General features: G+C 69.1%; 37 protein-coding genes and 1 pseudogene. 14 read left to right on the top strand and 24 right to left on the bottom strand.

Features of this window, described 5'->3' with window-relative positions; translation table 11 throughout:
• Nucleotides 1-33 precede the first annotated feature (33 nt).
• On the bottom strand, nt 34-222 hold the full coding sequence (locus ACFWP5_RS31880) for an acyl-CoA carboxylase subunit epsilon (RefSeq protein ID WP_384164262.1): 189 nt from the start codon (nt 220-222) through the stop codon (nt 34-36).
• Between the two features lie 57 nt (nt 223-279).
• Nucleotides 280-1863 (bottom strand): acyl-CoA carboxylase subunit beta, encoded by a 1584-nt coding sequence (locus ACFWP5_RS31875; RefSeq protein ID WP_384164259.1) that lies wholly within the window; start codon nt 1861-1863, stop codon nt 280-282.
• A 397-nt stretch (nt 1864-2260) separates the two neighbouring features.
• Between ACFWP5_RS31875 and ACFWP5_RS31870 the strand changes: the two genes are divergently transcribed.
• Nucleotides 2261-2872 carry a YceI family protein gene (locus ACFWP5_RS31870; protein ID WP_384164256.1) on the top strand — a complete coding sequence of 204 codons (612 nt, stop codon included), beginning with the start codon at nt 2261-2263 and terminating at the stop codon, nt 2870-2872.
• Here ACFWP5_RS31870 and ACFWP5_RS31865 read toward each other — a convergent pair.
• Nucleotides 2859-3929 carry a DNA glycosylase AlkZ-like family protein gene (locus ACFWP5_RS31865; protein WP_384164253.1) on the bottom strand — a complete coding sequence of 357 codons (1071 nt, stop codon included), beginning with the start codon at nt 3927-3929 and terminating at the stop codon, nt 2859-2861. The genes ACFWP5_RS31870 and ACFWP5_RS31865 overlap by 14 nt on opposite strands.
• A gap of 192 nt (nt 3930-4121) precedes the next feature.
• On the opposite strand from ACFWP5_RS31865, the gene ACFWP5_RS31860 reads away from it, so the two are divergent.
• The 6 genes and pseudogenes from ACFWP5_RS31860 to ACFWP5_RS31835 all read left to right on the top strand — a co-directional run.
• Nucleotides 4122-4685 carry a hypothetical protein gene (locus ACFWP5_RS31860; RefSeq protein WP_384164250.1) on the top strand — a complete coding sequence of 188 codons (564 nt, stop codon included), beginning with the start codon at nt 4122-4124 and terminating at the stop codon, nt 4683-4685.
• Nucleotides 4682-5371, top strand: a complete 690-nt coding sequence (locus ACFWP5_RS31855) for a hypothetical protein (RefSeq protein WP_384164248.1) — start codon at nt 4682-4684, stop codon at nt 5369-5371. The genes ACFWP5_RS31860 and ACFWP5_RS31855 overlap by 4 nt, the downstream gene beginning before the upstream one ends.
• The gene (locus ACFWP5_RS31850; protein ID WP_384164244.1) at nt 5371-7344 is read left to right on the top strand and encodes a putative T7SS-secreted protein; all 1974 of its coding nucleotides are present in this window, start codon (nt 5371-5373) and stop codon (nt 7342-7344) included. Before ACFWP5_RS31855 ends, ACFWP5_RS31850 begins: the two co-directional genes overlap by 1 nt.
• A gap of 450 nt (nt 7345-7794) precedes the next feature.
• Entirely contained in the window at nt 7795-8895 is a 1101-nt protein-coding gene (locus ACFWP5_RS31845) for an ADP-ribosylglycohydrolase family protein (RefSeq protein ID WP_384164270.1), read from the top strand.
• Nucleotides 8896-8930: 35 nt separating this feature from the next.
• Nucleotides 8931-9605: a toxin glutamine deamidase domain-containing protein gene (locus ACFWP5_RS31840; protein WP_384164241.1), complete on the top strand. Its 675-nt coding sequence runs from the start codon at nt 8931-8933 to the stop codon at nt 9603-9605.
• Nucleotides 9606-9617: 12 nt separating this feature from the next.
• Nucleotides 9618-9761: pseudogene (locus ACFWP5_RS31835) on the top strand (response regulator transcription factor); the annotation flags it as partial.
• Here the strand turns inward: ACFWP5_RS31835 and ACFWP5_RS31830 are convergent.
• Complete coding sequence (locus tag ACFWP5_RS31830; protein WP_384164238.1) at nt 9725-10792, bottom strand: FUSC family protein; 1068 nt, start codon at nt 10790-10792, stop codon at nt 9725-9727. The pseudogene ACFWP5_RS31835 and the gene ACFWP5_RS31830 sit on opposite strands and share 37 nt — an antisense overlap.
• 62 nt (nt 10793-10854) lie before the next feature.
• On the opposite strand from ACFWP5_RS31830, the gene ACFWP5_RS31825 reads away from it, so the two are divergent.
• A complete protein-coding gene (locus tag ACFWP5_RS31825; protein ID WP_384164235.1) occupies nt 10855-11322 on the top strand; it encodes a MarR family winged helix-turn-helix transcriptional regulator in 468 nt (155 codons plus the stop codon).
• A gap of 63 nt (nt 11323-11385) precedes the next feature.
• Nucleotides 11386-11607, top strand: a complete 222-nt coding sequence (locus ACFWP5_RS31820; RefSeq protein WP_384164232.1) for a hypothetical protein — start codon at nt 11386-11388, stop codon at nt 11605-11607.
• A gap of 15 nt (nt 11608-11622) precedes the next feature.
• Here ACFWP5_RS31820 and ACFWP5_RS31815 read toward each other — a convergent pair whose 3' ends face one another.
• From ACFWP5_RS31815 to ACFWP5_RS31790, 6 genes are all read right to left on the bottom strand, one after another.
• The gene (locus ACFWP5_RS31815) at nt 11623-12978 is read right to left on the bottom strand and encodes a hypothetical protein (RefSeq protein ID WP_384164229.1); all 1356 of its coding nucleotides are present in this window, start codon (nt 12976-12978) and stop codon (nt 11623-11625) included.
• Nucleotides 12979-13019: 41 nt separating this feature from the next.
• Nucleotides 13020-13628: a D-Ala-D-Ala dipeptidase VanX gene (gene vanX / locus ACFWP5_RS31810; RefSeq protein ID WP_384164226.1), complete on the bottom strand. Its 609-nt coding sequence runs from the start codon at nt 13626-13628 to the stop codon at nt 13020-13022.
• Nucleotides 13625-14674 (bottom strand): D-alanine--(R)-lactate ligase VanA-Sc, encoded by a 1050-nt coding sequence (gene vanA-Sc / locus ACFWP5_RS31805; RefSeq protein ID WP_384164223.1) that lies wholly within the window; start codon nt 14672-14674, stop codon nt 13625-13627. The genes vanX and vanA-Sc overlap by 4 nt, the downstream gene beginning before the upstream one ends.
• Nucleotides 14667-15629, bottom strand: a complete 963-nt coding sequence (locus ACFWP5_RS31800; protein WP_384164267.1) for a D-isomer specific 2-hydroxyacid dehydrogenase family protein — start codon at nt 15627-15629, stop codon at nt 14667-14669. The genes vanA-Sc and ACFWP5_RS31800 overlap by 8 nt, the downstream gene beginning before the upstream one ends.
• Before the next feature lie 4 nt (nt 15630-15633).
• Nucleotides 15634-16866: a lipid II:glycine glycyltransferase FemX gene (locus ACFWP5_RS31795; protein ID WP_384164220.1), complete on the bottom strand. Its 1233-nt coding sequence runs from the start codon at nt 16864-16866 to the stop codon at nt 15634-15636.
• A 78-nt stretch (nt 16867-16944) separates the two neighbouring features.
• A complete protein-coding gene (locus tag ACFWP5_RS31790; protein WP_384164265.1) occupies nt 16945-18108 on the bottom strand; it encodes an endonuclease/exonuclease/phosphatase family protein in 1164 nt (387 codons plus the stop codon).
• Between the two features lie 229 nt (nt 18109-18337).
• Between ACFWP5_RS31790 and ACFWP5_RS31785 the strand changes: the two genes are divergently transcribed.
• Together ACFWP5_RS31785 and ACFWP5_RS31780 are read left to right on the top strand one after the other, a co-directional pair.
• The gene (locus ACFWP5_RS31785; RefSeq protein ID WP_384164217.1) at nt 18338-19033 is read left to right on the top strand and encodes a response regulator transcription factor; all 696 of its coding nucleotides are present in this window, start codon (nt 18338-18340) and stop codon (nt 19031-19033) included.
• Nucleotides 19026-20120, top strand: coding sequence for a sensor histidine kinase (locus tag ACFWP5_RS31780; protein ID WP_384164214.1), 1095 nt, complete (start codon nt 19026-19028; stop codon nt 20118-20120). The genes ACFWP5_RS31785 and ACFWP5_RS31780 overlap by 8 nt, the downstream gene beginning before the upstream one ends.
• A gap of 60 nt (nt 20121-20180) precedes the next feature.
• Here the strand turns inward: ACFWP5_RS31780 and ACFWP5_RS31775 are convergent, their stop codons facing one another.
• Nucleotides 20181-23207, bottom strand: coding sequence for a glycoside hydrolase family 3 N-terminal domain-containing protein (locus ACFWP5_RS31775; protein ID WP_384164211.1), 3027 nt, complete (start codon nt 23205-23207; stop codon nt 20181-20183).
• 134 nt (nt 23208-23341) lie between these two features.
• Here ACFWP5_RS31775 and ACFWP5_RS31770 point away from each other — a divergent pair, with 134 nt between their 5' ends.
• Nucleotides 23342-25210, top strand: a complete 1869-nt coding sequence (locus tag ACFWP5_RS31770; RefSeq protein WP_384164208.1) for a ricin-type beta-trefoil lectin domain protein — start codon at nt 23342-23344, stop codon at nt 25208-25210.
• Between the two features lie 158 nt (nt 25211-25368).
• On the opposite strand, the gene cimA is transcribed toward ACFWP5_RS31770, so the two are convergent.
• The 6 genes from cimA to ureA all read right to left on the bottom strand — a co-directional run bounded on the left by cimA (nt 25369) and on the right by ureA (nt 33493).
• A complete protein-coding gene (gene cimA, locus ACFWP5_RS31765) occupies nt 25369-26973 on the bottom strand; it encodes a citramalate synthase (RefSeq protein WP_384164205.1) in 1605 nt (534 codons plus the stop codon).
• 310 nt (nt 26974-27283) lie between these two features.
• The gene (locus ACFWP5_RS31760) at nt 27284-29341 is read right to left on the bottom strand and encodes a hypothetical protein (protein WP_384164202.1); all 2058 of its coding nucleotides are present in this window, start codon (nt 29339-29341) and stop codon (nt 27284-27286) included.
• A gap of 121 nt (nt 29342-29462) precedes the next feature.
• Nucleotides 29463-30065 carry a TetR/AcrR family transcriptional regulator gene (locus ACFWP5_RS31755; protein ID WP_384164199.1) on the bottom strand — a complete coding sequence of 201 codons (603 nt, stop codon included), beginning with the start codon at nt 30063-30065 and terminating at the stop codon, nt 29463-29465.
• Nucleotides 30066-30081: 16 nt separating this feature from the next.
• On the bottom strand, nt 30082-31101 hold the full coding sequence (locus ACFWP5_RS31750) for an agmatine/peptidylarginine deiminase (RefSeq protein ID WP_384164196.1): 1020 nt from the start codon (nt 31099-31101) through the stop codon (nt 30082-30084).
• Between the two features lie 29 nt (nt 31102-31130).
• Nucleotides 31131-32816 (bottom strand): urease subunit alpha, encoded by a 1686-nt coding sequence (locus ACFWP5_RS31745; protein WP_384164193.1) that lies wholly within the window; start codon nt 32814-32816, stop codon nt 31131-31133.
• A complete protein-coding gene (ureA, locus tag ACFWP5_RS31740; protein ID WP_384164190.1) occupies nt 32813-33493 on the bottom strand; it encodes an urease subunit gamma in 681 nt (226 codons plus the stop codon). The genes ACFWP5_RS31745 and ureA overlap by 4 nt, the downstream gene beginning before the upstream one ends.
• Nucleotides 33494-33610: 117 nt before the next feature.
• Here ureA and ACFWP5_RS31735 point away from each other — a divergent pair, with 117 nt between their 5' ends.
• Entirely contained in the window at nt 33611-35140 is a 1530-nt protein-coding gene (locus ACFWP5_RS31735) for a cytosine permease (protein WP_384164187.1), read from the top strand.
• 100 nt (nt 35141-35240) lie between these two features.
• Here ACFWP5_RS31735 and ACFWP5_RS31730 read toward each other — a convergent pair whose 3' ends face one another.
• From ACFWP5_RS31730 to ACFWP5_RS31715, 4 genes are all read right to left on the bottom strand, one after another.
• On the bottom strand, nt 35241-36563 hold the full coding sequence (locus ACFWP5_RS31730; RefSeq protein WP_384164184.1) for a KamA family radical SAM protein: 1323 nt from the start codon (nt 36561-36563) through the stop codon (nt 35241-35243).
• A gap of 13 nt (nt 36564-36576) precedes the next feature.
• Complete coding sequence (locus tag ACFWP5_RS31725; RefSeq protein WP_384164181.1) at nt 36577-37647, bottom strand: hypothetical protein; 1071 nt, start codon at nt 37645-37647, stop codon at nt 36577-36579.
• A 92-nt stretch (nt 37648-37739) separates the two neighbouring features.
• Nucleotides 37740-38828, bottom strand: a complete 1089-nt coding sequence (locus ACFWP5_RS31720; RefSeq protein ID WP_384164178.1) for a branched-chain amino acid aminotransferase — start codon at nt 38826-38828, stop codon at nt 37740-37742.
• Nucleotides 38829-39091: 263 nt separating this feature from the next.
• Nucleotides 39092-40135: a 3-isopropylmalate dehydrogenase gene (locus ACFWP5_RS31715; RefSeq protein ID WP_384164175.1), complete on the bottom strand. Its 1044-nt coding sequence runs from the start codon at nt 40133-40135 to the stop codon at nt 39092-39094.
• 154 nt (nt 40136-40289) lie between these two features.
• On the opposite strand from ACFWP5_RS31715, the gene ACFWP5_RS31710 reads away from it, so the two are divergent.
• Nucleotides 40290-41858: a purple acid phosphatase family protein gene (locus ACFWP5_RS31710; RefSeq protein ID WP_384164172.1), complete on the top strand. Its 1569-nt coding sequence runs from the start codon at nt 40290-40292 to the stop codon at nt 41856-41858.
• Nucleotides 41859-41934: 76 nt separating this feature from the next.
• On the opposite strand, the gene ACFWP5_RS31705 is transcribed toward ACFWP5_RS31710, so the two are convergent.
• From ACFWP5_RS31705 to ACFWP5_RS31695, 3 genes are all read right to left on the bottom strand, one after another.
• The gene (locus ACFWP5_RS31705; protein WP_366362211.1) at nt 41935-42066 is read right to left on the bottom strand and encodes a hypothetical protein; all 132 of its coding nucleotides are present in this window, start codon (nt 42064-42066) and stop codon (nt 41935-41937) included.
• Nucleotides 42067-42332: 266 nt separating this feature from the next.
• The gene (locus tag ACFWP5_RS31700) at nt 42333-42872 is read right to left on the bottom strand and encodes a GNAT family N-acetyltransferase (protein WP_384164168.1); all 540 of its coding nucleotides are present in this window, start codon (nt 42870-42872) and stop codon (nt 42333-42335) included.
• Nucleotides 42873-42896: 24 nt separating this feature from the next.
• On the bottom strand, nt 42897-43098 hold a 202-nt coding region (locus tag ACFWP5_RS31695; RefSeq protein WP_384164165.1), incomplete at its 5' end, for an alpha/beta fold hydrolase.

The raw sequence follows: 43098 nt of genomic DNA, 5'->3' as shown, positions 1-43098 counted from the left end.
GCAGGAGAGTGGGGCCGTGAACGCGCTGAAGGCTCAGTGCCAGCTGTGCGGGGCGCGGAAGCCGCCCTCGCGCTCCAGGCGGCGCCAGCCGGCCTTGGGGAGGGGGCGGTGGGGCTCGGTCGCCGGGGCGGCCGCGGCGCGGGCCAGGAGGACGGCCGTGATGGCGGCGACTTCCTCGGGCTCGGCGTGGCCCTTCTCGACACGAATGTCAGGGGTGCTCATAGGTCTCAGTCTCCGTGGATGAGGTTTCCGCGGGTGTACCGCGAGGAATCCGCTGGATTACTGCGGGGGGTTGCCGTGCTTGCGCGAGGGCAGGTCGGCGTGCTTGGTGTGCAGCATCGCGAGCGACTGGATGAGTACTTCGCGGGTCTCGGCCGGGTCGATGACGTCGTCGACGAGTCCGCGCTCAGCCGCGTAGTACGGGTGCATCAGCTCGGACTTGTACTCCTTGACCATGCGCGTCCGCATCGCCTCGGGGTCCTCGGCGTCGGCGATCTGGCGGCGGAAGATGACGTTGGCGGCACCTTCGGCGCCCATCACGGCGATCTCGTTGGTGGGCCAGGCGTAGGTGAGGTCGGCGCCGATGGACTGGCTGTCCATGACGATGTAGGCACCTCCGTACGCCTTGCGCAGGATGAGCGAAATCCTCGGCACGGTGGCGTTGCAGTACGCGTAGAGCAGCTTCGCTCCGTGCCGGATGATTCCGCCGTGCTCCTGGTCGACGCCGGGAAGGAATCCCGGAACGTCCAGGAACGTAACGATCGGAATGTTAAAAGCGTCACACATCTGGACAAAGCGCGCAGCTTTTTCGCTGGCCTCGATGTCCAGGACGCCCGCGAGCGTCTGCGGCTGGTTGGCGACGATGCCGACGACCTGGCCGTCGAGGCGGGCCAGCGCGCAGATGATGTTGCGGGCCCAGCGCTCGTGGATCTCCAGGTAGTCGCCGTCGTCGACGATCTCCTCGATGACCTTGGTCATGTCGTACGGCCGGTTGCCGTCGGCCGGGACCAGGTCCAGCAGGATGTCCGAGCGGCGCTCGGCCTCGTCGCTCGACTCCGCGCGGGGCGGGTTCTCGCGGTTGTTCTGCGGGAGCATCGACAGGAGGTAGCGCACCTCGGCGAGGCAGGTCTCCTCGTCGTCGTAGGCGAAGTGGCAGACGCCGGAGGTCTCGGCGTGCACGTCGGCGCCGCCGAGGCCGTTCTGCGAGATCTCCTCGCCGGTGACCGCCTTGACGACGTCCGGGCCGGTGATGAACATCTGGGACGTCTCGCGGACCATGAAGACGAAGTCGGTGAGGGCGGGCGAGTAGGCGGCGCCGCCGGCACACGGGCCGAGCATGACGCTGATCTGCGGGATGACCCCGCTCGCCCGGGTGTTGCGCTGGAAGATGCCGCCGTAGCCGGCGAGGGCGCTGACGCCCTCCTGGATACGGGCACCCGCGCCGTCGTTCAGCGACACCAGCGGAGCCCCGGCCGCGATGGCCATGTCCATGATCTTGTGGATCTTCGTGGCGTGGGCCTCGCCCAGCGCGCCGCCGAAGATCCGGAAGTCGTGCGCGTACACGAAGACCGTGCGGCCCTCGACCGTGCCCCAGCCGGTGATGACACCGTCGGTGTACGGCTTCTTGGCCTCCAGGCCGAAGCCGACGGCGCGGTGCCGACGCAGCTGCTCGACCTCGCGGAAGGACCCGGGGTCGAGGAGCAGGTCGATGCGCTCCCGGCCGGTCAGCTTCCCCTTGGCGTGCTGCGCCTCGGTCGCCTTCTCGCTCGGGCCGGCCAGTGCCCGCGCACGGATCTCGTGCAGCTCGGCCACTCGCCCGCGCGCGTCCGTCGGCTCACCCGGCGCCTCATCCAAAACGGTCATGTACTGACCCTACGAAGGACACCGAGGAAAGGGCGCCGTCGACTCTGCACAGTCTCCGGCCCGTTTTCCTGGTACCCCTGAACAGAACCTCACCGGCATGCAGCCAATCCGACTGCTCACAGGGCATGCTGGTTGTAGGGGTTACACAAAGCCGACAGCTGAGAGCCACCTCACATTCATGTGCGGCGGATGCCATCTCCAGAGTGATTCCCGCCGACCCCCGCGTTGCCGGGTCCGCCGGGAGAGCGTACTCGTAGTAGTTGACAGAACACGCTGCGGATGATGTTGAAAATTGAATGGAATAGGTCTACGGTCCTTCTTGTTCGCATCGTTGAACGTTCAACAGATTCCACCCGGTTCCTCAGCCTTCTGATTCCGTCCCCCTTAGGAGCACGTCATGGGCATCTTCGGCCGCAAGAGCGACGACACCGACACCACCACCTCGGCACCCGCCGCCGTCAACCCCGACCTGGCCGCGCTGACCGGCGACTACACCATCGACCCGGCGCACACCACGCTCGGCTTCACCGCCCGCCACGCGATGGTCACCAACGTCAAGGGCAAGTTCCTCGACTTCTCCGGCACGCTGCACCTGGACGGTTCGGACCCGGCCAAGTCCACCGCGTCCCTCGACGTCACGATGCAGAGCATCGACACCGGTTCGCCGGACCGCGACGGTCACCTCAAGAGCGCGGACTTCTTCAAGACGGACGAGTTCCCCACGATGACCTTCCGCTCCACCTCGGCCGAGGCCCTCGGCGGCGACGACTACCGCATCACCGGTGACCTGGAGATCCTCGGCACCACCAAGCCGCTCACCATCGACCTGGAGTTCAACGGCGCGGCGAAGGACCCGTTCGGCAACGAGCGCGTCGGCTTCGAGGGCAAGGCCGAGATCCTGCGCTCCGAGTGGGGCATCACCTGGAACGCGACCCTGGAGACCGGTGGCGTCCTCGTCTCCGACAAGATCAAGCTGAACTTCGACATCTCGGCGATCAAGAGCGCCTGAGGTTGAGCCAGACCGCGAGATCCTCGATCTCGGCCTCCACGGCATCGGCGATGCTCCGGGTGAACTCCACGTCCTGATGGACGGCGTTCACCAGGAGCACGCCGGCCTTGCGGTCGGCTGTGGCGTCGAGCTTTCCGACGAGCTGATCGCCGTACAGGATCGGTAGTGCGAAGTAACCCCAGCGGCGCTTCTCGGCCGGCTTGTACATCTCCAACTGGTAGTCGTAGCCGAAGAGTTCGGTGGTGCGCTTCCGGTCGTGGATGAGCCGGTCGAACGGGGAGAGCAGTGCCGCCCGCCCGGCGAACGGCCGGTTCAGGTACGCCGGATCGACGCGCCACTCCCCCTTCACCCCCTCGACGACGGCCGGTTCGCCGGCCTCGCCGACGACGGCGGGTTCGACCGGGAGCGCGGTGCCGGTGGCCCGGGCGATACCGAGTGCGCGCAACCGTCGTTCGTTGCGGAGGCGGCGCGCGTCTTCGAGCGGGACGGCGGGTTCGTCGGGATAGACGCGTGAGGCGAGGTCCCAGAGCCTTTGGCGTCCCGCGCGCCCCGCGATCGCGACCTCACCCCTCAGCACCATCAGCTCCAGGAGCTGGCTGACGTTGCGGTTGTGGGTCCAGCCCGACGACTTCCACGGCACCTCACACGTGTCGGGCAACTCCCGTGAGATGAGCGGCCCTTGACTGCCGAGCCGCTCCAGAATGTCGCGCCTGCACGCGTCGTTGGCGGCGACCCACTCGCGGTAGTGCTTCGATTCCTTCTCCCATACCGCCATGTCGGCGCGGTAGAGCGCCAGGTCCTCGCTCGGGCGGATCATCGCGCGGAGTTCGAGGAGGGTCCTCTTCTTGAGCGCCGCCGACAGCTCGTCCGGTGCGTACGACGAGCCGAGGCGGCTCCAGGCGACCAGGTCGGCGTTGGGGGCGACGGCGGCGATGGGGTCGATCTGGAGGAGAGTCAACTGGCTTACGACGGCGTGGAGTTCGGTGGGGCGTTCGGCGTCGAGGAGTTGGGCCTGGACGGCGATTCGGCGGGCTTCGGGGCGGGTGAGTTCATGCATGGGGGCTAGTCTCCCCGGGCTCGGCCGGTTCCGCCCTGCGCACCTGGGTCTGCAGCTCGGCCACGGCCTCGACGGTACCTCGCGTTGCAATCGAGAACGCCTAGGTGTGAGGATGCCGCCATGGTTGACAACGGGGGGAGTTCCTCGCTGCCCGCACAGGCTCGAAGGTCACCGTTTGCTGATTATGCGGACATGACCACGCCGGGATCGAGCAACTCGGATGCGTCCACACCGGACTGGCTCAAGCCGAACGCCCCCGCAGAGCGCGCCGATCCGGCCGCACAGGACGCGGTACCGGCGCCGGCGCCGGCCGAAGCACTGAAGCCACCCCAGGATGATCCTCCTCCCGAGGACCACGAGGTGGCGGCCCGCAGGCAGGCGTTTGCGAAGCTGCTGGGCGAGTTTCGCCGCACGGCGGTCCTGGTTCCGCTCGGTGACGGACCCGGCCCGGACGAGGAACGCGGCCTGCTCACCGCGGACTTCGACGGTATCCGCTTCATCCTTGCCTTCTCCGATGAACAGGCCCTGGCCCGCTACGCCCAGGCACGCGGCGAGTACGCCCGCGAGTGGACGTACCAGTCGATCCTCGGCGCCAGGTTGCTGGACGTTGCGGTGCCCACAGCGGGAGTCCCGTGCGGAGTGGCGCTGGACTGCGCGGACGGACCGGACGGGATGGTGTTCCCGCCGGTGCGAGGGATCGTGCCGGACGAGGCGGCGATCGACGGTGACGACGACACGACGCGGGATGTGGCATGAGAGCGGACGCCGGCGGTACCGGGGTCGGCGAGGACCTGAAGGCGGAGGGTCTGGAACTCATCGCGAAGGGCCTGACGGAGGCGCTCGGTGAGCTCAAGGAACTGGGCATGGTCGGTGTGGCCGGAGCCGGGCGCGGCTTCGACTCCATCGGCCTGTCCGGACTCGATCTGGGCACGGACGATGTCACGGGCGCGTTCGACTCCTTCTGCACACGCTGGGAGTGGGGCGTGCGCACGCTGATCAACGAGGGGAACGGGTTCGCGCAAGGCGTCGGCCTGTCGGCGGGCACGTACTACGAGACCGAGCAGTACGTCGAGGGGACGTTCAAGGTCGTCGCGAACGCGGCGATCGGCAACCCGTACGCGTCCGAGGACGAGGTCACCCGGCAGGGCTGGGGCGACATCTACAAGTCCGGGATCTACAGCGGCAACACGGACTTCAGCGCCGACTCGTGGCAGCAGGCCGAAGCGAACGTCGAGCAGGGCTGGAAGGACGCCGGCCGGGACGTGATGACCTCGTCCACCGTGGGCCCGCTGGGCCTGAACCCGGAGAACCTGCACACCACGTTCGGGGTGTCCGACGCCGAGTACGAGCAGTGGCTCGACAACAACTTCGGCCCGTCCGCCGAGGAACGTGCCCAGGCGGCGCGGCAACAGCAGGGTGCGCCGGGCGAGGGCGGCGGTTGATGGGCCTCGGCGATGTCGTCGGCGACATCGAGGACGGTCTGAACTCCGGCCTGAAGGTCGGCGAGAACCTGATCGACTCGGGCAAGGAGAAGCTCGGCGAGGCAGTCGACTACGGCAGCGACAAGCTGGGCGACGGCCTCGACTACGTCGGTCTGGACAAGGCCGGTGACTGGGTCCACAGCGCGGGCGACCATGTGGCCGCGGACCTGGGCGCCACCCCCAGCGAGCAGCGCCTGGGCCACACCGAGGACCCGACCGAGCTGGTGCACGGCAACCCTGGCAAGGTCCGGGAGAGCGCCAAGCACCTGAAGGACTTCCACACCGCCTTCGACGATGTCGGGCAGGGCATGAAGAAGGTGGGCTCGTCGGGGTGGACCGGCGAGGCCGGAAACGCCTTCCGCGAGAAGTTCGAGATGCACCCCACCAAGTGGCTGCAGGCCGCCGATGCCTGCGAGGACGCGGCCACGGCCCTTGACTCGTACGCGGACACCATCAAGTGGGCGCAGGACAAGGCCCATGAGGCCATCGACCTCTACAAGCGGGGCACGAAATCCTACGAGACCGCGGCCGAGGCATACAACAAGAAGGTCGGCGCCTACAACGTCAAGGCCCTGGCCGGCGAGGACCCCGGCCCGAAGCCCGACCCCTTCGACGAATCCGTGGGCAAGGCCGACATGAACAAGGCCGCGGACATCCTTGACGACGCCCGCCGAGGCCGTAACGAGGCATCCGCCAAGGCCGCCGCCGCCATCAAGGCGGCTCTCGCCCACGCGCCGGCCGAGCCGCCCCCGCTGGACCGGATCCGGAACGACGTCACCGACGGCTATCAGGCGTCCCAGATGGAACTCGCCCACGTCACCGGCGGCATCCTCAAGGGCACCGCGGGCCTGGTCAACCTCGCCCGCGGTCTCAACCCGATGGACCCCTACGCGCTGACGCACCCGGCCGCGTACTACCAGAACGTCAACATGACGCTCTCCGGTCTGGTCTCCACCGCCGCCCACCCCGAGCGTGTCCTCCAGGCCGCCGTCGACGGCTTCAAGAAGGACCCCTCCGAGTTCATCGGCCGTCTCATCCCCGAACTCGTCGGGACCAAGGGCGCGGGCCTGGCCAAGGGCGGGCTACGGCTGGCCATGGAGGAGGGCGCGGAGGGCGCGGCGTCCACCCTGGGCGCCAAGGGGGTGCGGTACGGGGAGGACCTGAGCAAGGCGGGCGTGCACGCGGACTCGGTCGAGTCCGGGATGGCGCAGAAGTTCCTGGACGACCAGCATCCGTCGCTCGATCACCTCAACGACGGCCTCCAGGACGCCCAGAAGCTCTCGCACGATGACTTCGACAAGCTCAGCTCCGAGCAGAAGCACGCGACAGCCTCTGCCGAACTGTATGACGGGGCGCACGCGTTCCCGGACACGGACGCGGCAATTTCATACGGAAGGGACGTCTGGAACGAATATGCAGACAATCTCCCCGAATCAACGAAAAAGTCGCTCTTGGACTACACGAACGACTTGGGTGAGCCGAATCCAAAAAACGCCACCTACAACGAAATGAACGGGTACCTCCGCGGCAACGCCGACCTGGGTACTCCGGACGTCCTCCGGAATATCGAGAACACGGACAAGGCGCTGGCCGGAACCCCGGTGCCGCAGGACCTCACAGTGGTCCGCGGCCAAGGCGTCGGCCACTTGGGGGCCACTGCACCCGACGAGCTCGTCGGCAAAACGCTCACAGACGAGGGCTACATGTCCACCTCGCTCGGCGACAACGGCGCCGTGCCCGCATTCGCGAACAAGGAAGGCATTTTGCACCTCCGGGTCCCTGCTGGAACTCCGGCACTATGGGTAGAGAACGTCGGCACGTTCGGTATGGGTGAGCGGGAGCTGCTCCTCGGACGCGGCACCTCGTACGAGGTGACTCGCGCCTTTCTGGAAAACGGCCAGTGGCACATCTACGGCGACGTACTGCCGAAGTAGCGGAAGAGGAAAGCTCAGATGAACTCCGACCATGACGCCAAGCCCCGCTTCGTCAAGCGAACGACCAACCCTCGAATCCACGAGGACGACGGGGCGGGCATCATCGTCTCCGGAGGGCCGCCACGCTACGCGTTCCGGACGAGCGGTCCCGTGCGCTACGTGGCTGTGGCCGACAACGGGAACGACCTGCTCGGCTACTTGTGGTTCAACGACGAGGACGAGGCGGCGAGTTGGGTCCCGCTCAGGAAGAGAGGCGACGACGGCGTCAACTTGGGTGCCGTGTGGGGCAGACGGCTTGTGGCGGCCAGGGCCCGCGGGCTCACGCCGTCCCAGGCGGTGACCGAGCTTGTCGAGCAGTGGCCTTCCTCCAGCTCATCGCACATTGTCGAGGGTTCCCTCGCCGAGGCCACGAGCTTGCAGGCACTCAAGGAACTCGCCGGCCACCCCCGTGTGGAACGCGTCAGAAAGGCCGCCGCCGCCTCCCTCTTCGGTCTGGCCATCGGTGACGCCATGGGCTACCCCACCGAGTTCCTGAACCTGGCGCAGATCACCGCGAAGTTCGGTCCGTGGCGCGAGATGGGCCTACCACTTTCGGAAGGTGACATCGTCCGGGTCAGCGACGACACGCAGATGGCCCTGGCCGTCGGCGAAGCACTGCTGGAAGCGAGCGCCGGTGCCCCCGCCTCCGGTACCCCCGCCCCCGGAACCCGACGGATCCGAGGGACCCGAGACGCGGCCGCAGCCGCTACGGCCCTCACCCCGGCCACGGTCGAAGCCGCCCTGCGCAAGCACTTCGTGGCCTGGCTGCACGACCCGGACAACAACCGCGCCCCCGGCCAGACCTGCCTCACCGCCTGCACCAACCTGGAACGCGGCCTGCGTTGGCAGGACGCCACCGTCCTCGGCTCCAAGGGCTGCGGCGCCAACATGCGCGTCACACCGGTCGCCCTCATCCCCGGCCTGAGCGCCGAACAGCGGGCAGGAATCGCCCAGTTGCAGGCGGCCCTGACCCACGGCCACCCCACCGCGCTGGCGGCGAGCGACCTCACCGCCCACGCCACCTGGCTCCTGGCACACAACTGCCCCATCGCCGAACTCCTCCCCCGCCTCCGCGCCTACGCGCAGGAGTCCCGCCACACTTACCACGCCGACTGGCTGGGCGACCTGTACGCCAAGGCGGGCGCCCCCGACCCGGCGGCGTTCATCGCCTTCGGGTGGGACGAGTGCCTGCGCGCCCTGGACACCGCGGCCACCGCCCTGCGCGCCAAGGACTCGGAGCTGGACCCGTCCGAGGTGGTCGGCGCCGGCTGGGTCGCCGAGGAGGCCCTCGCCACGGCCCTGTACTGCTTCCTGGTCGTCGGCGGCCACGCACGCGCATCGGTCATGCGCGCCTCCCACTCGTCCGGCGACTCCGACTCGATCGCGGCCCTGGCGGGAGCCTTCGCCGGGGCCAAGCACGGCCTCCTCTACTGGGTGCCGGAGTGGCGCGAGGCCCTGGAGTACAAGGACCGGATCACGGCGCTGGCCGCCGTATGGGACGACGCGGCCTGACGCGCGAAGGACGGACGACGGACAGAGGCAGACAGATGACGGTCGCCGTCACGGACCCCACCCAGCGGGCAACGGCATGGCTCGACGCGCTCTACGGCGGGCTGGTCGAACTCGCCGTGCCGCACCCCGTGCACGAGACGAGCACGTCCTGGTTGATGGCCTGCCGCACCCTGAACCAGCCCGGCTTCCCTCGCACACCGATGCTGGCGGCCTCCGTCGTGGTCCCCAAGATCGGCGGCTTCCCCTTCCACCCGGCATCGAGCGCGCCTTTCGCGGACCTGGAACCGGTGTCGCCGGAGGAGGCCGCTCGCCGGGTCACCGGCCAGAACCGCAGAATCAACGCCCGCGGCTGTGTCACCTCCGTCCACACCATGGTCGAAGGCAACCCGTCGGTCGCCCTGCCCTGGCAGCCGGCTCACGAGGCGCCCGGCTGGTGGAGCCGGCTGAATCGCCGCTACTTCCCGCGCTTCGAGCACGTACCCGTGAACGACTGGAGCGACATCGTCCGGGCCGTCCGGGGGCCGGGGCCGGGCACGCGCGGCGTGGTCTGGGTACGGCGAGAGGCCGGCGGGCAGGAGGTGACCGGGAACCTGATCCACGTGCACAACAACCGGGGGCAGGCAGTCTTCCTGGACGGGATCACCGCGGCCCTGGCCCGGCTCGACACGGAATCGGTGCGCGAACTGGTCCTCGTACGAGACTTGCCCTGACCCGCCCGCGTCGACCTCGCCGAGCGGCTGCGCGTGGGCGAGGAGACGGTGAGGACACACGTCAGCCGGATCCTGTCCAAACTGGGGCTGCGCGAGCGTACGCAGGCCGTGGTGACGGCCTACGAGACGGGGCTCGTCGTGCCGTGGACGAACTGACGGCGGGCGCGCGGCACGGGCAGCAGCCACCATGCCGCCGCCACCGACAACACCGCCCCGACCGCGATCCCTTCGAGCCGGGTGGGCAGCAGGCTCAGGGCGTCCTGGCCGAAGTAGCCGAGGAGGAGGGAGAGGGCGCAGGTCATTCCGGCAGCCCAGTAGGCGTAGTTGAGGGGCCGCAGCCACAACGCCACCGTGAGGACGCCGAACATCAGCGCCACGGAGACGTCGCCGGTGAAGCCGATCGCCGCGACGCCCGCGGCCAGCAGGGTGCCGACCGTGGCTCCGGCGAGGCGCTCGATTCCCTTGCGCAGTACGTCGGTTCGGCCGTGGTTGCCGCTGGCGGCGACGTACGCGGTGAGGACGACCCACGGCCAGTGGTCGTCGAAGAGGAGATGACCGAGGACGAAGGCGGCGGCGATACCGGCCGCCATCTGGAGGGCCATGCGGGTGCTGGGGCGGGGGTGGAGGCGGGAGCGGCGCGGTGGTTGTTCGGGGGCGGGTTCCGCACGCCAGTGGCGGGGCCCGAACCGGTCCCCCACCCCTTGCACCAACCACACCCCGCCGCACGCCACCGCCCCGACCAACGCCGCCCAGCCCCAAGTCACCAGCCCGCCCTGCGACTTGGGCGGCAGCGCGGGGCCGGGGACGACGAGGAGCGCCACGAGCGGGAGGGCGAGCAGAGTGCCGGCCTTGGTGGCGGCCGGGCCGTAGCGACGGATCCAGATGGCCAGCGCCATGCCCGCCGTGAAGACGGCGGCGCCGAGCGTGTAGTGGGAGGCGAGCAGCCTGCCGACGAAGATCGAGGCGCCGGCCGTGACGGGCAGCAGGACGAGCGCGGTGAGCCGGCGGCGGGTGTCGGCGGTGCGCTGGGAGCGGGCCAGGGTGAAGGACAGGGCGACCGCGAGGACGAGCACGTCGGTGTGGAGTCCGGCGGCACCCTCCAGCCAGAGGGCGACGCCCCAGCAGAGCAGCACGGCGGCCATCGTCAGGGCCGCTTCGTACGCGTTGCTTATTAGTTTTGCGGTCACTATCGCGATGATAGCGGGGTTATTGGGCTTTGAATAGTAAGACTGCGCGTACTATATCTGTCATGGATCATCTCTCCGAGGCCGCCCGCATCCGTCGTGGCGTCGTACGGCTGAACCGGCGGCTGCGGCAGGAGCGCGGCAACGAGGCCGGGCTCAGCCCGAACCAGCTGATCGTCCTCGGGCACCTGCACCGGCACGGGTCGGCCACCCCCGGCGAGGTCGCGGTGGCCGAGCGGCAGCGCCCGCAGTCCCTCACCCGCGTCTTCGCCGAACTGGAGACGGAGGGGCTGATCGCACGCGAGCCCGGCACCGTGGACCGGCGCCAGTCCGTCCTCACGCTGACGGCGAAGGGGCGGCACGCGCTGGACCGGGACATGGTCGAGCGGGATGTGTGGTTGGCGGGGGCGTTGGCGTCGCTGAGTGCTACGGAGCGGGGGGTGCTGGAGCTGGCGGGGGCGTTGATGGAACGGCTGGCGGATGCGGCCGCGGAGGAGACGGGGGAGGAGACCGGGGAGGCTGGAAAAGCCTGAGGGGGCAGAGTTCAGGCATCGAGGGATGATCGGCCTGTTCCCCTGTCCATTGACCCCCACCCGTTGAACGTCTCCGAGCGAGCCGTGCTGGAACACATCCTCTCGGCCGACTTCTCCGGTGCCGCCGAGTTGTACGGCCAGCTGGATCGGACGGAGGTCGTGGGCGTCTGGGCGGCCGGATCCGTGAGCGTCGACCTGCGGGTCAAGGAGCCGGTGCACCATGCGGCCATGGCAACCGAGTTGGTGCCCGTCGACCAAGTACAAGTGCGGGTCGCTGCGCGCTGACCGCCCCGATCGGGTTCAGAAGCCTCCGCCGAAGTCCCCTCCGCCGCCACCGTCCCCGCCGCCCCCGAAGTCCCCTCCCCCGCCGTCGCCGAAGCCCCCGCCGAAGTCGTTGGGGTCGAAGTTCGCGCCGGAGACGTCGCCGCCGTCGTAGCCGCCGCTGCCGAAGTCGCCGTAGCCCGTGCCGTAGTCGGAGGCGTAGGACGGGGCGGACATCATGCTGCCGAGGACCGTGCCGACGAGGAGTCCGGGGAGGAGGCCGCCGCCGAAGTAGCCGCCTGCCCAGGGGCCGTAGGCCGGGCCGGCGTCCCAGTACGGGCGGCGGCCGTAGTCCGTGTCGACCTCGCGGATCATCGGGTCCTGGCCGTCGGCGAGGCGGGCCTGGTCGGCCGCGCAGACCGGGACCTCGCGGGGTGCGCCGCCGGACGGGGTCCAGGTGGCGTCGGCGACCGAGGGGCCGTGGCGCGGGTCGAAGAAGCAGGGGGCGCGGCGCTCGGGCAGGGGGCGGCCCTCGCGGCGGGCGGCGAGTTGGGCGAGCGAGAAGCGGCCGTCCTCCAGGGCCTGGGTGACCGACCGGACGTCCTCGGGTTTCGTGGCCGCCGCCATGTACGACTTCGCCTGTTCGTAGGCGTCGAGGGCCCGTTCGTAGTCCGCGCGCATCGCGTCGTCGGCGCCGGGCTCCGCCGGGTGGAATTCGAGGCGGTCCAGTTCCTCGCCGAAGGCCGTGATGTCCTCGTCGACCACCACCCGCAGCTTGTCCAGCGCCGCGCGCTGCTCCTCCTGCCTGCGGCGGCGGCTGCGGCGTACGAGGGTGTACGCCCCCGCGCCGCCGGCCACCAGCACCCCGCCCGCGACGATCAGCGCTGTTCCGGAGACTCCCCCGCCGTTGTCCGAGGAGCCGCCCCAGGACGCCGGCGCCGAGCCGCCCATGCCGGCGAGGGCTCGGTCGGTGAAGTCGGCGAGCTGGGTCTTCGCGTCCTCGCCCTGCACGCTGCTGACCAGGTTCTTCACGGCGGCGTTCGACAGGACGGAGGAGTCCGCACGGGCGTCGAAACGGTCGCCGAGGCGGATCGCGTAGAGGTCGGTGACGCCGGTGGCGGTGCGGAGGTTCGTGAAGAGCTTCGCCGTCGGGTAGTCGGCGGGGAGGACCGTGATGAACACCGGCTTGTCCGCCTTCTTGATCCGCTGCGCGAGCGCGTCGGCGGACGACAGCCCGGAAGCCGCCGGGTCGACGTAGACGGGACCCTTGCGCAGGGCCTGCCCGATCGTCGAGACGCCGGTGTCCGCGGCGGCCGGGGACGCCATGGTCAGGGCGGCGAGCAGCAGGGCCAGCAGCAGCCCCGGGAGGCTTCGGGTCCGAATCACAGCCTTCATGATTCGACGCTACCCGACACCGGCTCCTCAGGCCGGATCGGTTACGTGATGGGAAAGTCGAAATAGGTGTCCGGATGCGGTTCTGATTTCAGTACGTAATGCCACCACTCGTTGTCATATGCGCTGAAACCGCAGGAATCCATGAGGGAGCGCAGATGGTGACGGTTTTCCGTCTCCGCATACGTGATCCCTTTCGCTCCATGGTGCGAGATGGAATCCATCAGGTCATGATGGCCACCCATGGGAGCCAGTTCACCGTTATCCAGGTGATACAGCGTCAAGTCAACCGTGCCGCCCCGGCTGTGGCCCGATCTGGCGGCCACGTACCCCTTCTCGAACATGGCGGCTCTGTCGATGTTCGGATAGTGGCGCGGCTTGGTCCGGTCGTCCTCGGGGCCGCGTGACCAGCGCAGGAAGCAATCCACGGCGCGTTGGGGGCGGTAGCCGTCCCAGAGGAGCAGGCCGAAGCCCAGGGTTTCGGCCTTTTCCTGCGCCTCTTCCAGGGCCGCGCACAAAGCCCTCGTACCGACAATGCGATTGGCCAGGTATCCGTCCACCGGTCTGCCGGTGAAGTTGTCCCAGGTGGCGTACTTGGCGTCCCAGCGTATTCCGGGTATGTGCTCGTCCACGAAGACGAAGTCGTCCTTCATCGGATTTTCCCCGCCAACTCCAATGCCGATGACACCAGTCGGTCGATCACCTCGGCGAGCGGCAGTCCCGCGGCTGCCATCATTCTCGGATAACGGCTGTACGAGGTCATTCCGGGCAGGGTGTTGACCTCGTTGAGGACCACTTCCCCGTCGCCCTTGAGGAACATGTCCACGCGTGCGAGTCCCCCGCATCCCAGGGCCCGGTACACCGCCTTCGCCGTCTCCTGGACGCGCGTGCGCGACTCCTCCGGGATATCGGCGGGGACGATCGCCGTCGAGTTCTCGGAACCGGTCTCGGGTTCGTCCTCCTGATGGATCCGGAAGAGTCCGTGGGACAGGGCGATGCGATCCACTTCGCCCACGACCACGTCCGGTTCGTTCCCCAGGACGGCGCAGCCGATCTCGCTGCCGACGACGGCCTCTTCGATCAGCACCTTCGAGTCGTACTGCCGCGCGAGGTCCACCGCACTGGGGAGTTCCCCTTTCCGGGACACCTTGCTGACCCCGAACGACGAACCCGAACGGGCCGGCTTCACGAAGACGGGATAGGTGAGCCGGTCGGGGTCGATGTCGTCCTCCTTGCCCGTGACGGTCCAGAAACTCGGTGTGGCGATACCCGCGCTTCCGGCGACGACGTAGGCGAGGGACTTGTCCATGCAGACGGCGGAACTCTGGACATCGCAGCCGACGTAGGGGATGCCGGAGAGCTCCAACAGGCCCTGTATCGCGCCGTCTTCGCCGAGCGTGCCGTGCAGGACGGGCAGTACGACGTCCACGCCGATCGTCTCGTATCGCCCCTGCTCCAGGACGAGCAGCCCGCGGACGCCCCTGTCCGGTGACAGCACGGCCGGACGGCACCGGCCATTTTCCCAGTCCGGGCCGGGCCCGTCGCAGAGCTTCCAGGCACCGCTCTTCGTGATCCCGATATAGAACGGTTCGTACTTCGCGGTGTCGAGATTCCGCGCGACCTCTTGCGCGGACTTGACAGAGACAGGGTGTTCTTCGGAGCACCCGCCGAACAGGATCGCGATCTTCAACCTAGCCATGCTGATCCCCGCTTTCGAATGCCAGACAGTTGGTGAGGGAGTTTTCGACCGTGTCCCTCAGGGCGTGGTCCGTGTAATAGGCGGTGTGCGGACTGATGAGCACGTTCGGCAACTCGTGCAGCCGCAACAACGTCTTGTTGTCGATGGGTTTGTTTCTGCGGTCGGCGTAGAAGATCCCTTCCTCTCCTTCGAGGACGTCCAGCGCCGCACCGCCCAACCGGCCGCTTTCCAGTGCCGCGGCAAGGGCCTCGGTGTCGAGCAGCGGACCGCGTCCGGTGTTGATGACGAACGCGCCGTATTTCATCCGCTCGATGCGTCGGCGGTCGAGGAGATGGCGCGTGTCCGCGGTGAGCGGTGCGTGGAGCGTCACGATGTCGCTCCGCCGCAGCAACTCGTCGAGCGGGACGTGGTCGGCGACCGTCTTGGGACGGCTGTCATGGGCCAGGACGCGACCGCCGAAACCCCGCAGCCTGGCCACAACAGCCGTACCGATACGCCCTGTTCCGACGACGCCGACGGTCAGGTCGCGCAGTTCCCTGCCGCGCACCCGGTTCAGCCTGTAGTCGTGCGCGTCCGTGCGGCGGACCGTGGATCTCGCGTTCCGTATCGCCATCAGCATCAACATCACCGTGTAGTCGGCCACGCTGTCGGGTGAATAGGCGATGTTCTCGACAGTTATACCGACACGGTTCGCGTAGTCCACGTCGATGTGGTTACGGCCGATGCTCCTCGTGGAGATGTACGCCACGCAGGCTCGACTGAGCGCGAGAAGAACGGAGTTCGTGATCGGCGTTTTGTGGCTGACGCTGACACACCTGTTTCCGGAGGCCAGTTGAGTGTTCGCTTCGGATACCGGCGCCTGGGTGATGGTCGGGACGACACCGAAGCGGGGTGCCAACTCCCGGAACATTGCGGCCTCGTCCTGTCCGCAGCCATAAATCGTGATGCCCGTCATTCGTTCAGTCAAGGTGATGTGGTGTTGCCCGCGCGTATGCCGTTTTCGATACGTCGGCGATATGTGCCCGGCGCCTCATATAGAGGTCGAACGCCCGGTAGACCAACGGCCGCAGCGGCAAGTCCCACTCCCCGACGTACCGCACCGCCTGACCCCCGGTACCGACCTTGAACCGGACCAGCCCGACGTGCGGGTCGTCCGCGTCGAGGGTGGGGGTGATGCCGCGCAGGTCGTAGACGTCGCAGCCGGCTGCCGACGCGTCGCGGATCATCGCCCACTGGCAGGCGTTGGAGCCGCGTACCTCGCGCTTCTCGGTGGAGGAGGCGCCGTAGGAGTACCAGGCGTGGGCGCCGACGCGGACCAGGATCGTGGCGGCGACCAAGTCGCCCTGGTGGTGGGCCAGATAGAGCTTGATCCGGTCGGGGTCCTCGGCGCTCAGTGCCGCGAACATGGTCTCGAAGTAGCGCAGCGGGCGGGGTGTGAAGTGGTCGCGCTCGGCGGTGTGGACGTAGAGGTCGTGGAACACCTTCAGGTCCCGACCGAGCGTGTCCTCGACCTGGGCCCCGGCCGCAACCCCGGCCATGCCCCCGACCGTGACCTCGACCCCCTCCTTGGCCGCCTTCTTGATGTTGCGCCGCCAGAGCTGGTTCATGCCCTTGAGGAGGTCGTCCTCGGTTCGGCCGGCCAGGGGGATCTCGTACTTGAACTGCGGGTGCCCGACGCCGAAGCCGTCCGCCGGGCTCTGCGGCAGCCAGCCGGCGTCCCTGAGTCGGCCCGTCACGCGGGCGCCGACCGGGTCGAGCCACTGGGCGGACAGCTCCGTGAGTCGCCGGACGCCCGAATCTGCGAGGCCCTCCTTGACCTGGGCCGCGCTCCAGATGTTCGTGCACACCGGCGGCCCGAGCCGTATCGCGAACGCGCCGTGCCTCTTGAGATACGTCGCCAACGGGTCGAGCCACGCGTCGATCTCGCCGGTCCAGTCGATGACCGGGCCCTCGGGGAGGTAAGCCAGCGTGAAACGGTCGAGCTTCGGCACCGGGCGGTGCAACACGAGCCCGGCACCGACCAGTTGACGCCCGTCGTACCAACCGAGGGACTCGCTGCGCCACTCGGTCTTGACGCGGCCCCACGCCGGGGTCTGCAGAAAACTGACCGACCGCTGCATCCGCACGAACGCCAGGTGCTCGGCGGCGCCGATCGGGCCAACGGTCAGACTCACTGGTTCACTGAAGGACATGTCTTCAGTCAAGGCAGCGCGGTGTTGCCGACGCGTATGCGGTTTTGAATACGCGCGCGATATGTGACCGACCGTCGCTCACCAACTGATCCGGGCCGCCACCGGCAAGTGATCGCTACCGGTCTCAGGCAGCACCCACGAACTCCGCGGCCGCACCCCCCGTACCAGAATCTGGTCGATGCGTGCGATCGGGAAGGACGCCGGCCAGGTGAAGCCGAAGCCGTTCCCGGCCGTTTCCTGGGCCGAGCTCAGCCGCGAGGTGAGGCCGTGGAACGCGCGGTCGTCCGTGGTGCCGTTGAGGTCACCGAGCACTACGACCCGCTTGTTCGGCTCGGCGGCGATCACCTTGGCCAGCGCGCGTGCGCCGAAGTCCCGCGAGTCCGTCCAGAATCCGTTCCTGGGCATGACCCGCACGGACCCCAGGTGCGCCACGTACACCGCCAGCGGCCCGTGGTCCGTGGCCACCGTGGTGCGCAGCGCCCGGATCTCGTCCTCCGCCTCCGAGTCGGCCGGCCGGGTCTTCGCCAGCGGCCCGACATCGCCCCGTACGACATTGACCGGCCGGGTGTCCGACAGCGGCAGCTTGCTCCACAGCCCCACCGTGCCCTGCACCGCGTGGTACGGGTACACCTTCGCCAGCCCCTTCTCGTACGTCCCCCGGGCCTGCTCGGTCAGCTCCTCCAGCGCGAGCAAGTCCGCGCCGGAGACGGCCAGTTCGCGGGCGGTACCGGCCGGGTCGGGGTTGCCGGCGCCGACGTTGTGACTGACCACGGTGAGGTCGCCGCCCGGGTGGGACTTGTCGGTGAGCAGCCCGCCGAAGAGGCTCAGCCACACCGTGACCGGCAGCACCAGCGCGACCACCGCGGCGGCGGACCGGCGCCACAACGCTCCGGCCAGCAGCACCGGCATGAACACGCCGAACCACGGCAGGAGGTTCTCCACCAGACTGCCGATGCCGTCGACGTTCGGGACCTGGGCGTGCAGCAGCATGACCAGTCCGAGCAACAGGGCCAACGCCGCGAGCACCGGACCACGCTTCCAGGGCCCCGGCCGGGAGCCACTGCGGATCACCCGACGGACCCGCGCACGCCAGTCCCCGGCGCCGGCGCCGGCGCCCGCGCAGCCCTGTCCGGCGTCCGAGCGATCGACACCACCCGGTCCGGTCTCCGAGCGATCGACACCATCCGGACCGGTCCCCGAGCGATCGACACCGCCCGGTCCGGCCCCCGCCGCGCCCGCCATGGCCGCCACACCCGCCGTATACACCGCGCCCGCCACACCCGCCGTATACACCGCGTCCGCCACGCCCGCCGTATCCACCCCGTCAGCTGCCTCCGCCGCATCCACCCGCGCCATCGCCCGTCCTCGCTCGCTGCCGTTCACTTCCGCATCCTCGGGCAGCCCGGTGTTGCCGGCGCGTATGGGGTTTTCGATACGCGGACGATATGTACCGACTCCTAGCATTGAACCCATGCGTGTGCTGATCGTCGAGGACGAGCCCTATCTGGCAGAAGCCATCCGCGACGGCCTGCGCCTGGCGGCGATCGCGGCCGACATCGCCGGTGACGGGAACACCGCTCTGGAGCTGCTGAGCGTCAACAGCTACGACATCGCCGTCCTGGACCGCGACATCCCCGGCCCCTCCGGCGACGAGGTCGCCCGCCGCATCGTCGCTTCCGGCAGCGGCATGCCGATCCTCATGCTCACCGCCGCCGACCGTCTCGACGACAAGACCACCGGGTTCGAACTCGGCGCCGACGACTACCTCACGAAGCCTTTCGAACTCCAGGAACTCACGCTCCGGCTCCGGGCACTCGACCGCAGGCGCGCCCACAACAGGCCCCCCGTGCGGGAGATCGCGGGCCTGCGCGTCGACCCGTTCCGCAGAGAGGTCTACCGGGACGGCCGCTATGTCGCGCTGACCAGGAAGCAGTTCGCCGTGCTCGACGTGCTCGTCGCCGCCGAGGGCGGTGTCGTCAGCGCCGAGGATCTGCTGGAGCGGGCGTGGGACGAGAACGCCGACCCGTTCACCAACGCCGTGCGCATCACCGTCTCGGCACTGCGCAAGCGGCTCGGCGAACCCTGGATCATCACCACCGAGCCGGGCGTCGGCTACCGCATCGACACTCAGCCGGCGGCCGGACACCAGGGAGAAGACCGTGGATAGGCCACCCGGGTTGAGCGTTCGCCTCAAACTCACCCTCAGCTACGCCGGATTCCTCATGGTGGCCGGTGCCCTGCTGCTCGCGGCGGTGTGGGTGTTCCTCCTGCGTTATGTCCCCGACCGCGCGATGCTCATCAACCCCGACGACCAGCCCACGCATGGTGTTTTTCCCATCCGGTCCGCCCTCCTGGACGTCTTCGCTCCGCGGGCAGCCGCGGTACTGGCGTTCCTGCTGGTGTTCGGCCTCGTGGGAGGGTGGATCCTCGCCGGCCACATGCTCACCCCCCTGACCCGGATCACCTACGCCACCCGCATGGCCACGACCGGATCGCTCTCCCACCGGATCCGGCTACCGGGCCGCAAGGACGAGTTCCGCGAACTCGCCGACGCCTTCGACACGATGTTCGCGCAGCTCGAAGCACACGTCGCCGAACAGCGGAGATTCGCGGCCAACGCCTCGCACGAGTTGCGCACCCCGCTGGCGATCTCGAAAGCACTTCTCGACGTGGCCCGTACCGATCCGAACCACGACACCCGCGAACTCGTCGACCGCCTCCACGCTGTCAACACCCGGGCCATCGACCTCACCGAGGCGCTGCTCCTGCTCAGCCGCGCCGAGCGGCGGCCCTTCACCCGAGAACGAATCGACCTGTCCCTCCTGGCGGAAGAGGCCACCGAAACACTCCTCCCCCTCGCCGAAAAGCACGGCGTCACCATCGAGACCGGCGGCGACATCGCCCTCACGGGCGGATCGCAGCCGCTCCTGCTCCAACTGACCACGAACCTCGTGCAGAACGCGATCGTCCACAACCTGCCCGAGCAGGGCACCGTGTGGGTGACCACCGCCGTCCACCCCAAGTCCGTGATCCTCACGGTCGAGAACACCGGCGACCTGCTCACCCCCCACCAGGTCTCGACCCTCACCGAGCCCTTCCAGCGCGGCACCGAACGCCTCCACACCGACCACTCGGGAGTCGGCCTCGGCCTGGCGATCGTCAAAACCATCACCGGCGCACACGACGGCACCCTCGCCCTCACCCCGCGCACCGCCGGCGGCCTCCGCATCACCGTGGAACTACCCGCCAACTGACCGCACCCCCCACGCCGTTGAGGCCGCAGGGGGTGCGGGAACCACCGAACAGGGCAGGCCCTAGGCCGCCCGGTACGCCTCCTCCAACTTCTTCACGGCCGCCGCGTACTTCCCGGTCAGCAGCAGATGGTCCGCGTCGGCGAACGGCTTGGACACCGCCGCCGTGACGTTCTGCCCCACCTTCGCCTGCACGATCAGCCGCGCCTTGGTGACGAGCGCCTTCCCCGCCTCCGCCGCACGCGCCTTCTCCGCTACGGCCGCTGCCGCGCCGAGCGCCTTCAAGGTGGTCGCGCCACCCGTCGGCGCCTTCGTCAGCGTCGTCAGACCCCAGCCGTACGGGAACTGCGGATCGTACGACGTGTCGCCGACGTTGATCGGCAACTGGGACTCCGACTTCGGCCAGGTGACCGGGAGTTGACCGGTGAAGGACCGCTTTCCGTAGAGGACGTCGGCCACGCCGTCGCCCTCCGTGCCCGGCAGCCAGGAGGCCACCACGGCGTCGATCTTGGGGAGTTGGTCGCCGATGAGCTGCGGGCGCCCGGAGACGATCAGCACCGCGCACTTCATCGCCGCGCACACCTTGTCCACGGCTGCCTGGTCGGCCGGGGTGAGGGTCAGGTCGTTGCCGTTGCCGACGTCTCCGATGCCCTCGGCGTACGGGGTCTCGCCTACGACGACCACGCCCACGTCATAGCCACTCGTGGCGGCGGAGGCATCCTTGGAGTAGGTGACATTCCCGCCGGCGTTCTTCATGCCCTGGAGGATCGTCGTGCCGGTGGTGTTGGTGCCGGACGCGCCCTGCCAGGTGATGGTCCAGCCGCCGGTCTGGTTGCCCAGGTCGTCGGCGTTGGAACCGGCGACGTAGACCTTCTGCGACTTCTTCAGCGGCAGCACGCTGCCCGCGTTCTTCAGCAGCACCTGCGACTCGGCCGCCGCCTGCCGCGCCACGGCCCGGTGCGAAGTCGAGCCGATCTGGGCCGCGTTGCTCGTGTCGGCGTACGGCTTCTCGAAGAGGCCGAGCTTGAACTTCTGGGTGAGGATGCGCGATACGGCGTCGTCGATCCGCTTCTCGGTGACGTGACCCGCCTTCACCTCGGCGATGAGCGTCGAGCTGAAGTCCTTGTAGCTGTACGGGACCATCATCATGTCGACGCCCGCGTTGACCGCCGTGTCGACGTGCGAGGCGTAGTCGCCGGGGAGTTGGTCGATGGCGTTCCAGTCGCTGATGACGAAGCCGTCGAAGCCCATCCGGTTCTTGAGGACGCCGTTGATCATGTCGGCGCGGGCGTGCATCTTCACCGGGCCCAGGCCGTCGCCGACGATGTCGAGCGAGGAGTAGGACGGCATGACCGTGCCGATGCCCCGGTCCACCGCGGTCTGGTACGGCGCCAGGTGGATGGCCTCCAACTGCTGCCGGGTGACCGTGGTGACGCCCTGGTCGATGGTGTACGTGCCCGTCGTGGAGGAGCCGTACGCGGTGCCGCCGTCGCCGACGAAGTGCTTGGCGGTGGCGAGGACCTTGTCGTCGTCCTTCAACTGCTTGCCGTTCGCGGCGCCTTGGAGGCCCTGGATCATCGTCTCCATGGACTGCACGAGCGCCGGGTCCTCACCGAACGACTCGTAGGAGCGGCCCCAGCGTTCGTCACGGGTGACGCAGAGGCAGGGGGCGAAGTCCCACGGGACGCCGGTCGAGCGGACCTCACTGGCCGTCACCGTGCCTGTTTTCTCGGCGAGTTGGGGGTCGCGGGTGGCGCCGATGCCGATGTTGTGCGGCATGATCGTGGCGCCGGCCAGGTTGTTGTGACCGTGCACCGCGTCGACGCCGTAGATCAGCGGGATCTGGAACCGGGTCGCCTGCGCCCGGAGTTGGAACGAGTCGATCATCTTCGCCCAGGCCGCGGCCGTGTTGGGCGTGGGGGTCGAGCCGCCGCCGGAGAGCAGTGAGCCGAGGTCGTAGGTGGCGATGTCACCGCCGGTCCCCACGCCGCCGCGCTCGGCCTGGGTCATCTGCCCGGCCTTCTCCTCCAGCGACATGCGCTTCACGAGGTCGGCGACGCGCTTCTTGATCGGCAACTTGCTGTCCAGGTACGGCAGTCCGTGCGCGTCGATGACGACCTGCGGGGCCTCGGTCGGGGCCTTGGCGCCGGTGACCGTGAGCTTCAGCGGAATCGTCTCGGCGTTCTCGGCCGACTTCCCCTTGAGCGTGCGGACCTTGACGGTCTGGGTGGTGCCGGACGCGGTGCCCGCCGGGAAGGTGAGTGTGCCGGAGACCGGGGTGTAGTCCTTGCCGGAGGTGGCGGTACCGGTCGCGGTCGACTCGTAGGCGACGGTCACCGGGTCGTCCAGCGGGACGGCGCCGGTGGTGGCGACGGTGACCTTGACCGCGGCCGTACCGCCCTCCTTGACCGGGTAGACGGCCGAGTCGGTGGTGACGGAGGCGCGCAGGGACTGGTCGGCCTTGCCGTACAACTCGACGTCGTCCATGGCGAATTGGCCGTGCGGCACACCGACCGGGAGGGTGACCGCGTAGCCCCACATCTGGGTCAGGCCGAGGACGTGGTCGATGCCGCCGACGGGCTGGTAGTCCGTGCGGTAGACGAAGTTCGTGAACGGGATCTCGATCTGCTTCCAGCCCGTGAAGTCGTCCGTGAAGGACGTCGTCCACAGCTCGGAGGCCTCGCCGTTCGCGCCGCCGTCCTTGATCTCGAAGTTGGTCGCCTTGCCGGTGTTCTGGCCGTCCCACCAGAAGCGGATGCCCTGGTGGGCGGACCAGTCGTGGCCGGGCTCGGTCGCGGCGTAGTCGTGGGTGAAGCCGCCGTAGCCGCTGATGTCGTACGTCCCGCTGAGAACTTTCGCGCCCTCGGGGGCGTCCGGTCTCGCGGTCAGGGCGAGTTGGGGCGGGTCGTCGGTGTCACCGCCCCAGGTGAAGATGCCCTCGGCGGGCTGGCTCGCGAAGGGCACCTCGCCCTCGAAGCGGTCGACGGGGGTGGGGGCTGGGTCTGCGGCGGCTGCCGCCTGGGACACGGCGGCCGGTGACAGCAGCGCGGCGCACAGGGCGGTGGAAACGAGCAGGGCGGTTCTTGGCATGGACCTTCCCTCGGCTCTGGAGCTCTGGTTCACTCTGGGTTCGCACAGTTCACTCATGACTTAGATCACGCCGTGAGTTAACTAACGGCCCGCAGACCCGTCAAGACATCTCGTCAGGAAGGGCTAACGCATCCATGTCCAGGAGAACCCCCCGCACGGCCCGGCTGCTGCTCGCCGGACTGCTCTCCGTGGCCGGCTTCACCGCGGCCGTACCCCCCGCGCACGCGGCCGGTGAACAGGTCACGGCCTGGCTCACCACCACCGACGACACCGGCGGACGGCATGTCGTCCGCGGCCTCCAGGCCCAGACGCCGTTCGCCTTCCAGTCGGGCACCGGCGGCACGGGCGAGAACATCACCGTCGACGAGAACACCCGCTACCAGACGTTCACCGGGGGCGGCGCGTCCTTCACGGACACCGCGGCCTGGCTGATGAACAGCAGCGGCGCGCTGTCGGCGGCGACCCGGAACGCGACCATGCAGAAGCTGTTCTCGCCCACGGACGGGATCGGCCTGTCGTTCCTGCGCAACCCGATGGGCGCCTCGGACCTGGCCCGCTACGGGTACTCGTACGACGACGTGGCGTCCGGCCAGACCGACCCCAACCTCACCTCGTTCTCGATCGCGCACGACCTCGCGGACGTGGTGCCCCTGACCAAGCAGGCGCTCTCGCTCAACCCGTCTCTGACTGTCATGGCCTCGCCATGGACGGCACCGGCCTGGATGAAGGACAGCGGGTCGCTCAACGGCGGCTGGCTGAAGTCCGAGGACTACGCGGCCTACGCCAACTACTTCGTCAAGTACCTCCAGGCGTACAAGGATCAGGGCGTTCCGGTCTCGTACGTGACCGTCCAGAACGAGCCGACCTGCTGCTCCGGCTACCCGTCGATGAGCTGGAACGCGTCCGGGCTCGCCTACTTCACCAAGAGCGAGCTGCTGCCGAAGCTCAACGCGTCCGGCCTGACGACGAAGGTGCTGGCGCACGACTGGAACTGGGACGTGTACGACTCGTACGCGGCCCCGACCGTGGACGATGCGGCCGTCCGCTCCAACCCCAACTTCGGCGGGATCGCCTGGCACGGCTACGGCGGTGACATCGCCAAGCAGACCACCGTCCACAACCAGTACCCCACCCTCGACGCCTTCGGCACCGAGCACTCCGGCGGCACCTGGATCGCCAACCAGCAGCGCGAGGACATGAACAACATCATCGACTACACCCGCAACTGGGCGAAGTCGGTGACCAAGTGGTCGCTGGCCGTGGACCAGAACATGGGCCCGCACAACGGCGGTTGCGGAACCTGCACCGGGCTGGTCACCGTGCACAACGGCGACAGCGCGAGCGGGACCGTCGACTACACCATCGAGTACTACACGATGGGCCAGCTGACCAAGTTCGTACGGCCGGGCGCCCAGCGGATCGCCTCCACGGCGTCCACCAACGTGCCGAACGTGGCATGGCGCAATCCGGACGGTTCGAAGGCGCTGATCGCGTACAACGACGCCTCGACCGCGAAGACCGTCACCATCAACTGGGGTGGCCAGCACGCGACTTACTCTCTGCCGGGCAAGACGTCCGCGACGTTCACGTGGGCGGGCACGCAGGCCGGGGGCGGCAGCCAGACCGGCGCGTTCGTCGGCCTCGGGAGCAAGTGCCTCGACGTGGCCGGGGGTTCGGCCACCAACGGCACGGCCGTCCAGGTCTACGACTGCAACTCCTCGACCGCTCAGCAGTGGACCGTGGGGACCGATGGCACGGTGCGCTCGCTCGGCAAGTGCCTTGACGTGACGTCGGCTTCGACGGCTGACGGGGCGAAGGTGCAGCTCTACGACTGCAATGGAACCGCCGCGCAACAGTGGTCGTACAACGCGACCACCGGTGATGTGGTGAATACGGCGGCCAACAAGTGCCTTGATGTCACGGGCAATACGTCTACGAACGGGACTCGGGCGCAGATCTGGACGTGCACGGGGGCCGCCAACCAGAAGTGGCATCTGCAGTAGGTTTTCGCCCCCGCCGCCCCTACCCGTCCCATCCTTCTGGGGCTCCGCCCCAGGCCCCGCTCCTCAAACGCCGGAGGGGCTGAAAATCAGCCCCTCCGGTGCTCAACCGGACTGGATTTTCCTGGGCTGAGAATCAGCTCCTCCGGCGTTCGGCTCTCTTACTCCGCCGGCTCGACTCCCGCGCGCAGCAGGCCGTACGTGTACGCGTCCGCCAGGGCCTGCCAGGACGCGGCGATGACGTTTTCCGCGACGCCTACCGTCGACCACTCCGCCGAGCCGTCGGACGTGGCGATCAGGACGCGGGTCGTGGAGGACGTGCCGTGCTTGCCCTCCAGGATGCGGACCTTGTAGTCGACGAGCTCCAGCTTGGCGAGCTGGGGGTAGATCTTCTCCAGGGCGACGCGCAGGGCGCTGTCGAGGGCGTGGACCGGGCCGTTGCCTTCCGCCGTGGCGACGATGCGCTCGCCCTTCGCGAAGAGCTTGACCGTGGCCTCGTTGGCGTGGGTGCCGTCGGGGCGGTCCTCGACGATCGCGCGCCAGGACTCGACCTCGAAGTACGAGCGGGCCTTGCCCTCCGCTTCCGCGCGGAGGAGGAGTTCGAAGCTCGCGTCCGCCGCCTCATACGTGTAGCCCTTGAGCTCGCGCTCCTTGACCCGGCCGACGACCCGGCCGACCAGCTCGCGGTCGCCGCTGATGTCGACGCCGAGTTCCTTGCCCTTGAGCTCGATCGACGCGCGGCCCGCCATGTCGGAGACCAGCATCCGCATGGTGTTGCCGACCTGCTCGGGGTCGATGTGCTGGTACAGGTCCGGGTCGACCTTGATCGCGGAGGCGTGCAGTCCGGCCTTGTGCGCGAACGCCGAGACGCCGACGTACGGCTGATGCGTGGACGGGGTGAGGTTCACGACCTCGGCGATCGCGTGCGAGATCCGGGTCATCTCACGGAGCTTTCCGTCGGGCAGCACCTTCTTGCCGTACTTCAGCTCCAGAGCCGCTACGACGGGGAAGAGGTTGGCGTTGCCGACGCGCTCGCCGTAGCCGTTCGCCGTGCACTGGACGTGGGTCGCGCCCGCGTCGACGGCGGCGAGGGTGTTGGCGACCGCGCAGCCCGTGTCGTCCTGGGTGTGGATGCCGAGCCGGGCGCCGGTGTCGGCGAGGACCGTGGAGACGACCGCCTGGATCTGCGCCGGGAGCATCCCGCCGTTGGTGTCGCACAGGATCACGACGGACGCGCCGGCCTGGGACGCCGTACGGACGACGGCCTTGGCGTACTCGGGGTTGGCGCGGTAGCCGTCGAAGAAGTGCTCGCAGTCGACGAAGACGCGGCGGCCCTGGGCGGCCAAGTGGGAGACGGTGTCGCGGACCATCTCCAGGTTCTCGTCGAGGGTGGTGCGCAGGGCCAGTTCGACATGGCGGTCGTGCGACTTCGCGACGAGGCAGATGACCTCGGTTCCGGCCTCCAGGAGCGCCTTGACCTGCGGGTCCTCGCTCGCCTTCGCTCCCGCTCGCCGGGTGGCGCCGAACGCGACCAGCTGCGCGTGCTTGAAGTCGATCTCCTGCCGGGCGCGGGCGAAGAACTCGGTGTCGCGCGGGTTGGCACCCGGCCAGCCGCCCTCGATGAAGCCCACGCCGAAGTCGTCCAGGTGCCGTGCGATGGCCAGCTTGTCCGCGACGGTGAGGTTGATGCCCTCCCGCTGCGCGCCGTCACGCAGGGTCGTGTCGAAGACGTGGAACGAATCGTCGAGTTCGCTGGTTTCCGTCATGGTCTCTGGCTCCTGAGGATCTGAATCTCGGTCTGTACCGGAATGACCGGCTCCACCGTCCCTCAATGATCCCTCGCACTGTTTTCCCGGCTGCGGGTGGGCCAGAAAAGCGAAAAACCCCTCGCGGGTGCGAGAGGTCTGCGCGCGGGTCGAGTGACGACGGTGGCCGCCCGTACCTGGTCGTACGAGGCGGTCACTGCGGACCGGCGCGCCTGCTGCCAATAATCGTGGCGAACGAGAACACGGACGCAGTCTGGCACACCCCGCGTCCGTGCTCACCGTCCGTCTCATGATGCGAACAGCCGGTTGATCAACTCGCCTGGCGGATGAACACGTCCGACACCCCGTTGGTGTCCCCAGTCACCAGATCGGGGGACGCCGACTCGAACGCCACGACTGTGCCGTCGTCATTGACGGAGGGATGCAGGGCCGGGAGATCGTTACGGCCGCCCCAACGGTCGGCGCTCATCAACTGCCGCTTGCCGGTGGAGAGTTCGATCAGGTACACGGAACCCCCCGCGGTGTACGCGACCCGCGCACCGTCCCCGGAGAGCGAGGGCTCCGCTCCCTTGGCGACCCGGGTCGTGGTCCCGGCGTCGAGATCACGGACGTAGACGTCCCTGCCGTGCTGGAAGGCGACCTTGCGCCCGTCCTCGCTGACGGAAGGCGCCGATGCCTTGTCGCCGGCCTTCTCCAGGGTGCCGGTGTCCAGGTCGCGGACATAGACGGCGCCGCCCTGCTCGAAGGCGATGTACCGGCCGTCGTAGCTGATGGACGGGTTGGTCGCCGCCTTGCCGGTGGGGGCGCTGACCACGTCGTCGGCGCCGCCGTTGAAGGTGAAGCGGTAGATCCGGGGCTGGGGCGCGGGGTCGGTGGAGGTGGCGGGCAGGGTGGCGGCGTAGGTGATCCACCGGCAGCCGGGTTCCATCGCGGGCTGTCCCATCCAGGTGAAGCGGGCGCCCTGGTAGGAGGCGAGGCCGGTCAGCTTTCCGACCGAGCGGTTGCGGATGAAGACCTCCGGGGCGCCGTCGGTCGCGTGCGACGCGACATAGCCGACCATGCGTCCGCTGGTGCAGGGTGTGCCTTCGGACGAGGGTTTCTGGGTGGCGTCGTTGACCTGGGAGATGCCTCCTGGCGCGTTGACGAAGACACTGCCGTCCGACGCGAAGGAGAGGTTGCGGCCGTCCGCCATCACCGGGTCGTGGGACGCGACGGTGCGCTGCTGACCGTCCCGCGTGAGGCTGATCCGTTCGGTGACGTACGGCATCGGGGCCGGGTGCGTGCCGAGTCGGCCCGAGTAGACGAACACGTCCGACTCCCCGTTGGTGTCGTCCGGCACCAGGTACGACACCGACGAACTGAACGTCACCGTACGGCCGTTGGCGGTCAGCACGTCCGATCCGGTCTGGCTGCCCCATGGGAGGGCGGCGCCCTTCCGCCCGGTCCGCAGGTCGCGCACCCGCGTGCCGTCCTCGCCCGAGACGACGGCGTACCGGCCGTCCGCCGTGACCGACTCCGGACGCCCCTCGGCCACGCGCCACGACTTCCCCGTGCGCAGGTCATGGACGTACAGACCGCCCTCGGCGTAGAGGAGAACGCGGCGGCCGTCCCCGGTGACACGGACCAGGTAGGCGGCGCCGAGGCCCGTGTCGACCTGGGTCCGCTCGCCCGTCGCCCGGTCCTTGACGTAGACGTCAGCCGGGTCGTCCTCGGAGCCGGTGCGGATGCCGTACGCGATCCGCTTGCCGTCGCCGCTCACCGAGGCGCCGTTCTTGTCGCCCTCCTCGGCCGGTGAGACCAGTTCGTCGGTGCCGGTGGCCGTGTCGCGGACGTAGAGGAGCCGGGTGGCGTCCGGGCCGTTGCGGTTGCCGAGGGTGTACGCGACGTGCGTGCCGTCCGGGCTGAGGGACTCCACGCGGCCCAACTCGTTTGATCCGGGCGGGTTTTCGGGCCACAGCCTCGTCGAGCTGCCGGTGCCGCGGTCGTACAGGTAAGGGGCCGTGAAGCGGGTGCCGGCGGAGTACGCGACCCGGCTCCCGTCCGCGCTCAACACCGGTGCGCTGTACGTGTGTCCGGGCCCGAGGTCGATCGCGGTCACTCCGCCGGTGGCCAGGTTCTTCACCCGCAGGCACGAGAAGGAGCGTGCGCAGCCGAAGCTAGGCGCGGTCGACGTGAACGCCACGGACCGGCCGTCGGCGCTGATCGCGGCCTCGGCGGACGACCCGTCGGCCTGGCTGCCGTCGGCCGCGGTGCTGACCCGTTCCGCACCGGGCGGCCGGTGCGGTGCCGCGTCGGCCGGGACGGCGGCGGCACCCAGCGCGAGGAGCAGCGCGGCCCCCAAGGACATGGTGGAGGTACGTCTGGACATCAACATGGCTTCCCCCGAAACCTCGTCGTCCCCCGGTCCCTCACCGGGAACTCACAGGGATGCAAGCGCACCGGGCTCCACAGGGTCAATCGGTCGTATTGCGTACAACCGGGACGGAAGGTCACGCGTCCGCGAGCAGCCCCTCGTCGAGGAACTCCCGTACATGGCCGAGAACTTGCTCCCGGTCCGTGCCCCGCAGCCCGATCGCCACGTGGATGGAGAAACCGTCGAGGAGAGCGCGGAGACGGGCGGCGAAACGGTCCGGGTCGACGGCCCGGAACTCACCCCGCGACACACCCTCCGCGATCAGCGCGACCAGGTCGCGGTGCCAGACGCCCTCGATGGCGGCCTGCCGGTCGCGGGCGTCGTCATCGGCGTTCTGCGAACGGTTCCAGACCTCCAGCCACAGGGTCCAGTGCGGATCGCGGTGCCCTTCGGGGACGTACAGGTCGACGTACGCGTCGACGCGCTCGCGGACCGTCGCCCCCGTACGGGTGAGCAGGCGTCCGCGCTCGGCGCCCAGCCTGCCCTCGCTCCACTCCAGGGCCTGGAGCAGCAGTTCGTCCTTGGAGTGGAAGTAGTAGAGGAGATGGCCGCTGCTCATGCCGACCTCACGGCCGAGCGCCGCCATGGTGAGCTGCTCCAGGCCACGTTCGGCGATCATGCCCATGGCTGCGGCGAGTACGTCCTCGCGCGGCGGCGCGTTCTTCCGCGCACCGGCCATCCCGACTCCTCCGGCCCTAGATCTTCGGCTGCTGCTGGGTGATGCAGTGGATGCCTCCACCGCCCGCGAAGATCGTACGGGCGTCCACCAGCGTGACCGTCCGCCCTGGGAACAGCCGGCGGAAGATCCCGGCCGCGATCTCGTCACGCGGGTCGTCGAAGGCGCAGAGGACGACCCCGCCGTTGCAGAGGTAGTGGTTGATGTAGGAGTAGTCGGCCCAGTGGCCGTCGGCCTCCAGGACGGTCGGGGCGGGCACCTCGACGACCTCCAGCCTCCGCCCGCGCGCGTCCGTTTGCGCCTTCAGCAGGCCGATGACCTCCTTGGTGATCTCGTGGTCGGGGTGCGCCGGGTCCGGCTGGTGATGCGCGACCACGACACCGGGGCGGGCGAACGCGGCGACGATGTCCACATGCCCCAACGTCCCGAATCCGTACGGGGGATAGTCGCCGCTGAGACCGCGCGGCAGCCAGATCGCCTTGTGGGTGCCGAGGTGGGCGTGGATCTCCGCCTCGACCTCCGCCTTCGTCCAGCCGGGGTTGCGCTCGGGGCCGAGCTGGACCGTCTCCGTGAGCAGCACCGTCCCCTCGCCGTCGACGTGGATCGCGCCACCCTCGTTGACGAGTTTCGAGGCGTACGTCGTCGCGCCCGCGAGGTCCGCGACGTACGAGCCGATCTTCGCGTCGTGCTCCCAGCGGGCCCAGCCCTGAGCGCCCCAGCCGTTGAACGTCCAGTCCACGGCGGCCAGTTCGTGACCATCGGTGACGAACGTGGGGCCGATGTCCCGCATCCACGCGTCGTCCAGCTCGCGCTCGACCAGGTCGACGTCCGGGCCGAGCAGCTCACGCGCCGACTCACCCTGCCCCGGCCCGTGCACCATCGTCACCGGTTCGAAGCGGCGCACGGCGCGGGCGACGGAGGCCCAGGCGGCGCGGGCCTCCGCCAGCTCCTCCTCGTTGGAGAAGGTCGGGTTGGGTCCGGGCCAGGCCATCCAGGTGCGCTCGTGCGGGGCCCACTCGGGCGGCATACGGAAGCTCATCAGAAGTCCTAAGTCTCAAGTTCTGAGTTCTAGAGGAAGTAGAGGCGGTTGAGGGAGACGGACTCGGCCGGTTCGGAGCGGAACGGTTCGCCGTCGAGGGTGACCAGGCCGGTGCGCTGGTCCACATCGACCGCTCCGGTACGGGAGTTGAGCCGCAGGTCGGCGGGCCCGATGCCCCGGGTGCCGCGAACTGCCACGCGTCGGCGCCGAGTTGGCATCGAGTCGTTGCCCTGGTCCAGGGCTGCCTGGGCCACGAACGCCACGGAGATGTCGGCGGGTGTCGAACCGTGCGCGCCGAACTGCGGTCCCAGGACGAGGGGTTCGCAGGTGTCGGTCGCCGCGTTGGGGTCACCGACCACGCCGTAGGCCGGGAACCCGGACTTCAGGACGAGCTGCGGTTTGGCGCCGAAGTACTCGGGCCGCCACAGCACGATGTCCGCGAGCTTGCCGACCTCGATGGAGCCGACCTCGTGCGAAAGTCCGTGTGCGATCGCGGGGTTGATGGTCAGCTTGGCGATGTAGCGCAGGACGCGGTCGTTGTCGTGGTCCGTCTCCGGAGAACCGCCGAGCGCGCCGAACTCGGCCTTCATCTTCCCGGCCATGGCGAACGTACGGCGTACGGTCTCGCCGGCCCGGCCCATGCCCTGTGCGTCGGACGAGGTGATGCCGATCGCGCCCAGGTCGTGCAGCACGTCCTCGGCGCCCATCGTGCCGGCGCGGATGCGGTCGCGGGCCATCGCGGCGTCGCCGGGCAGGTCGGTCTTCAGGTCGTGGACGGAGACGATCATGCCGTAGTGCTCGGCGACCGCGTCCCGGCCGAAGGGGAGGGTCGGGTTGGTGGAGGAGCCGATGACGTTGGCAACTCCGGCCATTTTCAGGACATTCGGCACATGCCCGCCGCCGCAGCCCTCGATGTGGAAGGCGTGGATCGTCCGGCCGTCCAGGACACGCAGGGTGTCCTCGACGGACAGGCACTCGTTCAACCCGTCGCTGTGCAGGGCGACTTGGACGTCGTACTCCTCGGCGACCCGCAACGCGGTGTCCAGCGCGCGGGCGTGGGCGCCCATGTCCTCGTGCACCTTGAAGCCGCTGGCCCCGCCTTCGGCGAGCGCCTCGATCAACGGGGCGTCCGAGGACGACGAACCCCGGCCCAGGAAGCCGATGTTGACCGGCCAGGCGTCGAAGGCGTTGAAGGCATGGCGCAGCGCCCAGGGCGAGTTGACGCCGACGCCCCACACCGGGCCGAACTCCTGCCCGATGATCGTGGTCACCCCGGAGGCGAGCGAGGCCTCCATGATGCGCGGCGACAGCAGATGGACGTGCGTGTCGACGGCGCCGGCGGTGGCGATCAGCCCCTCGCCGGACACGATGGAGGTACCGGTGCCGACGACGACGTCCACGCCGTCGAGGGTGTCGGGGTTACCGGCTCGCCCGATCGAGCAGATCCGCCCCTCCCGAATCCCGATGGACACCTTGCGGATGCCCTGCGCCGCGTCGATCACGACGACGTTGCTGATCACGACGTCGCAGGTCTCGCGCACGGCGGCGGCCTTGAGGTGCAGTCCGTCGCGGGCCGTCTTGCCGAACCCGGCGAGGAACTCGTCGCCGTAGCGCTGCGAGTCGGACTCGACGCGGATGGTCAGTCCCGAGTCGCCAAGGCGGACGCGGTCGCCTGCGCGGGGGCCGTGGGTGGCGGCGTACTCGTACGGGTTCACAGCTCAACCCCCAGGTATCCGCAGGCGGTTGCGCGACGGAGCGCCTCTTCCTTCGCACCCGGCGCGTCCAGCGGGCCGTCGACGAGGCCCGCGAAACCGATCGCGATCCGCTCGCCGCCGATCGGCAGCAGGCCGACCTCGGCGCTCTCGCCCGGCCCGAAGCGGACGGACGAACCGGCGGGTACGGCGAGCCGCATGCCGTAGGCCTCGGCGCGGGGGAAGTCGAGGCGCGGGTTGGCCTCGAAGAAGTGGAAGTGGGAGGTCACGGAGACGGGGACGGTCGCGGTGTTGGTGACCGTGACGCGGACGACGGCCTCGGATTCGGCGTGCGGCGGTCCCGGGAGCAGGGCGCCCGGAGCGTCCCCGGCCAGTCCCCCGCCGATCGGATCCGAGACCACCGCGAGGCGCGAACCGTCGTCGAAGACCGCCTCGACATGCACCTCGGTGACGATGTCGGCGACGCCCGGCAGGACGTCGTCCGGCCCCAGGACTGACCGGGCACGCTCGATCGCGAAGGCAAGCCGAGCACCGTCCCGAGCCGCCTCGCACACCGTGTCCGCGATGAGCGCGGTGGCCTCCGGCACGTTGAGCTTCAGGCCGCGTACCTTGCGGGCGCGGGCCAGTTCGGCGGCCGAGAACAGCAGCAGCCGGTCGCGTTCCGTGGGGGTCAGTCTCATCCCGTATCCCTCCTTTAGAGCATCACTCTAAACGGTAAAAGCCATCTCCGGAACGGTTGACGCGCCACCCTCACTCGGTTCACATTGAACGTCACTCTAAGAAAGAGGTGACCCACCATGCCGATAGAACAGCGCGGAGTCGACACCATCCCCGACGAGGAGCGCACCAGCGGTCCGCGTGACCTCGTGTCGATCCTGCTCGGTTCCAACCTCTGTCTCGGCGTGATCATCTTCGGCTGGCTGCCGCCGTCGTTCGGCCTCGGCTGGTGGGCCTCCGTCTCCTCGATCGTGGCGGGCACGGTGGTCGGGACGCTGTTCACGGCTCCGCTGGCCCTGGTCTCCCTGCGCACCGCGACCAACCTGTCGACGTCGTCCGGCGCCCAGTTCGGGGTGCGGGGCCGTCTGGTCGGCTCGGTCGTGGGCCTGCTCCTCGCCCTCGGGTACACCGCGCTGACCGTGTGGATCGGCGGCGATGTGATGGTGGGCGTGCTGCACCGGCTGTTCGGACTGCCGGAGGGCGGGGCGTCGTACGCCGTCGTGTACGCGCTGCTCGCCGGGGCGACCGTCGCGGGCGCGGTGTACGGGTACCGGGTGCTGCTCGCGATGTCCCGCGTGCTCTCGGTCGGCATGACGGCGCTGCTGATCCTGGGCGTGGTCGCGTACGCCCCGCACTTCACGACCGCCGCGCTGCCGGGGGCGGGCGGCTATCTGCTGGGCGGGTTCTGGCCGACGTGGTGTCTGGCGACGGTGGCGGCGGGACTGTCCGGGCCGATCGCGTTCATCACCCTGCTGGGCGACTACACGCGCTACGTCTCCCCGGTCCGCCACACCTCCCGCACGGTCCTGCACGCGACCTGGCTCGGGCTGATCGCCGGTCTCCTCGTCCCTCAACTCTTCGGTACGTTCACGGCGTTCGGGGCGCGGGCGGCCCTCGACTACGCGGGCCCGCTGGTATCGGCGTCGCCCACCTGGTACCTGGTCCCGCTCCTGCTCGCCGCCTCGGCGGGCTCGGTCGGCAACGCCGGGCTGATGCTCTACTCCATGGGCCTCGACCTGGACGCGATCCTGCCCCGCGCCTCCCGGGCCCGGGCGACCTGCGCGGTCGCGATCGTCGCCATGGTCTGCGTCTTCGTCGGCCACTACGCCTGGAACGCGCAGTCCGCGATGACGTCCTTCGTGCTCCTGCTCACAGCGATCGGCACGCCGTGGGCGGTGATCACCCTCATCGGCTTCGTGCGGTGCCGGGGGATGTACGACGCGGACGCCCTCCAGGTCTTCAACCGCCGCTCCCTGGGCGGGATTTACTGGTACCGGGGCGGCTGGAATCTGCGTGCGGTGATCGCGTGGGCGGTGGGTGCGGGAGTCGGGCTGCTGGCGGTGTCGCTGCCGTCGTACGAGGGGCCGTTGCTGTCGTGGACGGGCGGGGTGGACTGCAGTTTCTTGTTGTCGGGGGCGGTGGGCGGCGTGGTGTATCTGAGCCTGTCTCTCCGAACAGCCCCTGGCACGGGCCGCCCGGGCGAGGCCCCGGCCGGGGTCGGCGCTACAGCAGGCGAACTGCAGCGAAGGCTGGGATGCAGAGGGCCATCGACCCGGCGAAAGCCAGCGCTGCCGATCGAACCACGGTGGTCGCGCCGTGACCGTCTTTGACGCCGAGGAGAGCCGCGACCAGCGCCACGACCACGGACAGGAGAACGGCGACGAGCGCGTAGGCGACGGTCACCGCAGGCTGAGGTGAGGCACCCACGGGTCACACCTGCCCGAGCCCCGGCAGGAACTCGCTCAAGCCGAACGCCGGCTTCAGGTCGGTGAACCACGTCGCGTTCTCGTCGTAGGCCGCGAAGAACGGGCGGTCGACGAGGGACGGGTCGCGGGCCTGGATCAGGTGGAGAACGAAGACCTTCTCGCCGGCCACCTCCGCGATTCCGTCGACGCAGACCTTGCCCGGCATCGCGGACATGACCGGGCCGCGGACCGTGCGGGCGAGGCCGGAGACGCGGGCGTAGGCGTCGCGGAAGATCTGGTGGCCGCGGGCCAGCGGGACGCCGAAGTAGCCCTGGGGGCCGGTGTCGCGCTCGACGAACTGGTAGTACGGCACGGCGCCGAGCGTGGTCGTCTCGTCCCACAACTCGGCCCATGCCTCGGCATTGTCGTTGATGCCGGCCACCAGCGGGCCCTGGCAGCGGATCACGGCGCCCGTGCCGCGTACGCGGCGCATCGCGTCCCGCACGACCGGCGGGCGCAGCTCCTGCGGGTGGGTGAAGTGGGCCATCAGGGCCAGGTGACGGCCGCTCGCCACCACCTTCTCGAAGAGGCGCAGCAAGTCGTCGGCGTCGCGGTCGGTCGTGAAGCGGTACGGCCAGAAGGCGAGGGACTTGGTGCCGATGCGGATCGAGCGGATCGTGTCGATCTCCAGGAGGGGATCGACGTAGCGGCGAAGGACTTCCGTGCTCATCACCAGCGGGTCGCCGCCCGTGATCAGTGTGCTGGTGACCTCGGGGTGGGCCCGGAGGTAGGCGGTGGTCGTGCCGATGTCGTCGGTGGCGATGCGGAGTTCGGACTCGCCGACGAACTGGGGCCAGCGGAAGCAGTACGTGCAGTAGGCGTGGCAGGTCTGGCCCTGGCGGGGGAAGATCAGCACCGTCTCGGGGTACTTGTGCTGGAGCCCTTCCAGGCGCTCGCCCTCGTACACGGGCACATTGGCGTCGAGCTGGCCCGAGGGGTGCGGGTTGAGCTTCATCCGGATCTCGTGGGCCGCGCGCAGGACTTCGGCCTTGGGCGCCTCCTGGGAGAGGAGGTCCGCCATCTGCTTGAGATCGGGCTCGGGCAACATCCCGGCCTGCGGGAACGTCAGCCGGAAGATCGGGTCGTCTGGCACCGCCGACCAGTCGATCAACTCGTCGACGACATACGTGTTCGTACGGAACGGCAGAACCGAGGCGACGGCCCGCAGGGCGAGCCGTTCGGTGGCCGGGATGGACACGCGCTGCAACAGACCGTCCAGGTCACGGGGTGTGAAGGCGCGAAATCGGGTGCTGCTCGTGTGCGGAGCAAGGTGGAGCGCTGAACTCATTGGTGCAGGGCCTCTATTCCGTGACCAGGACCGTCGGCCGCAATTCGACGAATGCGGTCGCCGACGCATCGTACTTCTCCGCGAAGTTCTGCCTGAGCAGCTCATGCAGAGCGCTCTCGTCGTCGACGACGATCAGCTCGTGCGCGCCCGGCACGGTCAAGGCCTCGCTGAACGCGCTGAGTTGGTCGAGGCGATGGCGTGCCATGTAGGAGACCAGGTCGTGTCCGGCGACGTACAGACCGTCGTCGACGAAGACGAACCGGCAGGTGAACTGCCGTCGGCCGTCGGTCGCGTCGACCAGGGTCACCGGCAGATGGGTGAACCGTTCCATCGGCTTGCTCTGCTGCCACAGTTCGTCGAAACGCTGCTCGACGAACGCCCCGAGCGGGGAGCGGACGGCGACTTCGAGCTGGACGCCCTCGCCGGAGAGCCGGCCGACGGTGAGGAAGGACACCAGGGAGCGTTCGTCCCAGCGGTAGAGAGTCACACCGGGGGAGGTCGAGCAGAGCCGGACTTCGAGGAACTGGCGTGAGGTGTCGTCGAGTCGGCGGGCGAAGTGGCTGAGCGTGCGCAGGTTGCGCAGGATGTCGCGGCGGATGTCGGCACTCCGCTCGCCCAGTTCACGGCCGCGCAGGATCACGGCGAGGGAGTCGGGGTCCAGGAGCAGGATCTGCACCCGGGCGCCGTGCGCGGTCGCGGACCTGATGCCGCGGAAGAGGCGTTCGGAGTACTGGGGGCCGAACAGGTTGGAGAAGGTGTCCAGCACCTTCACGTTCGACGTGGAGCCGTAGACCTGGGCGCTGAACCACTCGTAGTCGAGCCGGGTGTGTTCGCGGACCCGGCCCTCCTGGGCGCGGGAGATCAGCGGGCCGATCACGAAGACGGTGATGACGACGCCGACGATGTCGGTGCCCAGGTTGAGGGTGAGGTTCTCGCCGTAGTTGTCCATGCGCTTGGCGAACCACAGCAGCAGGCCGGCGCAGGCGGCGAGCAGAAGGAGCACGGTGAGGCTCTGCGGGCGGCGTGGGGTGCGCAGGGCGCGGAGCAGCCAGCGTGGCCTCGCCAGCGGCGACCGTCCGTTCACCCGTGCTCCCTCCCCCGTGGATTCAGGAGATACCCGTACGGGGGAGGAGCTACGCGTCGAACCGACTTCCGGCGCTCGACCGGGAGTCGGGCTCAGCCCAGCGGGTGCATCCAGCCGTGCTTGTCGGGGGTGTCGCCGCGCTGGATGTCGAGGAGGGCCGCGCGGAGCTTCAGCGTGACCTCGCCGGGCTCACCGGCGGACTGGTGCCATTCGGCGCCGGTGCGCTTGACCGTGCCGACCGGGGTGATGACCGCGGCCGTACCGCAGGCGAAGACCTCCGTCAGCGTGCCGTTCTCGGAGTCGCGCTGCCACTGCTCGATGGAGATCCGGCCCTCCTCGGGGGTGTAGCCGAGGTCACGGGCGAGGGTGAGGAGGGAGTCACGGGTGACGCCCTCCAGGATCGAGCCGGTGAGGGTGGGGGTGATAATCCTGTCGCCGTACACGAAGTACAGGTTCATGCCGCCGAGTTCCTCGACCCACTTGCGATCGACCGCGTCGAGGTAGCAGACCTGGGCGCAGCCCTGCTCGGCGGCCTCGGCCTGGGCGAGGAGGGAAGCGGCGTAGTTGCCGCCGGTCTTGGCGTCGCCCATGCCGCCGGGGACGGCGCGGACGTGGTCCTCGGAGACCCAGATGGAGACGGGCTTCACGCCACCGGGGAAGTAGGCGCCGGCCGGGGAGGCGATGACCAGGAAGAGGTACTCGTTGGCGGGCTTCACGCCCAGGCCGACCTCGGTCGCGATCATGAACGGGCGCAGGTACAGGGACTCTTCGCCGCCGTGCGCCGGGACCCAGTCGCGGTCCTGCTGGACCAGCACGTCACAGGCCTCGATGAACGTCTCGACCGGCAGCTCCGGCATGCCGAGCCGGCGGGCGGAGGTCTGGAAGCGGCGGGCGTTCTTCTCGGGGCGGAAGGTGGCGACGGAGCCGTCGGCCTGCCGGTAGGCCTTGAGGCCCTCGAAGATCTCCTGCGCGTAGTGCAGGGTCATGTTCGCGGGGTCGAGGGAGAGCGGGCCGTACGGCACGAGCTGGCCGTCGTGCCAGCCGCGGCCCTCGGTCCACTTGATCGTCACCATGTGGTCGGTGAAGTGGCGGCCGAACCCGGGGTTCGTCAGAATCGCGTCGCGCTCGGCGGCGGAAAGTGGCGAGGCCGAGGGCTTGAGCTCGATCGTGGGCGTCGTCATGAGTGGTTGTCCTTCACCGGTTGTGTGTGACGGGCCGCGCTCACGCCTTCGACTGCCAGTGGCCAGTGTTAGGACGTCCGAGCATTGCCTCATTCCGCGGCTCCGCGTTCGATTATCGCGCGTGGTGGACCGTGGACGAAAACGGCGTGAATGCGACCCAGGGATGATGGTGGCACCCGGCGGGGACGTAAGAAAAGCCGCCGGGTGCGGTTGCGACCCGGCGGCTTCGAAAGACTGCGAGAGTTTCGAGTGAGGCGGCGGGGTCAGCCGGCTACTCGTACGGCGAGCGCGTCGCCGATCTCGGTGGTGCCGCGGGCGGGCTTGCCGGTGCGCTCCGCGAGGTCGGCGGAGACGGCGTCCTCGATGCGGACGGCCTCGGACTCGTAGCCGAGGTGGCGCAGCAGGAGGGCGACGGACAGGACCGTGGCGGTGGGGTCGGCCTTGCCCTGGCCCGCGATGTCGGGCGCGGAGCCGTGCACCGGCTCGAACATCGAGGGGAACTCGCCGGACGGGTTGATGTTCCCGCTCGCGGCGACGCCGATGCCGCCGGAGACGGCCGCGGCGAGGTCGGTGATGATGTCGCCGAAGAGGTTGTCGGTGACGATCACGTCGAAGCGGGCGGGGTCGGTGACGAGGTAGATCGTCGCCGCGTCCACGTGGATGTAGTCGGTGGCGACCTCGGGGAACTCCGCGGCGACCTTGTTGAACACGTTCGTCCACAGGTGGCCCGCGAAGGTCAGCACGTTGTTCTTGTGGACCAGCGTGAGCTTCTTGCGCGGGCGGGCCTGGGCGCGGGCGAAGGCGTCACGGACGACGCGCTCGACACCGAAGGCCGTGTTGACGGAGACCTCGGTGGCGACCTCGTGCTCGGTGCCCTTGCGGATCGTGCCGCCGTTGCCGGTGTACGGGCCCTCGGTGCCCTCACGGACCACGACGAAGTCGATCTCCGGCTCGCCGGCGAGGGGGGTCGCCACTCCCGGGAGCAGCTTGCTCGGCCGCAGGTTCACGTGGTGGTCGAAGGCGAAGCGCAGCTTGAGCAGGAAACCCCGCTCCAGGACACCGGACGGGACCGACGGGTCACCGATCGCGCCGAGCAGGATCGCGTCGTGCGGCTTCAGCGCGGCCAGGTCGGCGTCGGTGAGGGTCTCACCGGTGGCGTGGTAGCGCCGGGCGCCGAAGTCGAACTCCTTGGTCTCCAGCTTCACGTCCTGCGGAAGGACGGCGGAGAGGACTTTCAGACCTTCGGCCACGACTTCCTGACCGATGCCGTCACCGGGGATCACTGCGAGATCGATGCTGCGAGACATGCCCGCCACCGTACTCCGCGTCCCATGGGATGACACGGGGTGTCCGCGATACGGACAGCGCCGGGGCGGCCGGGGCAGGGTCGGCGTCGGCCGTTCGACGTACGTTCACCCCTACGCATGGCCCCCGTTGAGATTCGCTGGGAACTTCATCGACATGGAGACACCAGATGTCGGCATCCCGGAGCACCTCGCGGCCCGGATGAGCATGGCCGAGCAGTACGAGTACCTGCGCACCAAGCTGTCCCGGCGCCGCACGCTGGTGTCGGCGGGCGCGGTGGCGGGCGGGCTGCTCACGGGGTGCACGACCGGTGGCACGGGAACCAGCGACCAGAAGACCGCCGTCAGCTCCCCCGCGACCTCCAAGGTGCCCGGCGCGGCCGTCACACCCTTCGGCCGCCATCTCGCCTTCGGCGCCGACCCGAAGACGGGGATGCGGATCTCCTGGCAGGTGCCGTTCGCGGTCAGGAACCCGTACGTACGGGTGGGGACGAAGCCGGACGACTTGAGCCGCCGGATCACCGCCGAGGTACGCGACCTGCACACCCCGGGGCTGACGGGCGTGCGCCCCGCGGTCGAGCAGTACTACGTCCACGCGGCCCTGAACGACCTCCACCCCGGCACGACGTACTACTACGGCGTCGGACACGAGGGCTTCGACCCGGCGACGCCGGCACACCGCTCGACGATCGGTTCGTTCCGTACGGCGCCGGCGAGCCCGGAGAAGTTCGTGTTCACGGCCTTCGGGGACCAGGGCGTGAGCAACGCGGCCGTCGCCAACGACCATGTCCTGCTGCGCCAGAACCCCGCCTTCCACCTGCACGCCGGCGACATCTGCTACGCGGACACCAACGGCCTGGGCAAGACGACGGACGGCTACGACCCGACGTACTGGAACCTGTTCCTCAAGCAGAACGAGCCGGTCTCCCGGTCCGTCCCGTGGATGGTGACGACCGGCAACCACGACATGGAGGCGTGGTACTCCCCCGACGGCTACGGCGGCCAGCTCGCCCGCTGGTCCCTCCCGGAGAACGGCTTCGACCCGACGCACGCGCCGGCCGTGTACTCCTTCGTCTACGGCAACGTCGGCGTCGTGGCGCTCGACGCGAACGACGTGTCGTACGAGATTCCCGCCAACCTCGGTTACACGGACGGGAAGCAGACGAAGTGGCTGGACGGCAGGCTGCGTGAGCTGCGGGCGACGAAGGGGGTCGACTTCGTCGTGGTCTTCTTCCACCACTGCGCCTACTCGACCTCGCAGCACGCCTCGGACGGCGGCGTGCGCGCCGAGTGGCTGCCGCTGTTCGCCAAGCACCAGGTGGACCTGGTGATCAACGGGCACAACCACGTCTACGAGCGGACCGACGCGATCAGGAACGGCGAGGTCGGCAGGGCGGTACCCATCGGCGCGTCCACGGATCCGACGCGGGACGGGATCGTCTACGTCACGGCGGGCGGCGGCGGGCGGGACCTCTACGGGTTCCCGGCGGGCGTCAAGGAGAGCTACGAGGGGCACGTCACGCGGCACGGGGCGGTCGACACCGTGCAGTGGGCGAAGGACCAGCAGACCAGGGCGGAGACGGTGGAGTGGTCGCGGGTGCGCTACCGGGGCTTCTCCCTCCTCTCGGTGGAGGCGGAGAGCGGCAGCACTCCCAAGCTCAAGGTGTCGGCGCTGGACCAGAACAGCGAGCGCATCGACCACTTCGAGGTGCGGCGCGGTCACTGAGACCGCGCCGCACCTCGTGCGGGCGCGGCTCCCGGTACGTGGGCGTGCTTTTAAGGCTTACAGGGGCTACGTCGGCTCAGTGGCCGGTCTCGCCGCCGTTGTCCCGGCGGTCGAGGGCGCGCTGGAGGGCGGCGGCGGCGTTCTTGCGCTCGGACTCGCTCGTGCGGGACACGTGGCGGACTCGGCGGCGGGCGGTCGTCTCGGCCATGGAGAATCGACTCCTTCGATAATTCCTGGAGTGCGGAAGGGAGTTACGAGACGCCGGAAGGGGCGGGGAGCGACGGACCACAGGGGTTGCCTGCACGGTGTCCGGCTCACGACCGCCATTCGCTTGGTCTAGCGAGACGTTCGGCTCCTACAAAGCTAGGACAGGACCGCGCATCTGTCTCCACAATTACTCGGACTTCCTACTATCTGAGACGGTGAAACGAGTCACACGCGGCTGACCTGCGGTTTCACAAAACGCGGTGTCCGTCAGAGCACGTCCCCGTCACGCCAGTCGAAGAGGAGGTCGCTGCCGAGGTCGAGGGGCCCGGCGAGCGCGGGCCGGACGTACGTGCTGTCCTCCTCCTCGGGCAGGTGGACGATGCCGTCCGGGCCGAGGGCGGAGATCTTGCCGCCCCACAGCTGCCAGCCGCGCGCGGTGTAGAGACGGGCCCCGTCGTCGCTGGCGCCGAGCAGCCCGACGTCGTAGGCGTGATCGACGATCCGCTCCAGCTCGGCCATGACCAGCCCGCCATACCCCCTGCGCCGGGCGTCGGGCCGTACACCGACCCCCTCCACATACCCGACCCGCAGCCAGCGCCCGCGGTACCGCACCCGGCGCATGACGACCGACCCGTGCGCGACGAGCCCGGTGTCGTCGGCGAGCAGCGCGTGGACGCCGCCGAGTCCGTGCTCCCAGTCCTGGTCGGTGAGATCACCGGCGAAGGCCGCGTCCAGCAGTTCGCGGGCGGCACGGAGGTCGGCCGGGGTGAGGTCCGCCGTGTGGGCGGTGCGCATACGGATGGTCACGGGGTCAGTATCGGAGACGATGCCTCACAGCGCTGCCGTCATCACCGCATCCCGAAATCCGTACGGATCCTCGACCCACGGAAGATGGCCGCTGTTCGCCAGGGTCACCCGGCGCACCCGGGGCAGCGCCCGCACGAGCGAGTCGACGGCCGAGCGGGGCCGGATGTCCCGCTCCCCGTCCACGACGGCCACGGGCAACTCCAGTGCCCGGCAGGCGGTGTAGAGG

This window comes from Streptomyces sp. NPDC058469 (genome assembly GCF_042721125.1).
Lineage (GTDB): Bacteria > Actinomycetota > Actinomycetes > Streptomycetales > Streptomycetaceae > Streptomyces.
Note: the sequence above shows the minus strand (reverse complement) of the source record. Positions and strands in the feature narration are given on the sequence as shown.

What these genes read in the sequence shown, in the direction of transcription:
- ACFWP5_RS31880 (WP_384164262.1), bottom strand. Translation starts at nt 222, where the DNA reads ATGAGCACCCCTGACATTCGTGTCGAGAAGGGCCACGCCGAGCCCGAG.
- ACFWP5_RS31875 (WP_384164259.1), bottom strand. Translation starts at nt 1,863, where the DNA reads ATGACCGTTTTGGATGAGGCGCCGGGTGAGCCGACGGACGCGCGCGGG.
- ACFWP5_RS31870 (WP_384164256.1), top strand. Translation starts at nt 2,261, where the DNA reads ATGGGCATCTTCGGCCGCAAGAGCGACGACACCGACACCACCACCTCG.
- ACFWP5_RS31865 (WP_384164253.1), bottom strand. Translation starts at nt 3,929, where the DNA reads ATGCATGAACTCACCCGCCCCGAAGCCCGCCGAATCGCCGTCCAGGCC.
- ACFWP5_RS31860 (WP_384164250.1), top strand. Translation starts at nt 4,122, where the DNA reads ATGACCACGCCGGGATCGAGCAACTCGGATGCGTCCACACCGGACTGG.
- ACFWP5_RS31855 (WP_384164248.1), top strand. Translation starts at nt 4,682, where the DNA reads ATGAGAGCGGACGCCGGCGGTACCGGGGTCGGCGAGGACCTGAAGGCG.
- ACFWP5_RS31850 (WP_384164244.1), top strand. Translation starts at nt 5,371, where the DNA reads ATGGGCCTCGGCGATGTCGTCGGCGACATCGAGGACGGTCTGAACTCC.
- ACFWP5_RS31840 (WP_384164241.1), top strand. Translation starts at nt 8,931, where the DNA reads ATGACGGTCGCCGTCACGGACCCCACCCAGCGGGCAACGGCATGGCTC.
- ACFWP5_RS31825 (WP_384164235.1), top strand. Translation starts at nt 10,855, where the DNA reads ATGGATCATCTCTCCGAGGCCGCCCGCATCCGTCGTGGCGTCGTACGG.
- ACFWP5_RS31815 (WP_384164229.1), bottom strand. Translation starts at nt 12,978, where the DNA reads ATGAAGGCTGTGATTCGGACCCGAAGCCTCCCGGGGCTGCTGCTGGCC.
- vanX (WP_384164226.1), bottom strand. Translation starts at nt 13,628, where the DNA reads ATGAAGGACGACTTCGTCTTCGTGGACGAGCACATACCCGGAATACGC.
- vanA-Sc (WP_384164223.1), bottom strand. Translation starts at nt 14,674, where the DNA reads ATGGCTAGGTTGAAGATCGCGATCCTGTTCGGCGGGTGCTCCGAAGAA.
- ACFWP5_RS31800 (WP_384164267.1), bottom strand. Translation starts at nt 15,629, where the DNA reads ATGACGGGCATCACGATTTATGGCTGCGGACAGGACGAGGCCGCAATG.
- ACFWP5_RS31795 (WP_384164220.1), bottom strand. Translation starts at nt 16,866, where the DNA reads ATGTCCTTCAGTGAACCAGTGAGTCTGACCGTTGGCCCGATCGGCGCC.
- ACFWP5_RS31790 (WP_384164265.1), bottom strand. Translation starts at nt 18,108, where the DNA reads ATGGCGGGCGCGGCGGGGGCCGGACCGGGCGGTGTCGATCGCTCGGGG.
- ACFWP5_RS31785 (WP_384164217.1), top strand. Translation starts at nt 18,338, where the DNA reads ATGCGTGTGCTGATCGTCGAGGACGAGCCCTATCTGGCAGAAGCCATC.
- ACFWP5_RS31775 (WP_384164211.1), bottom strand. Translation starts at nt 23,207, where the DNA reads ATGCCAAGAACCGCCCTGCTCGTTTCCACCGCCCTGTGCGCCGCGCTG.
- ACFWP5_RS31770 (WP_384164208.1), top strand. Translation starts at nt 23,342, where the DNA reads ATGTCCAGGAGAACCCCCCGCACGGCCCGGCTGCTGCTCGCCGGACTG.
- cimA (WP_384164205.1), bottom strand. Translation starts at nt 26,973, where the DNA reads ATGACGGAAACCAGCGAACTCGACGATTCGTTCCACGTCTTCGACACG.
- ACFWP5_RS31760 (WP_384164202.1), bottom strand. Translation starts at nt 29,341, where the DNA reads ATGTCCAGACGTACCTCCACCATGTCCTTGGGGGCCGCGCTGCTCCTC.
- ACFWP5_RS31755 (WP_384164199.1), bottom strand. Translation starts at nt 30,065, where the DNA reads ATGGCCGGTGCGCGGAAGAACGCGCCGCCGCGCGAGGACGTACTCGCC.
- ACFWP5_RS31750 (WP_384164196.1), bottom strand. Translation starts at nt 31,101, where the DNA reads ATGAGCTTCCGTATGCCGCCCGAGTGGGCCCCGCACGAGCGCACCTGG.
- ureA (WP_384164190.1), bottom strand. Translation starts at nt 33,493, where the DNA reads ATGAGACTGACCCCCACGGAACGCGACCGGCTGCTGCTGTTCTCGGCC.
- ACFWP5_RS31735 (WP_384164187.1), top strand. Translation starts at nt 33,611, where the DNA reads ATGCCGATAGAACAGCGCGGAGTCGACACCATCCCCGACGAGGAGCGC.
- ACFWP5_RS31730 (WP_384164184.1), bottom strand. Translation starts at nt 36,563, where the DNA reads ATGAGTTCAGCGCTCCACCTTGCTCCGCACACGAGCAGCACCCGATTT.
- ACFWP5_RS31720 (WP_384164178.1), bottom strand. Translation starts at nt 38,828, where the DNA reads ATGACGACGCCCACGATCGAGCTCAAGCCCTCGGCCTCGCCACTTTCC.
- ACFWP5_RS31715 (WP_384164175.1), bottom strand. Translation starts at nt 40,135, where the DNA reads ATGTCTCGCAGCATCGATCTCGCAGTGATCCCCGGTGACGGCATCGGT.
- ACFWP5_RS31710 (WP_384164172.1), top strand. Translation starts at nt 40,290, where the DNA reads ATGGAGACACCAGATGTCGGCATCCCGGAGCACCTCGCGGCCCGGATG.
- ACFWP5_RS31705 (WP_366362211.1), bottom strand. Translation starts at nt 42,066, where the DNA reads ATGGCCGAGACGACCGCCCGCCGCCGAGTCCGCCACGTGTCCCGCACG.